Source organism: Streptomyces sp. NPDC059895, from assembly GCF_042731035.1.
Lineage (GTDB): Bacteria > Actinomycetota > Actinomycetes > Streptomycetales > Streptomycetaceae > Streptomyces.
Genome location: NZ_JBHWKO010000012.1, coordinates 1 through 56710, shown reverse-complemented (window position 1 = coordinate 56710; position 56710 = coordinate 1). Strand labels below are relative to the sequence as shown.

Genomic DNA, 56710 nt, shown 5'->3' with positions numbered 1-56710 from the left:
GACAGCGCGCGCGCCGCGACCCGCGACGGCGACCGGGACGCCATCGCCGCCGCCAACGCCGGCGACCGGGACGCCATCGCCGCCGCCAACGCCGGTTCCACAACGACATCGTCGAACTCGCCGGCAACCCCCTCCTCACCGGCATCATGCGTCCGCTCGAGGCGCGCACGCACTGGCTGTTCCGCCTGACCGCGCAACGCGACGCCGCCCGGCAGTGCACCGAGCACGAGCAGTTGTACGAAGCCATCGTGGCCGGTGACGGCGACCGGGCCGCGTCCCTCGCACACGACCACGTCGCGACCGGCCGTCAGGTGAGCGTCGCGCTGGCGGCGGAGTGGACGTACCCGGAGATCGATCCGGAGGCGGTGGCGGCCCGCCGCCGACGCAGGCGCTGAGCCCTGGGCCGGCCCGTGCGACGGGGTCGGCCGTGCGACCGGGTCGGCCATGAGACCGGGGGGCGGCACCTGTTGCGACGGCGGCCCTCGGCCCGCCACACCGCCGATGTCAGCCGACCGATCGTCGCCCGGCGCGGCTCAGCGAGCGGTCCCCGGGCGTCCGAGGGCGAATCGGCTCGGGCCGGGCTCGCCGCGGACGAGCGCGGCGGCCAGTTCGCCGATGACCGACGCGAACTTGAAGCCGTGCCCGGAGAAGCCGCCCAGCACGGTGACCGGGCCCTGCCGGTCGATGACGAAGTCGTGATCCGGGGTGGTGGTGTACAGGCAGGTCAACGGCTCCGGCGCGGTGTGGTCCACGCCGGGCAGCCAGCGTTCGGCGTACGACGCCAGCGCCCGCACCGTCGCGGCGTCCGGGGTGCGGTCACGGCGGTCGGGGTCGACGACCGGGCCGACCCCGTGGAAGCCCGCCTTGACGCCGTCGGTGCTGCCGAGCCCGTACACGCCGTCCACGGTCAGGCCGTCCGCGGGCAGCGCGGCGCCCGGGTGGTGGATGAAGCCGGGCCAGGCCAGCGGGTCCGCCGAGGGGAAGTGGGCCGGCTGCTCCTGGGTGACCCGCAGCGTCGGCACGCCGCTCACCAGCGGGGACGCGCCGCCGCCGGTCAGCAGGCGGGGCGTCCAGCCGCCGACGGCGAGCACCACCGCGTCCGCGCGGACCTCTTCCTCCGTCTCGGTCACCACCCGTACGCCGTCGCCGCGCACCGACAGCCCGGTCACCCGGACGCCGTGCCGGATCTCGGCACCGTGTGCCCGTGCGGCCTGCTGGAAGGCGGTGACCGCCTCGTCGGCGTGCAGCCGCCCGGCCTCCGGGTGGAACATCGCGGTGGTGTCGGCGCGCAGCCCCGGCCACCGCTCCGCCACCTCCTGCGGCGACAGCCGCTCGACGGGCCGTCCGGCGGCGGTCAGGGCCTCGTACAGCGCGTCGGTGGCCGCGGCCGGGCCGTGGTCGACGGCGCCGGTCAGGGTGAGCACCTGCCGTCCGGTCTCCTCCTCCAGACGCCGCCACAGCGGCAGCGACCGGACGGCGAGATCGACGTAGAACGGGTCCGCGTACGCCAGCCGGAAGATCCGCGAGGTGCCGTGGGAGCTGCCCCGGTCGTGGCCGGGCCGGAACCGCTCCAGCAGGGTGACCTGCTCGCCCCGGGCGGCCAGCCGCCAAGCCGCCGACGACCCCATGACTCCGCCGCCGACGACGACGATCCGACGAGAAGGCACGCTGCGTGATCCTTTGTGAGTGATCCAGACCGAACAGGCGACCGGAATCGATTGGCTGTGACCAGCAACTTTCTATCAGGAGTTCTTCCGCGTCCACCGGCCGGGCCGCAGACGGGGAGAGCGGCCGGGGGGCGCGGCCGGGGGGGACCCCAAGGACCCGGACCAAGCCGGCTCGGGAACGCCGGCCCTGTGCAGATTCCCCTGTCCTTGACGGCGCGCTGCCCCTTGTCGACGTTTCCGGCTGTCAGTTGAAGATGTCCAGGAGGTCCAGCCAGGAGCCTGCGTCGTCGGCGGGGCGGGGCCGCATCGGGAGCGGATCCGGGTAGGTCTCCGCTGCGGCCCTCGCGCGGACGATGTCGGGCCCGCCGCACGCCGCGACCGCGAAGGCACCGAAAACCTTGGCGAACGCGGCCGGGTCGCGGAACTCCACGCCGAACGCTCGGCCGTCCCGCAGCGGCACCCATACCACCCGGTCGAACCGTGTCCATTCCAGCACCGGCTGGCCGTCCGCGGTTGACCGCCCCTCCAGCCACAGCCGTGCCACGTGCAGCAGGTTCACCTTCTCCATCGGCAGCCGTTTGCGCCTCACCCGCAGTTCACGCGCCGTCAGCTCGACGCGCTGGTCCTTCTTCGGGTACCAGACGACGCCGATCCCGAACGGCACCCACAGCAGGATCCCGATCATCAGCCAGACCAGAGCGTCGCCCCACGATCGGAGCAGCCCGCCGTCCAGCAGGTACAGGGCCCCGAAGACCAGAACCCACTTCGTCGTCATCCGCCAGAATCCGCTGCCCTGCCGGTACAGGATTCGTCGCTTCCCCGTCATCGCCATGCCCGCACGCTATCCGCCGCCCCGCAGCTCACCGTAGGCGCCGCCCGCCACCGCGGGGGCGGGCGGCGACGATCCTGGCCCAGGTGCCGTCCCGCTGCCGGCGGCGGAACAGGTCAGAGACCCGGTCCCAGGGCCCGTGGCGTTCCGGCGCATCGCGCCGGGGAGCACCGGTCCGGGTCCGCCACCGTATGCCGTCTGTCAGCTGCCGCCGCGTCCACACCGCGGACGGCCCGGCTTGACGCCCTGCGGCAACAACAACTCCAGCCGCGCCCACTGGCCATGCGTCAGATCACCACGCCCCACAGTGCCTGATCATCCACGATCAGGATCCACTTCCGCGACAGACCCTGGACCATACACATGCCCGCGGGGTGCTTGGAGAAGGGGAACACGAGGGCTCCGACCTCACGGCTGCGCCTGCTTCGGCAGGGTGAGTATTTCGGCTCCGTCGTGAGTGATGGCGATCGTGTGCTCGCTGTGTGCTGTCCGGCAGCCTGTCGCGCTGCGGAGCGTCCACCCGTCGGCATCAGTGACGAGTTGAGCGGTGTCCTCCATGACCCACGGCTCCAGTGCCAGCAGCAGCCCAGGGCGCAGTCTGTATCCACGGCCCGGTCGTCCGGTGTTCGAAACGTGCGGGTCCTGGTGCATCGTCGATCCGATGCCGTGACCTCCGAACTCGGTGTTGATCGGGTACCCCGCCTCGCCGAGGACTGTGCCGATGGCATGGGAGATGTCGCCGATGCGAGCCCCGGGCCCGGCAGCGGCGATCCCTGCGGCTAGCGCGCGTTCGGTCGCACTGATCATCGCGACGCTCTCCGGGGGCCTCGCGTCGCCCACGATGAAGCTGATGGCGGCGTCCGCAGCGACTCCGCCTCTGGAGACGGCGAGGTCGAGGGTCAGCAGATCGCCGTCAGCTAGCAGGTAGTCGTATGGCCGTCCGTGGAGCACGGCGTCGTTGACGGCCGTGCAGATGTAGTGGCCGAACGGGCCGCGTCCGAAGGACGGCTCGTAGTCGACGTAACAGGACGTGGCTCCGGCCTCGACGATCATGGCTTTGGCCCACCGGTCGATGTCCAGAAGGTTCGTGCCGGTCGTGCTGCGGCTCTTCAGTGTCTGCAGGATGTCAGCGACCAGGGCGCCTGTGTCTCTTGCTCGGGCCAGCAGGGTGGGGTTCAGGATCTCGATCATGTAGCGCCCTTCGCGCAGCCAATAACTATACCGGCCATACTGTACCGGTATTAGAATCGGGGTCATGGTCAGACTGCCGCTCACTCCCGCAGAAGTCGAACGCGGACAGCGCCTCGGCGCCCTCCTACGACGGGCCAGGGGAGAGCGCTCGATGCTCGATACCGCGCTCGCCGCACGTGTCTCACCGGAAACCCTCCGGAAGATCGAGACGGGCCGCGTGGCCACCCCCGCCTTCCCGACCATCGCGGCGATCGCCGACGTCCTCGGCCTCTCCCTCGACGCGGTGTGGACCGAGATCAGCCAGCCCGGACGTGGCCTCGGAGCGACCGACTCTGGTCACCACGCGCAAGAGCAGCTGGCCTCGTAAGTCCCCGTCCCGCAGGCTGTCGCGGCCGGTCCTCAACGAGTGGCCGTGACCGACACTTTCGCAACAGAGCCTGGCTTGACTCTGTCGGGGATCTCGGTGGCTGTGGGTTTCAGCCGGCGGCTCGCCAGGAGCGCGGGCGTGGGAGGCCGTGCCCGTCGAGATGGTCCTGGAAGGTTGTCGGCGGCCACGGGGGTGCCTGTCCATGCGAGGACTGTCGGCTGAGCAGCGACGGCGCGCGGCCGGGCGACGCAGCCGGTGATCTGACGGTCCCAGTCCGGGAACAGTTCACGCGCGGCCGGGTGGAGGAAGAGGTTGCGGGCGAGGTTGCGGTGTTCGGCCGGCCAGTCCTCCAGGCCGCGTACAGGGCGAGGCCGCCGCGGTTTCCAGACCAGCATGTCCATGCTGCGGCTGATGACGCAGGCGGGGTTCGGCCGCAGCGATTCCAGCAGCAGTTTCATTGCCGCGCTCCAGGCGCACGTAGCAGTCGATGCTGATCCCGGCGAGATCGGCCAGCTCCTCGCGGCGCAGTCCCGGGGTGCGGCACCGCCCGGTGCCGACGGTGAGCCCGGCCTGCCGACGGTGAGCCCGCCTGCCGACGGTGAGCCCGCCTGCCGACGGTGAGCCCGGCCTGCTGCGGGCTGGTTCGGGTGCGGCGGGCGCGCGGGAAGCGGCCAGGTTCCGTGCCCTCGCTGGTGCCGTGAGGTGCTCGGATGCCATGGCTTCAGTGTCACACCGCGCTGGCCTGGGCGGCAGCGTGATGGGGGGCACTGTCATTCCCCCGAACAGCTCGGCCTGCCTGCGCGGGGCTCAAAGCGCGAGGGTGGATGCACGACGAGCTGTGTCCACTGGCCGTCCGCGCGTCGCGGTGAGCGAGTACGGGACGGGCGGATGAGGGTGGGCACGGCCGGAGAAGACGAAGGAGCGGAGAGAGCGGATGCGGTACATCAAGCTGCGTGACCTGGAGGTTTCCCGGATCGGCCTGGGCGCGATGGGCATGTCCCACGGCTACACCGGCTCCGGCACCGATGAGGCGGAATCGATCAGGACCCTGCACCGGGCGCTGGAGCTGGGCGTCACGCTCATCGACACCGCCGAGATCTACGGCCCCTACACCAACGAGGAACTGCTGGGCCGGGCGCTGAAGGGACGCAGGGATCAGGTGGTGCTGGCCACCAAGTTCGGCCTGGTCTCCCACGGCGGCGACGGCGCGTGGAACCTGGATTCCAGCCCGGCCAACATCCGCACGGCCGTCGAGGGCTCCTTGAAGCGGCTGGGCACCGACCACGTCGACCTGTACTACCAGCACCGCGTGGACCCGAACACACCGATCGAGGAGACCGCCGGCGCCGTCAAGGAGCTGATCACCGAGGGCAAGGTCCGCGCCTTCGGGCTCTCCGAGGCCGGTCCGGACACGATCCGCCGCGCCCACGCCGTCCAGCCGGTCACCGCGGTGCAGTCGGAGTACTCGCTGTGGACCCGCGGCATCGAGGAGCGCGTCCTGCCCGTCCTGAGGGAACTCAACATCGGCCTGGTGCCGTTCTCCCCGCTGGGCCGCGGCTTTCTGACGGGCACCGTCCGCTCCACCGACCAGTTCGACGAGGGCGACTTCAGGCGCGACAACCCCCGCTTCACCGGCGAGAACTTCCAGCGCAACCTGACGCTCGCCGACGAGGTCAAGGCCCTGGCCACCGAGGTCGGCGCCACATCCGCGCAGGTCGCGCTGGCCTGGCTGCTCGCCCAGGGCGACAGCATCGCCCCGATCCCCGGCACCAAGCGCGTCAGCCGGGTCGAGGAGAACACCGCCGCCGACGCGGTCACGCTGACCAGCGAGCAGCTCCACAAGCTCAGCAGCCTGCCGCCCGCCGCCGGGGACACGCACACCGAGGCCCAGGCGCAGATGCTCGAACGCTGATCACCCGCACCGCCCGGCACGACCCCCGTTTGGAGTAGCCCCCCCATGCGTGCAGCAGTGATGTACGGAGCCGGCGACGTTCGCGTCGAGGACCGGCCCGACCCGAAGATCGTCCAACCGACCGACGCGGTGGTGCGCACGCTGGCCGCATGCGTGTGCGGCAGCGACCTGTGGCCCTACGCGTCCATGCCCGCCACCGACACCGGTCGCCCCATGGGCCACGAGTTCCTCGGCGTCGTCGAGGAGACCGGCGCGGACGTGACCGGCCTGAAGACCGGTGATCTGGTCGTCGCCCCGTTCACCTACAGCGACAACACCTGCGACTACTGCGCCGAGGGCCTGCACATCTCGTGCCGCAACGGTGGCCGGTACGGCTTCGACGGCGTGGACGGCGGGCAGGGCGAGGCCGTCCGCGTCCCGTACGCGGACGGCACCCTGGTCAAGCTGCCGGTGGCCACCGACTCCGCGCTGCTGCCGTCGCTGCTGGCGCTGTCGGACGTGATGACCACGGGCCACCACGGCGCCGTCACCGCCGGCGTCGGCCGCGGGGATGCGGTGCTCGTGGTCGGGGACGGCGCGGTCGGCCTGTGTGCGGTGATCGCCGCGAAGCGGTTCGGCGCCGAGCGGATCGTGCTCGCCGGCCGCCACGCGGCGCGCACCGATCTCGGCCGCGCGTTCGGTGCCACCGACGTGGTCGCCGAGCGCGGCGAGGAGGGCATCGCCCGTATCCGCGAGCTGACCGGCGGCGTGGACAAGGTGATCGAGGCCGTCGGCACCCGCCAGGCCCTGGACACCGCGCTCGGCGCGGTCCGGGACGGAGGCACGATCAGCCGCCTGGGCGTGCCGCAGTACGAGCAGGGGCCGATCGGCCCGGCCGAGTTCATGCGCAACATCACCCTGACCGGCGGTGCCAGCCCCGCCCGCGCCTACATCGAGCAGCTACTGCCCGACGTCATGGACGGCACCATCGCTCCCGGCCGCGTCTTCGACCGCGCCTTCACCCTCGACCGGACACCGGACGCCTACCGGGCCATGGCCGACCGCCGGGTCCTCAAGGCCCTCATCCGCCCCTGACCTCCCCCTCCCACCCGCACGGCGAAGGACATTCCGCTCAGCAGACCGTCACCCTCAACAACGGCGTCGAGATGCCGCTCCTCGGCTTCGGCGTCTACCCGATCCCCGCCGAGGACACCGAGCGCGCCGTCTCCGAGGCACTGCCCGCCGGCTACTGCCTGCTGGACACCGCCGCGCCGCCTACGGCAACGAAGAAGCCGTCGGCCGCGCCGTCAAGTCCAGCGGCATCGCCCGTACACCCAGCGAGCGCAACGCGCTGGCTGGGTGTACGGGCGAGCGCAACGCGCTGGCGCCGGACAGCCTGCGCGCTGCCGCCACCACCGTTCGCGGGGCCCTGAAGAAGGCCGCCCGCGAGCAGACGACCACCAGCCGGAGCACGCTGCAACGCCGGCTCGGCTCGGCACTGCCGCGCATGACCGACGCCGGACGTATCACGGTCCTCACCCTGGTCGACCAGCAGACACCGAAAGATCAGCCCCTGCTGTCGAGTCTGGTCGCCGCGGGAGATCCCGGCATGACGGCGTCATACCGCGAGGTCGCCACCGCACCGGGACTGGACGCTCCTGCGGACGATGAGCCGCACCGGCGACCGCGTCGACCAGCTCCTGGCGGACCTCGGGCACCCGCCCGTCCCGACGAGAGAGCCGAAGTCTCCAGTGCGTGATCACTCCCAGGTGGGGGGCTACCGGACTGGTCCTCGCTCATCGACGAGCAGCGCGGGCGGAGACAGGAACACATCGGCTCCCACCGGGCCGTAAGCGATGTCGAACGTGTCGAGCCAGACACGAAAGCCGACCGGGACCGCGTTCCGGCGAGCCGCAGCCTCTCCTCCCCGGGACTCCTTCGTCCAGGACGTCCGTATCCACTGAACGGTGACATCCAAGACGCTTCCTCCCACTACCTCATCGAAAGCCTCACCCTACCGATGGAGATCAACCTGAACTGTCCCCGTGACTTCGGCCAGCCGCTCCGCGACCCTCCACTCTCCATCAGCGGCGAAGCCCTGACCTGCCGGCACTTCCCTCGCACCCTGCGGGCCGGCCACGTCATGCCCGAACCGCTCCGCGCTCTCGGCGACGTCGCCCGGTTCTTCTCCTCCCCGCCGACGCGGGGGGTTGTGCACGAGCCACGGCGGGTCGGAAGCCGATCTGCTTGCCGACGACAGCGGGCGGTGATCGGTCCGCCGCCGCTGCCGCAAGCATCATGAGAGCAGGTGGGGTTCCGCGCGTCGACGCGTCACGCGGGGTCGAACAGCTTGGCGGACGATCCCCGGGGCGGCTGGGTGCCCGGGGTGGCGCGGCCGGTGGGAGTCCTGGCGAGGACGGCCGCGGCCCGTTCCACGGCGGCGACGGCGCGGGCGGCGTCGGCCGGGTCGGTGGCCCGGGGTTCGGCTTCGCGCCGGACGAGCAGCAGCTCGGCGCGGGCGGCACCGGCGCGCAGCGCGGCGGCCGGGCCGGGGTGCCAGACGGCGGCCAACGCGTCGTGCGCCAGCCGGCCGAGGGCCCGGTCTACGGGCACCCAGTCGTCGAGCGCCGGGTCGTCGTGGCGGGCGCGGGTGAGCATCGCGCCGTGCCGTTCCCGTTCGTGGGCGACGTCGCGGCGGGCGTGCCGTGCCTCGGCGGAGGTGAGGTCATCGCGGTCGACGTGGGCGAGCAGCCGGGCGACGGCGTCCACCGTGCGGTGGTACTGACGGACCTGGGCGAGCCGGGGGCCGCGTCGCCCGGTGCTCCACAGGACGACCAGGGCCACACCGCAGCCGACCAGGGTCTCCGTGACACGGTCGGCGAACAGGGCGCCGACGGCGAGGCCGGGCGAGGTGGCGGTGTTCGCCATCATCGCCATCGCGGTCACCGAGACGACGGCGAGGGTGTACTGCCGTACGAGCAGCAGATTCATCCCGAACACGCCGATCAGCTGGACGGCCAGTTGCTCGGGCCGGGTGGGGCCCAGGCTCCAGATCGCGGCCACCACCAGGACGCCGAGAAGGGTGCCGAGCACCCGGTGCAGGGCTCGTGCGACGGTGAAGCCCCGGTCGGCCCCCGAGTGCAGGACGACGGCGGCGGAGAGGACGGCCCAGTAGGGGTGACCGATCCCGGCGAGCTGGGCGATCAGCACGGCGGCCCCGACGGACAGGGCGTTGCGGCCGGCGACGAGGCGGGCCGGGGAGTGCCGGTCCAGGGCGTGCCGCAGCAGCCGGCCGAGCGGCGGCCGACCGGTGTGGCTGCCGTACGTCTCCCGGTGATCGGCGGCGGCACCGGGGAACCGGTCGGCGACCAGCCGCCGGGCGAGCCGGTACTCGGTGCGCAGCAGGTCGTCCTCCAGCGCGCGGTGCGTGGCGCACCGGGGGCCGCCGTGCGCTGAGAGCAGCACACCCCAAGCGCGGCCGACGGCGCGCGTGGCGTCCTCGCGGGCGGCGTGCACGGCCTCGTCCTCGGCCGGGTCGAGGGCGGAACAGGCGGTAACGGGTGCGGGGGCCGGGGCGGGGGCGGGCAACGCGGTGTAGCAGTCGACGGCACGGCGGGCGGCGGCCAGCGCGCTCCACTCGGGGTGCCGTGGACGTCGTATCAGGTCGGTGAGGCAGAGCAGCGCGGTCAGCAGGCAGGAGCAGAAGGTGACGAGCACGATCTCCGCCGCCTTGCCGGTGTGGCCGCCCAGGTAGGTGCCCAGGGCGCAGGCGAAGAACGTGTTCAGCGGTCCGGGCCCTCGGGTGAGGACGAACGCGTGGTAGAGGGTGACGGCCACCAGTGTCACGGCGGCCAGGACCGGGGCCATCAGCCAGGGCACCGGGGAGATCAGGACGCCCAGGGCCATCGACCCGGGCAGGACGCAGGCCACCACCGCGAAGGTGCGCAGGCGTGGGCGCAGGGGCTGTCCGGTGTCCCACAACGCGGTCATCGAACCGAACAGGGCCATCGGGCCCACGTCCGGGCCGACGACCGCGGTGATCACCAGGATGGGGACGGCCATCACCACGGTGGTGCGCAGGGCCGACCGCCACTGGCCCGGAGCCGGGGTGAAGCGGAAGAAGGCGGCGAGGTGGGCGCGGATCCCGCTGGTTGCCTGGGCCGAGCCGGGCGGCATGGGGTGGGTTCTCCTTCAGGTACGTGTGGGGGTGCCGGTGGCGCTTCGGCCGGTCGGTCATGCTCTCGTCGCTGAGCCGGCCGGCGGGGGCAGGAGCCCGGCCGCCCTGCGCAGGGACTCCGCGTGCCGGGTGCGTTCGGGTTCGCCGCCCCGGTCCGCCGGCATGGACGCCATCAGTGCCAGCCGGTCGCGCCAGCTGTTGCCGGTGAGGGGTACGGCCACGGCGTTCATGCCCCGCACCGACTCCCCGGCGCTGTCGGCGTGGCCGAGTTCGCGGATGCGGGCCAGTTCGGCGAGCAGGGCGGTGCGGGAGATCAGGGTGTGCTCGGTGACGCCCGTCAGCTGCTCGTGCGGATAGAGGGCGCGGACCTGTTCGGCGGTCAGCTGGGCGAGCAGTACCTTGCCCGCGGAGGTGGCGTGGGCGGGGTGCGCGCGGCCCACCTCCAGGACCGCGCGCACCGGGTGCGGTGACTCGCGGCCGTCGGTGATGATGACCTGGTCCCCGATCAGCGCGGCGGTGCTGATGGTCTCCCCGGTGGCGGTGGCCGCCGCGTCCAGCACCTCCTGCAGACGGCCCCTCAGCTCGGGCCCGTAACCGGCCGGACGGCCGAGCGTGACCAGCTCGGGTCCCGCCGAGTACCCGCGCCCCGAGGCGTCGCGGGTGGCGAAGCCTCGGGCCTCCAGGGTGCTCAGTACGCGGTGCGCGGTGGAGCGGGCCACGCCCAGCTCCCTGGCGGCGTCGGTGACCGAGAGGGTGTCGTGCGTCAGGAACAGACGCATCAGGCGCAGTCCGGTGTCCAGCGACTCGATGATGTAACTCTTGGCGTCGGCCACGGTGTCCTCTCGGTGACGTCATGCACGACATGCACGTCATGCACGTCATGCACGTCATGCACGTCATGCACGTCATGCACGTCATGCACGTCATGCACGTCATGCACGTCATGCACGTCATGCATGGCATGCACGCGCCGTGCGGAATACGCGCGGCGTGCGGGGTGCACGCGGCGTGCGGGATGGCACCCATGATCCCGGGCCGGTCCCGGGTCGGTCCCGGGCCGGTCCGGGGCCGGTCAGATCGCCGTGTAACCGCCGTCCACCACCAGTTCGGTGCCGGTGACGAACCGGGACTCGTCGGAGGCCAGGTAGAGCACCCCGTAGGCGATGTCCTCGGGTGTGCCGCGGTGGCCGACCGGGGTGCTGTCGAGCATGCGCCGGGCGTAGGCGGCGGCTTCGGGCGTCGGGTCGGCGGAGAGGGACTTGCTCAGTTCGGTCTCGATCGACCCGGGATGCACGGAGTTCACGCGGATGCCGGCCTTGGCGTACGTGGCGGCGTCCGCCTTGGTCATCAGACGGACCGCGCCCTTGGCCGCGTGGTAGAGCGGGATGCGGGCGCCGCCGACCAGCCCGTAGATGGACGACATGTTGACGATGCTGCCGGAGCCCTGCTTCAGCATGTGCCGCACGGCGTGCTTGGTGCACAGCCAGACGCCCTTGACGTCGACGGCGAAGAGGAGGTCGAACTCCTTCTCCTCCACCTCGTGGGACGGTTTGATCGGGCCGGGCACGCCGGCGTTGTTGACCAGGATGTCGATCCGGCCGTAGGTGGCGGCGATGTCGTCGAACGCGGCGCGGACCGACGCCTCGTCGGTGACGTCGAGCCGGCGGTGACCGGCGGGACCGCCTTCGGTCGGCGCCGCCGCACCGTCGGCGGGGGTGAGGTCGGCCACCACCACGGTGGCGCCTTCGGCCGTGAGGACCTTGCCGATCTCGGCGCCGATACCGCGGGCTCCCCCGGTGATGACGGCGACCTTGCCCTGGACCCGTCCGCGTGCGCTTCCGTCTGTCATGACCCGTACTCCTCCATCGCACCCATGGCGCTCCGGAAATTGTGTCCTTCTCTGCGGGACAGAATATTCCCCGGAAATACCAGTCGGCGCTTTCTCGCGACTGAATTCCACCGTACACCCAACATTATGCAAGGCAATCGCAGGCCGTTCTACGCTAATTGTCCCTCCTGGCAGGACAAGAATGTATTGACTCGCTTCGGATCACGAGATTCGATGCCTCTGCCCGACAGACGCCCCCCAGCCTCAGGAGCCCCGTTGTCCACTGCCGACACCTCCTCCCGCGTCCTCGTCGTCACCGGAGCCGCCTCGGGCCTGGGGCGGGAGATCGCCGTACAGGCCCTCGCCCGGCACTGGACCGTCGCCCTGCTGGACCGGGACGAGCGGGCCGTCACCGCCGCGGCCGGGGAGATCGGCGCCTTTCCGGTCGCCGCGGACGTCACGGCCCCGGCCCGACTCGCCTCCGCCTTCGCCGCCGTCGCCGAGCGGCTGGGCCGGCTCGACGGCCTGGTCAACAGCGCGGGACTGACCCGGCCCGGCCCGTCCGCCACCCTGCCCGAGCGGGACTGGCGGACCGTGGTGGACGTCGACCTCAACGGCACCTTCTACGCCTGCCAGGCAGCGTTCCCGCACTTCGCGCCCGACGCATCGGTCGTCAACCTGGCGTCCATCGCCTCCGTCCGCGGCCTGCCGGAGCGTTCGGCGTACTCCGCCGCCAAGGCAGGCGTGGTGGGACTGACCCGGTCACTGGCCACCGAATGGGCGCCCCGGGGAGTGCGGGTCAACGCCGTCGGTCCATCCTGGGTCGACACCCCGATGATCCGGCAGATGGTCGCGGACGGAGCCCTCGACCTCGCGGAGATGACCGCCCGGGTGCCGCTGGGCCGCCTGGGCACCCCGCGCGACGTCGCCGAGGCCGTGCTGTTCCTGCTGGACCGGGAGAGGGCCGGTTACATCACCGGGCAGACGCTGTACGTGGACGGCGGTTTCACCTGGGCCGGCTGACCCGGGCCCGTTCCGGGCCGCGGGCGACGGCGCGGAAAGTTTTCCATTGGACGGAATGGCCGTATCGCGGCCTGTGTGACGGCGGACACGCTCTTGCGACCGTCACATGCACACCACACAGGAACTCTCTCCGCGAGCCGCGTTCGGAGGAATCCATGTCCGCTCCCACTCCCGAATCCATGTCCCCGTCCATCGTCCGCCCGGCGGGCGACCGGCCGGGCGGAGGGAACCCAGCCGCCCCGGCCGTTCGGCCGCAGCCCAGGAAGGCCGCTCTTGCCGCGTTCCTGGGCAGCATGCTCGAGTACTACGACTTCTTCATCTACGGGTCGGCCGCCGCTCTGGTCTTCCCCTCCCTGTTCTTCCCTTCGGGGAATTCGGCGGTCGGCACCATCTCCGCCCTCGCCACCTTCGGCGTGGGATACGCCGCCCGTCCGCTCGGCGGCATCGTCCTCGGCCACTTCGGCGACAAGGTCGGCCGCAAGAAGATCATGGTGCTGACGCTGCTCATGATGGGCGTCTCCAGTCTGGCCGTCGGTGTCCTGCCCACCTACGAACAGGTGGGCGTCGTCGCCCCGCTGCTGCTGGTGGTCGCCCGCCTCGGCCAGGGACTCTCCGCGGGCGGTGAGGCGGCGGGCGCCAGCACGCTCACCCTGGAGCACTCGCCCGAGGGGCGCCGGGGCTTCTTCACCAGTTTCGCCATGTCCGGCACGATGGCCGGCATCCTGCTGGCCAACTTCGTGTTCATCCCCGTGGCGGCGCTGCCGGAGGAGCAGTTGATGTCATGGGGCTGGCGGGTGCCGTTCTGGCTGAGCATCGTCATGATCGTCTTGGCGTACCTCGTCCGCCGTCGTCTGGACGAGACGCCGGTCTTCGAGGCCGAGGCGGCCGGTGACGAACTGACCCGGCTGCCGCTGGCGCACCTTCTCCGCACCCAGTGGGCCGATGTCCTCAAGGTCATGTTCGCCTCGCTCTTCGCGGTGTTCCAGACCGTCTTCATGGTGTTCGGCCTGGCCTACGCCACCTCCGACGCGGTCGGTCTGGAACGCTCGACCATGCTGTGGGTGTCGGTCGCCGCGAACGCGGTGGCGGTGGCGGCGGTGCCCGCCTCGGCGGCGCTGTCGGACCGGATCGGCCGCCGGCCGGTGTGGATCGCCTCCGCACTGAGCTGCGCGGTCCTCATCTGCGCGTACTTCTGGGCGGTGTCCACCGGCAGCCTGCCGCTGATCGTCGTGGTGGCCGTCCTGCTCAACGGGGTCGCCTACTCGGGCATGAACGGCCTGTGGCCGGCGTACTTCTCCGAGCTGTTCGCCGCCCGGGTGCGCTACTCCGGTTTCGCCACCGGCAGCCAGTTCGGCTTCCTGCTCGCCGGATTCGCCCCGGCGATCGGCTTCGCGATCATGGGGGACGGGGTGACCGGCTGGATACCCGTCGCGCTCTTCGCCGCCGCCTGCGGCGTGATCTCGGCCGTGGCCGTCCTGACCGCGCGCGAGACCCACAAGGTGCCGCTGGCGGAGCTGGGCAAGCCGCTTCCGCGCGGCTGAGCCGCCCGCACCGCACCTCATTCCGGAAAGGAACCGACCCGACATGCCGGTCTACGCCGTCGTCTACACCTACACCGACGACACCGCCGGACGCGACGAGCACCGTCCCGCCCACAAGGAGTACCTGGGAGACCTCGGCGACCGGGGCATCAACCTCTGCTCCGGACCTTTCGGCCCGCAGGAGGCGCCCGGCGCCCTCCTCCTCATCCGCGCCGACAGCAAGGAGGAGGCCGTCCGGTGCACCGACGACGATCCCTTCCGGCGGCACGGTCTGGTCAGCGATGTCTCCGCACGCGAGTGGACTCCCGTGCTGGGGCGGCTCGCCGCGCAGTTCTAGCCAGGGCCCGTCTGACGGATCTCCGTGGACGCCGCGGAGATCCCTCAGGACGGCACTGAAACCAAGGGCCTGCGGCGCGGCTCCGCGCAAGCCGAGCGGACGCCGGGGGCCGCACGTCCGGGCCCCGTTCCGCGCGGCGGCCAGGCTCCCGGCGGTCCTCGGTCCACCGTGGACCGGTGGACCGAACCGGTGCGCCCGAGGGGACGGTATGCCAGTCTGGAACGGAGGGTGACCGCACATGGCCAGGTCCAACGCCGGTGAGTCGGTGCTCAGCCGCGCGATGCGCGTCCTGCGGCTGTTCACGGCCGGCTCGCCCACGCTCACCGTGTCGGAGATCGCCCGCCGTGCGGACCTCCCCGTCGCCACGGCCCATCGCATCGTCGGCGAACTCGTGGAGCTGGGTGCCCTGGACCGCGCCGAGGGCAAGCACGTGCGCATGGGCTACCAGCTCTGGGAACTGGCGTCCCGCTCCTCCCGCGTCCTCGACCTGCGGGAAGTGGCGATGCCCTTCATGGAGGACCTCCAGACGGTGGTGCGCCAGCACACCCAGATCGGTGTGCTGGAAGGCACCGACGTGCTCTACCTGGAACGGCTGTCCGCCCGGGGCGCCGTGCAGAACATCACCAGGATCGCCGGGCGGCTGCCGATCCACGCCACCTCGGCCGGCCTGGTACTCCTCGCGCACAGTCCGCTCGAACTCCAGGAGGAGGTCCTGGCCCGGCCGCTGCGCGGATACACGGCCCGCACGGTCACCGACCCCGCGCGGCTGCGTTCCCTGCTGGCCCAGGTGCGCCGTGAGGGCTTCGTCGTCGCGGCCCAGATGATCAGCCAGGCCGGCACCGGCGTGGCGGCACCGGTGCAGGGACCGGCGGGCGAGGTGGTGGCGGCGCTCTCCATCGTGATCCCGGCGGCCGACCCCCACCCGCGCACCCTGGTACCGGCGCTCCTGGCCGCCGCCCGCGGCATCTCCCGTGCCATGGGCGCCCCCACCACCGACGACGACGTGCTGCGCAGCCACGGGCCACGAACCCCGGGCGCCGGCCGGCATCGGCCTTCCCCCTGACCGGCATCGGCTGTCCGTCGGCCGGCATCGGCGCACCGGCTTTCCCATTGAGCGGAAGGTGCGTTGTGGGCGGCCTCGGCCGCGCTGCACGCTGGTCCCACAGCTCGACGGGCTGATCCGCCAGTACGACCGAACGCTTCGACCGGCAGACCTACTTGATGCTCCGTCAGCTCAGCCGGTGTCGACACACCGGCCCCGTGACGCCGGCGTCCCCGCGTACCGCTCCCGCAAGGACGGATGACCACCACATGACCGCATCACCCACCCCTGCCCGGACCCGGGTCGGCATCCTCGGTGCCGGGCCGGCCGGCCTCATGCTCGCGCACCTGCTGTCCCGGGCCGGGATCGACGCGACGGTCGCGCCGACCGGCAGCCAAGGCACTGAACCTGGCCGTCACCGACGTGGCGACGTGGCACCGCTGTCGCAGGCACTGGAGCGCTGCTTCCTCGATGGGGAGACCGACCTGCTGGAGGGATACGGCAGGACGGCCTCGGAGCGGATCCGGCGGGCCCAGCACTTCTCCTGGTGGATGACGTCGATGCTCCACCGCGACACGTCGGCCACCGACTTCGACGCCCGTCGGCAGCTGGCGAGCTGGCGAGCTGGACACGGTCGCCGGTTCCGTGGCCCGGCGGGCCCTGCTCGCCGAGGCGTACACCGGCTGGCCCCGGCGCTCACCCGCCCGGGGGCGGCCGCCGCGGAGGCGCTCCGGCTCACCGCGAGCCGCAACCCGTGACCACCCGACCACCTGACCACCTGACCACCTGACCACCTGACCACCTGACCACCCGACCCCCTACACAGCAGTCCCGACTGATCTACGAGCCGCGAAAGTTGGACATCATGAGCGACACGACCCACGAGTGCGACGTCCTGGTCATCGGTTCCGGCGCCGCCGGGATCTCGGCCGCCCTCAAGGCCAGGCAGCAGGGCCTGGATGTGCTGGTCGTCGACAAGGAGCCGTATCTGGGCGGCACCACCGCCGTCTCCGGCGGCTGGCTGTGGGTGCCGGGCAACAAGCAGGGCGTAGCCGAGGGCGACACCCGTGAGGCGGCCGAGACCTACATCAAGGCCCTCGCCGGTGACTCCTACGACCCGGCCGCCGTGAAGACGTTCCTCGACCTGGTGCCGGAGGCGCTGAACTTCTTCGAGAACGACGCCGACGTCGAGTTCCACTATCCGGAGATGGCACCGGACTACCAGATGGACACCCCCGGCGCCCGGAAGTCCGGCCGGGCGCTGACGGTGAAGAAGGCCAGCGGCCGGATGCTGAAGCGGGACCGGCTGCGGGTGCAGCCGTACCTCTACACGTACACGGTGTTCGGCTACATGCCGGAGATCGGCCCGGACATCGCCACGTTCATCAAAGCCAACCGCTCGCTCAAGGCGTTCCTGTACGTGCAGAAGCGGCTGGTCAAGACATGGGCCGAGCGGATCCTGTTCCGGCGGGCGTTCACCCGCACCAACGGCAACGCGCTGATGACGCGGATGCTGGCGAGCGCCGGCGCCATGGGCATCCCGATGTGGACGGGGACCAAGGTCGTCGAGATCCTCAAGAACGATGACGGCGTGGTGGACGGCGCGGTGCTCACCGGGTCCCGCGCGGGCACGGTCCGCGCGCGGTACGGCGTGGTCGTCGCGGCCGGCGGGTTCTCCGGCAACACCAGGCTGCGTTCGCAGGTCTTCGGACACGACCCGCGCGGCGACGACCACTTCACGCCCACCATCGGCCACCAGGGCGACAGCTACTTCCTGGCCGAGCCGCACGGCGGTGTGCTCGACACCCGGCCGCACCAGCCCGCCTCCTGGGGTCCGGTCACCGTCTGGAAGAACCTGCGCGGTCAGGACCGGATCTTCCCGCACCTGCGCGCCTTCGGCCTGCCGGGCCTGATCGCCGTCAACCGCAGGGGCGAGCGGTTCGCCAACGAGTCGTACTCGTACCACGACTTCGGCGTCGAGATGATCAAGGAGAACGCGGCCGAGCGGGACACGTTCGGCTGGATCGTCGCCGACCGCAAGGCCATGCGCACGTACGGCATCGGCTACGCGAAGCCCTGGCCGCTGCCCACCTGGTACTACAAGAAGGTGGGTTATCTGGTCGAGGGCGCGTCCGTGGAGGACCTGGCCGCGAAGACCGGCGTTCCGGCGGACGCCCTGAAACGGACCCTGGAGGAGTTCAACGCCGACGCGGCCCTGGGGCGGGACCTGCGGTTCGCGCGTGGCTCGAACTGGTTCCACCATTTCAAGGGCGACATGGAGCACCGGCCCAACCCGAACCTCGCCCCCATCGACACGGCGCCCTACTACGCCGTGAAGATCCAGATGGGCGACCTGGGCACGTACGCGGGGCTTGCGGTGAACAACCGCAGCGAGGTCGTCGGCGCCACGGGTGAGGCGGTCCCGGGTCTGTACGCCGTCGGCACGGCCGCCGTCAGCGTCTTCGGCGGCGGCTACCCGGGCTACGGAGCCAACATCGGCCCGGCCATGGTCTTCGGCTACCAGGTCGGCCGGGACATCGCGGCCCACGCGGCACAGCGGTCGGGCGGGCTGCACCGGGCCGGGGGCCGGGTCGGCGAACGCTGAGGCCAGGCGCCCCATTGCGGGGCCACCAAGAAGGTAATGGGGGGGAGCGGCCATGGGGCCCAGGGGGGGGCGGCCTGGCCTTCTCCCCTCCCCGACCGGGGATCAGTTCGTCACGGGCCACTCCAGCGGATCGGCGTAGTAGCCCTGGCTCAGTTCGACCGCGGCGGCCTGCTGGCCGGCGGGTACGAGGAAGACACTGCAGACGTCCTCCGACTGACCCGCGCTCAGCTCCTTCTCGGTGTCAGGTGCCGGGCAGTTCGGCCACTGGGCCTCGCCCAGGAGGACGAGGAGGGCTCTGGTCCGCTCGTCCTTGTCCGTCTTCACGATCAGGTCGTCGTCCATGTCGCCCACCGCCATGGCCTTGCCACTCCTGTGGGTGATCGTGGTCCACACGTAGACCGGGACTTGAGCGCCGTCGCTCGCGTCCAGCTGAAGGCCGGAGGCGTCCACGTCGGCCTCCGTCCCCGTCTGCACCTTCGTGGGCGTGACCGTGTACGTCGCCCCCTTCGACGCCCGCATGGTGGATTCCTGGGGCGGACTGGCCTCGCCCAGGCGGTAGGTCGTCCTGCTGTCCGAACCCGTCTCGCCCTCGGCCCGGTCCCCGGAACCGCCCTGGGTCTTCTTCGACCCCGAGTCGTCGCAGCCGGTCAGCACCACAGCCAGCACCAGGGCGCCCAACGTCGCCGGCACGGCACGAGTCCACGTGCGCATGTTCCTCACTTCTCTCCCCGTTGATCTTTCCGGCGCCCGATCCTTCCAGAGACGGCGGCCTGCGCCGACCACGGGCCGGCCCCGACGCCAGTTCCCCGCGACCTCCCACCGACCTTCGAAACATGGCGCCGAGGTGGTCGAGGGGTGGAGATCCCCGCGGTACGCCGTCGTCGTGAGGTACGCGCGGGACGGCGGCCCGACCGCCGACGCCGGCCTCGTGGCCGCCCGCGTACGGCACGTCCTCCCGCCTGGGCAGCCCCCCACGACGTGCGCCCCGTCCCCGGCAGCTGCCATGCCGGGGACGGGGCGCACATCGATCGTGGGGGCTGTCTCATGCCGGGCTGCACCGATGCGGCGGCCGGCGGGTCAGGAGGCGACGAAGTCGGCGATCTCGCCCAGCACGCTCGTGTCCGCCAGGAACCCGATGTGGGTCTGGCAGAGCACGGTGTTGTTCGTCGCGCCGTCCAGCCGGGTGCTGGTGTACGGGAGGATGACGCCGTCGCACGCCGAGTACCAGGTGGCGTACCTGGTGCTGCCCGGAGTCTCGTCGCCCGAGGTGATCTGGGAGATGAACGAGGAGCCCGGGTACATCTGCTGACACGTCGTGTAGATCAGGCAGGCGCCGGCGAACGTGGTCCCGTGGTTCGCGCCGGCGATCGAGGCGAGGTGGCTGACGCTGGTGTTTCCGCCCAGCACCTTCAGGTAGTACTGGCTGACGAGGCCGCCCATCGAGTGGTTGACGATCGCGACCTTGCTCGCACCGGTCCGCGACTTCACGTTGTTGACGAAGGAGGCGAGGCCCTGGGCGTTGGTGACGTTGTTGCCGTAGGAGTCGTACTCGTAGGCGAAGAGGTTGGAGCTGGACCAGCCGTTGAGCTGGAAGACGCTCATGGCGGTGACCCAGTTGGACGCGTTGCCGGTGTACCCGTGGACGAAGACGACCGGCGTGCTGGTCGACAGCGGCTGGACGGCCGCGTCGGCCGACTGTGCGGCGGAGGCGGTCGAGGCGGCCTTGCTCGCGGTGTCGGCCGCGCCGGCCGTCGACGCCGAGGAGAACAGGGTGAACGCGACCGTGGCGGCCGCGAGAACGCCGAGAAACCGGCGCGGGGAACGACGACGCATGGAGCCCTCCTGGCGGGGGGTGTGGGGATGCGGGTGCCTGACCCGACCAGAGTCGTGGGGCGAACCGCAGGCGCCATCGGCCGAATCACCAGTGCGCGCGGGCACGCCGGACGCCCCGGACTGCGGGCCCGGCTCCGGCGGACTCCACCCGACGACAGGCGCAACCGCCCAGGCGTGTGACGACCGGCGTCGGGCGGCCGGCCCGCACCGGCGACGGAACGGTCGTGGCCGTGGCCGAGCGGACCCGGGGCCCCTACGCGAAGTGATCGCCGGTGCCGTCCGGCAGCCCCAGAGCGACGGTGCGTGATCCCGGGACGAGACCGACGACCGAGTGTTCCCAGGCCTCGCCGGGCCAGTGGTAGGTGACGCGGCCCTCGGCAGGGCGGTAGTGGGCCGTGTACACGGTGCCCAGCCACGTGCCGTACCCGAGCTGGTACAGCGGCGGCCGCAGCATCGCCGCGACATCGACTCCCGCTTCCCGTACGGCGGCCAGCCGTGCCTGTGTCCGCGTGGTGCGCTCCTGCTCGTCCGGCACCGGCAGGTGCTGATGGTTGGCGGCACAGGAGTCCGGCGCTTCGGTCAGCGGGATGTCGGGTCCCACGTGGACGGTCACGGTCCGGTGCGGGTCGACGAGGGTGACGTTCTGCGGAATCGCCACGGGTATGGTGCGCAGCCTGTCCACCGCCTCGTCGACGGTCCGGCAGGTCTCCAGCAGGTAGCGCAGCACGATCGGGACGGCGAACCCGGGACCGTGGACGAACCGTCCGCCGAAGGTGAGCGACACCGCGAGACCGGCGTCGTTCATACCGTCCAGCAGGCCCCACCACCCTTCCTGCATACCGATCACGGGGCGGAGGAAGCGGGAGGAGACGATGGTGCCCGCGCACTGTTCGGGAGCGAAGTCGTAGTTCCTGAGCAGAGTGCCCTGGCGGCCGATCTGGGTGCAGCCGGAGAAGAACGGCCGCACCGCCGCCAGGGTGAGCAGTGTCCCGGCCCGGGGGAAGTCCAGTTGGCCGGCGAGCCGGTCGAGCGCCGGGACCAGCTCGGGCATGTGCGTCTCGAACAGGTCCCGGGCCCGGGCCGCGCCCCGGGCGGTCCGGCCCTCCTCGGTCAGCCAGTCCTGCGCGTTCACCGGTGTCGGCCGGGCGTGCCCGGCCCATCGCCCGTCACCGCCGTCTCCGATCTCGACGGCGTGGAACGTCTTGAGGTATCGGCTCATGACGGAGGACTCAACTCTTTCCGGGGCCGACATTTCAAGGAACGCGGGCGTCTTTGACAGAGATCGGTGCGCGCTGAGGGACACCCTCATACCAGGCACTCATATTAGGTAGACTGACCTACCTAAAACGCTACCTAGTATGAGAGGCGGCGTGATGAGTGACACCGGTACCGCGGCAGCGCGCCCGGGCAGGCGGCGGGGGACCGCGCGCGAGCGGCTGCTCGCTGCCGCGGCGCGACGCTTCTACGCCGACGGCGTGGCGGCGACGGGGATCGACACGATCACCGCCGAGGCGGGCGTGGCGAAGATGAGCCTGTACAACAACTTCGCCTCCAAGGCCGACCTGGTGAGGGCCTATCTCGACGCGCGGCACGAGGAGTGGCTGGGGCTGTACCGGCGGCGGCTGGAGGGAGCCCGGGACGGCCGCGACGGCGTGCTCGCAGTCTTCGACGCCTACGCCGATCACGCGGCGTTCGCCTATGAGCACGGTTTCCGGGGGTGCGGTCTGCTGAACGCGGCTGCCGAGCTGCCGGCCGGGGACGAGGGGCGGGCTGTGGTGCGCCGGCACAAGGAGGAAGTCGAGTCCCTGCTCGCCGGGCACCTACAGGAACGGCTGCCCGGGCGGCCCGAGGAGGCGCGCGCGGCGGCGGAGCATCTGGCGTTCCTGCTGGAGGGGGCGACGGCACGCGCCGGCCTGGAAGGCGCGGGGACGCGCCTGGCGCACGCGCGGGCGATGGCGGCGGACCTGGTGGACCGGCTGTGACGCGGCCCGCCGGACATACGGCCGGCTCGACGGGCGTGGGGTCGCTGTGCGTGCTCGTGGCGTCGGTGCTGTGGGGCACCACGGGCACGGCCGCGACCTTCGCCCCAGGAGTGGGCCCCCTGGCGATCGGGGCCGTGGCCATGGGCCTGGGCGGACTCCTCCAGGCCCTCACCGCCGCTCCGCGTATCGCCCGGGAAGCGCCGGGGCTGCGCACACGGCGCGGTGTGGTCCTGCTCGGCGCGCTGGCGGTGGGGGTCTACCCTCTGGCGTTCTACACCTCCATGCGCCTGGCCGGGGTCGCCGTCGGCACCGTGGTGTCGATCGGTTCGGCCCCGCTCGCCTCGGCCCTGATCGAGCGCGTCGCGGACGGGCGCCGCCTCACGCGCCGCTGGACGGCCGGCGCCGCTCTGGGCCTGTCGGGGACAGTGCTGCTGTGCCTGGCCGAAGCGGCCCAGGGCCACTCCGGCCACGGGGCACCGTCCGCCGGGTCGACCGTGCTCGGCGTGGGGCTGGGCCTGGCAGCGGGTGTCACCTACGCCCTGTACTCCTGGGCGGCACACCGCTTGATCAGCGGCGGCGTCACCTCCGGCGCGGCCATGGGCACCGTCTTCGGCCTGGGCGGGCTGCTCCTGCTGCCCGTGCTGGTGGCCACCGGCGCCCCGCTGCTGGACTCCTGGTCCAACGCGGCCGTCGGCGCCTACATGGCCCTGGTCCCCATGTTCGCCGGCTACGTCCTGTTCGGCTGGGGCCTGGCACACATCCCGGCGAGCACCGCGACCACCCTCACCCTGCTGGAACCCGCCGTCGCGGCCGTCCTGGCCGTGCTCGTCGTCGGTGAACGTCTGCCCCCGCCGGGGTGGGCCGGCATCGTCCTGGTCGTCGGCTGCCTCGCCGTGCTCGCCACACCGACCCGCACCGCCCCGAAGCCCCGACCGGCGCCCACCGGACCGGAGCCGCGACCGGCGCCCACCGGACCGGAGCCGCGACCGGCGCCCACCGGGCCGGACGCCGCCACCGGACCGGACGCCGCCATCGGACCGGACGCCGCCGGCCGGACAGACGACGCGGCCGTCCTGGTGAGGCCCGACCCGGCCTCGTGAACCCCGGTGCCCGGGGGAGCGCGCCACGCCGTAGGGGGTGCCGGGCCGTCGGGGGTGCCGGGCCGTAGGGCGGGTGGGGGAGGGGTGGACCCCATGCGGCGGAGGCATGCCCCGTACCAGGATCGGCCGTGGCACGGAGCGGCGGACCGGGGCGACGGAGGAGGGACGATGGCGGCGGAGGCCGGACAGGCACGCGCGGGGGCTTCGCTGTCGGCGGTCGAGCGCTGGTGGGAGCCAGGGCTGGTCCGCGGTGACGAGCGCGCAGGACAGCCGGACTGGGCCGTGTTGGCCGAAGAGGCGACGGCCCTGGCGCCCGAGGAGGCCCCGGCACCCGAGGGGGAGTGTCCGGGGCTGAGCGGCTTCGAGTGGGCGCTGCGGGCGTTCACCGTCCGCGCGGGGGAGCGGCTGGAGCGGGGCCTGTCGCGGCGGGCGCGCGAACTCGTGGACATCACCGCCGTACGCGGCAACCTGGAGCGGCAGCTCAGCGGCAGGCCGGCGCGGGCGGCGGCGCGGACGCTGGTGCTGGAGCTGCACGAGGCACGGACCGCCGAGCGGCTCGACGGGGACGACACGCTGACCCGGTTCCGGGACTTCCTGGGGCGTACCGCGTCCCGGCGCGGCCTGGTGGGTCTACCACCAGGGCACCAGGTGGCCCGCCAGCGCGCACGCGGTCCGTCACCGTGCACGGAACCGGCCCCGGCGATGGTGCGGGTGCCGTGCGGGACCTGGGACGAACTGGTCACGGCGGCGGCGAAGCTGGAGGCGAAGGGCATCCAGCCGTTCTCCGCCTCCGGCCAGCAGGGCTGGCCGCTACCGGCTGATCAGCGGCTACCTCTACCGCAGCCTGGGTCCCTACGCCCTGCAGGACGTCGCCGACGGCAAGGCGAAGCTGACCGACCCGGAGTACGTCAAGGCCGCCGAGGAGATCGCCGAGCTCGGCGAGAAGGGCTACTTCGGCAAGGGCGTCGGCTCGATCGACTACGACACCTCCATGAACCAGTTCCTCACCGGCGATGCCGCCATGCTCTACATGGGCAGCTGGGCGCTGGCCGACATCTCCGACGACAAGCAGAACAAGGTCGGCGCCGAGAACGTCGGGTTCATGCCCTTCCCCGCCGTCACCGGCGGCAAGGGCGCGATCGACCAGTACCCCTCCAACGTCGGCCTCGGCATCGCCCTCGGTGCCCGCTCCTTCGACGACAAGACCGGCGACTGGGTGTCCTGCATCGCGAAGAACTACGGCACGACCGCGCTGAAGGACCACGGCTCCATCTCCGGCTTCAAGGTGAACACCGAGGTCGAGGACGCCAACGAGGTCACCACCCAGGTCCGCGACACCATCAGCATCTCGCAGCAGAACGTGCTCTGGTTCGAGGCCCTGTTCAGCACCAAGGCCACCACCGTGAGCCAGACCAACGCGGCGAGTCTGGTCGCCGGAAGCATGAGCCCGAAGCAGTTCATGCAGACCGTCCAGGACGCGCTGGCCGCCCAGTGACCGGCCCGGGGCGGCCCACCGGCCCCTCGCGACTTCCGTACCTCGCGTACTCCGTGCCCCGCGTGAGCCGCCCCGGTCCCCTTCCGGCGGGTCACCTTCCGGCGGGTCACCGCACAGGTCTCTTCAACGGAAACGAAGTGGACACCACCCATGCACCGCGTACTCGGTGACCGCAGGGCGATCGCGCTCCTGCTCTGTCCCGCCCTCCTCGTCTACTCACTGATCATGCTGCTCCCGATGGTGTGGTCCCTCGGGTACTCCTTCACCAAGGGCAACACCATCGACGGCTTCACCGGCAACGGCGTCGCCAACTTCTCCCGCCTCCTCGACGACCCGGCGGTCCACGACGCCCTGTGGTTCACCCTCGAGTACGCCGTCGTCGTCACGGCCGGCCAGGTCGTCGCCGGCTACCTCCTGGCCCTGCTCTACATCTTCTTCCTCAAGCGGGCCTCCGCGCTCGTCCGCACGCTGGTGTTCTTCCCCGTCGTCCTGCCCACGGTCGCGGTCGGCCTGCTCTTCCAGAAGTTCTTCCAGGTCGCCCCGCAGACCGGCCCGGTCAACTCCCTCCTGAACGCGGTCGGCATCGACTCGGTCGACTTCTTCGGCAGCGCGGGCAGCGCCTTCTGGGTCCTGGTCGTCATGGACATCTGGCGCTCGATGGGCTTCTACGCCGTCCTGCTCTTCGCCGGTCTCGTCGACATCCCCGACGAGATCCTGGAATCGGCCCGCCTAGACGGGGCGACGGGCCTCAGGCTGGTGCGCCACATCGTGCTGCCGCTGTCCCTGCCCGTGCTGATGTCGTCGCTGATCTTCAGCATCAACGGCACGCTGAAGGTCTTCGACTCCATCGTCGCCCTGACCAACGGCGGTCCGGGCAACGGCACCACCCCGCTGACCCTGTACATGTTCCAGACGTCGTTCACCTACAGCGGCTACGGCTACGGCAGCACCATCGCCCTGCTGCTGACCGTGGTGTGCCTGCTGGTGAGCCTGGTCGTCTACCGCGTCTCGCGGCGCGACCTCACGGAGGGCTGAGAACCCATGGCCACCATCGACACCCCTGTGAAGACCTCCGCGAGCCGCCGCGACCGGCAGCCCTCCGGGAAGGCCCGGGTCCGACGGCACCGCACGGCGGGCCGGCTGTGGGTGAGGGCCGTCGTCGGCCTGCTGCTCGTCGTCGAGGTCTACCCGCTGGTCTGGATGTTCCTGACCTCGCTCAAGTCCAACGACGACTACCTGAACAACTCCACCTGGAGCCTGCCCACCACCTGGGAGTGGGGCAACTACGCCGACGCGTGGACGACCGGCCACATCGGCCTGTACGTGCAGAACAGCCTGCTCGCGGTGGTCCCGGCCCTCGCGCTGATGCTGCTGCTCGGCACTGCCGCAGGCTTCGCCCTGCAGATCATGGTGTGGAAGGGCCGCAGCCTCACCCTGCTGGTCTTCCTCGCGGGCATGATGGTCCCGCCGCAGATGATCCTGCTGCCGCTGTTCACGGTGTACTTCCGGACCGGTCTGTCCGGCACCCTGTGGCCGCTGATCCTCACCTACACCGGCACCGGCCTGCCGCTGACCGTCTTCATGATGGCCACCTACTACCGAGGCGTCCCGCGCGAGCTGTTCGAGGCGGCCACCATCGACGGCGCCGGCATCCTGCGCGCCTTCTGGACGATCAGCGTTCCCCTGGTCCGCAACGCCCTGCTGACGGTCGGCCTCGTGCAGTTCTTCTTCATCTGGAACGACCTGCTCATCGCGCTGACCTTCACCAACGACCAGGACCTGCGGACCATCCAGGTCGGTCTGCTCAACTTCACCGGCGACTTCGGCGCCACCCAGTACGGCCCGCTGTTCGCCGCGATCTGCATCAACGTCTTCGGCACCCTCCTGATCTACCTCTTCCTCAACCAGAAGGTCATGAAGGGACTCACCTCGGGAGCGGTCAAGGGCTGACCCCGGCCCGCCACCCCGCTCGTCCGCTCCCGCACGTGAAAGAAAGGTCCCCCCTTGCTCCCCCCTCAGCCCTCCCCGGTGTCCTTCGAACACCTCCCGGACGGACTCGGCATCGGAGTCGCCACCCCCCGCCTCACCTGGACGCTGCCCTCGGGCGCCGGCCGCCAGGAGGCGTACGAACTGGAACTCCGGCGCGGTGGCACCACACACCGCACCGGACGCGTGGACAGCGCCGATCACCTCCTGGCGCCCTGGCCCGGCGAGCCGCTGACCTCCCGGGAACGCGCGGCCGTCCGCGTCCGCGTCTGGACCCCGGGCGCCGACGAGCCGTCGGCGTGGAGCGAACCGAGCGCCGTCGAGGCCGGCCTCCTGGCTCCCGCCGACTGGCTGGCGGTACCCGTGGGCGCCGGCTGGGACGAGGACCCGGAGGCGCAACGCCGTCCGGCCCGCGTCCGCAGGGACTTCCGCCTCGACCGGACCGTCGCGCACGCCCGCCTGTACGTCACGGCCCACGGCCTGTACGAGGTGGAGATCAACGGGCGCCGCGTCGGGGACGAGATCCTGGCCCCGGGCTGGACGGTCTACCCGCACCGGCTGCGGTACCGCACCCACGACGTCACCGGCCACCTCACCGAGGGGGCCAACACCGTCGGCGCCTGGCTCGCCGACGGCTGGTACCGGGGCAAGTACGGCTTCGACGGCGGCACCCGCAACATCTACGGCACCGACCAGTCCCTGCTCGCCCAACTCGAAGTGACGTACGACGACGGCAGCACGCTCGTCATCGCCACGGACGCCACCTGGAGCGCCGCACCCGGCCCCCTCCTGACCAGCGGCCTCTACGAAGGCGAGACGTTCGACGCCCGGCTGCACGACCCGGACTGGTGCACGGCGCACCGCACCGACCCGGTCGAGTGGACGCCCGTACGGACCGGCAGCCGAGACCCCGGCACCCTCGTCGCCCCGCTGGGCCCCCCGGTGCGCTGCACCGAGGAGATCACCCCGGTCGCCGTCACACCCGCGGGCGAGGGCCGGTACCTGCTCGACTTCGGCCAGAACCTCGTAGGCCGCCTCCGCGTCACCGTCGACGGCCCGGCCGGCACCACCATCACCCTCCGGCACGCCGAAGTCCTCCAGGACGGCGAACTCGCCACCCGCCCGCTGCGCGAGGCGTACTCCACCGACACCCTCGTCCTCTCCGGCCGGGGCCCGCTCACCTGGGAACCCCGCTTCACCCTCCACGGCTTCCGCCACGCCGAAGTCACCGGCTGGCCGGGCGAGTTGACCGCCGACAGGGTGACCGCCCGCGTGTACCACACGGACATGCGCCGCACCGGCTGGTTCGAATGCAGCGATCCGCTGGTCAACCGCCTGCACGAGAACGTCGTCTGGAGCATGCGCGGCAACTTCGTCGACCTGCCCACCGACTGCCCCCAGCGCGACGAACGCCTCGGCTGGACCGGCGACATCCAGGTCTTCGCCCCCACCGCGAGCTACCTCTACGACTGCGTCGGCATGCTCGACTCCTGGCTCACCGACGTCGGCCTGGAGCAGTTCCCCGACGGCACCGTCCCCTGGTACGTCCCCGTCATCCCGGGCGAGCCCATGTGGACGCCGATCCACCCCGGAGCGGCCTGGGGCGACGTCGCCACCCTCACCCCCTGGACGCTCTTCCGGCGCTTCGGCGACCGCGAACTGCTCCGCCGCCACTACCCCATGGCCAAGGCGTGGGTCGACCTCGTGGAACGCCTCGCCGGCCCGACCCGCCTGTGGGACACCGGCTTCCAGCTGGGGGACTGGCTCGACCCCGCGGCGCCGCCCGACGACCCGGCCGCCGGCCGCACCGACCGCCACCTCGTCGCCACCGCCTACTTCGCCCACTCCGCCCGCCACCTCGCCCTGGCCGCCGCCGAGCTGGCGTACGGCGCGGACGCCGCCCGGTACGCGGCGCTCGCCGACGAGGTGGCCGACGCCTTCCGACGCCGGTACGTCCTGCCCTCCGGCCGCATGACCGGCGACAGCGCCACCGCCTACGCCCTCGCCCTCGCCTTCGGCCTGCTCACCCCGCAGCAGCGAGGTCCCGCCGGCGACCGTCTCGCCGCCCTCGTCCTCGCCGACGACGCCCGCGTCTCCACCGGTTTCGTCGGCACTCCGCTGATCTGCGACGCCCTCACCGACACCGGTCACCTCGACGTCGCCTACCGCCTGCTCACCCAGACCGAGTGCCCCTCCTGGCTGTACACGGTGACGATGGGCGCCACCACCATCTGGGAGCGCTGGGACAGCATGCGCCCCGACGGCACCCTCAACCCCGGCGGCATGACCTCCTTCAACCACTACGCCCTCGGCGCCGTCGCCGACTGGCTGCACCGCGTCGTCGGCGGCATCACGGCCACCGCCCCCGGCTACCGCCACATCGCGTTCCGGCCACGCCCCGGCGGCGGCATCTCCTGGGCCCGCACCCGCCACGAGACGCCCTACGGAACCGCGTCGCTGTCATGGGAGCTCACCGCCACCGGCGTGACGGCCCGCATCACCGTGCCGGAAGGCTGTACGGCCACCGCCGAACTGCCCGGCTGCGCCGCGGTCGACCTGGAACCGGGCGAGCACGTCCTGCACACCGCGGACCTCACGGCGGAGGCGGCCTGACCGCGCCTGCTCCCGGCCGCTGTCCGAAGCCCGGCGCGTGAGGCGCCCGTGGGGGCGCACCGCTCGTCTCCGCACCGCGCACCCCATCGAGCCGGGGCCGACCGAGGAACCTGACACCTCGGTCGGCCCCCTTTCCTCCCTCGGCGGCGCGTCGAGCAGCCGACACCGTCGTCCGGCAGGGAGCGGGTCCTGACGGTCTGCCGTCGAAGGCCCTGTGGCGGGGCCCTGTGGCGGGTGCGCCCTATTCGGCTGCTTCCGCGGTGCAGTACGCCTCGTACTCGCCGGCGTCGAGCAGACCGTCGAGCTGCGCTGGGTCGGCCATCCTGATCTCGATCAGCCATCCGTCGCCGTACGGGTCCTCGTTGACGAATTCCGGTGAGGCGTCGAGCGACTCGTTCACGGCGGTCACCGTGCCGGTCACCGGCATGTAGACCTCGGACACCGCTTTCACCGACTCCAGACTGCCGAACGGCTCCGTCGCCTCCCGCCGGTCGCCCACTTTCGGCAGCTCCGCGAACACGATGTCGCCGAGCTGCTTCTGCGCGTGGTCGGTGATGCCGACGCGGACGGTGTCGCCCGCCCTGCTGCACCATTCGTGGTCCTTGGTGTAGCGCCGGTCTGTGGGGATGTTCGCCATCGGGGCTCCTCGGTGGTGGGTCGGCGAGACCAGCTTGCCTCCCGCGGGAGCACCAGGAACGCAAAGCCACTCGAACGTCACCCCATGCCGCCCGGACGGTCACCTGTCGGCACCGGCGCACCGACCGGACCCGACGGCCGAGCGGGCGGTGGCGCGGGTGCCGTAGGCTCTGGCCGGTGAGCATCCCGCCGGCGACCGACTGGGCCGCTCTCCACCACGCCCACGGCCGGGCATCGGACATTCCCGGGCACCTGGCCGCGCTGGCCGACGCCGATCCGGTGGCGCGCCGTGCCGCCGTCTCGGCCCTCACCGGCAGCGTCTACCACCAGGGCACCAGGTGGCCCGCCAGCGCGCACGCGGTGGCTCCGCTGGTCGCCCTCGTCGACACTCCCACGACGCCCGACCGGGCCGTCGTGCTCCAGGTGCTGCATGCCGTCGCCATCGGCGACCGCGGCGACGAGGAACTGCCCTTCGACCCGGAGCGGGCCTTCGCCGAGGCCGACCGGATCGGTCCGTCGGACGAGCAGGCGGTGCTCCACGTCCTCTTCGAGCAGGAAGAGCCGGACATCGAAGCGGTCGCCGACGTGGCCGACGCCGTGGCGGTGCGCTGGGCCGCTGCCGCCTATCGTGCGGCCGAACACCATGTCGGAGCGTTCCTGCGCTGGTTGCGGGACCCCGATCCGGCCGTGGCCGCCCACGCGGCCGCGCTGCTCGTCCGGTTTCCCCGGGTGCCCGGTCTGGCGAGCTCGCTCGCCGACGTGCCGTGCGGCGCGCACGAGGCACGGGCCTCGGCGCATCTCGCCCTGGCCTACCTGCCCGGACCGCTCGGCTCCCCCGAACTCACCGCGCTGACCGACGCGTTGACGTCCGCCGACGAGGCGGTGCGCGTCACGGCCGCGGTCGCACTCGCCCGTCGGCGCGGGACGGCCCTCCCCGACGAGGCGCTGACCGTGCTCGCCCACGTCCACGAGCGGGACATCGCGGCCTCCGTACCGGGCTGGGACCGCTCCCTGCGCGGCCAGGTGGCGCTCGCGGTGTACCGTCTGGGCCTCGCCCACACCCCAGCGGCCCCCTCCGGACGCGCCGCCGGTTGACGCGGTCGCCTCCCCGGTGCCGGGTCAGTCCGTGCGTCCCGTCGCGGCGACGGTGACCCCGAGGCCGATCATCGTGAGCCCGCCGATTCCGCCGACCAGGGACAGACGCCCGGGAGAGCGGGCGAACCAGTCCCGTCCGGTGGCCGCGACCAGCCCCCACAGGCTGTCGCAGGCCACCGCGATGACGTTGAAGACCAGCCCGAGCAGCAGCATCTGCACCACGACGTGTCCCTGGGCGCGGTCGACGAACTGCGGCAGCACGGCGGCGAAGAACACGATGGTCTTGGGATTGGCCACCCCGACGGCGAACCCCTCCCACACCGTGCGCAGGCCGCTGCGCGCGGCCTCGCCGGCGGTGAACGCCACCTGGAGCGAGCCACGTCCCCGCCACGCCTTGACCCCCAGGTACACCAGGTAGGCGGCACCGGCCAGTTTCAGCACCGTGAAGACGAGCACGGAGCGCTCCACGAGCGAACCGATCCCCGCAGCCACGGCGAGGACGAGCACGTAGGCGCCCAACGTGTTCCCCACGACCGTCGTCAGCGCGGCGCGCCGCCCCTGCGCCAACGCCCGCCCGATCACGAACAGCACGCTCGGCCCGGGGACCACGATCAGCAGGAACGACATGGCCGCGAATGCAAGCAAGCGCTCAGCAGACACCATGGCGCCCATGAAAGCACGGGCGGCGTTCGCCCCTCACCCCGTTTCCCGTGGTGGACGGGACCACCGGGTGACGGCCCCGCCGGCCCGCGCTCCGCACATCTGGACGGCGATGTCGAGAACCCGCGGCCTGCTCCGTCCCCGGGGTGAAGGCGACCACAATGGGTCGCACCAGCACCGAGGAGAGACACGATGGCCAAGTACCTGCTGCTCAAGCACTACCGCGGCGCCCCGGCCCCGGCCAACGACGTGCCCATGGACCAGTGGACGCCCCAGGAGATCTCGGCCCATGTGGGGTACATGCGGGACTTCGAGGCCCGGCTGGAGGCAACCGGCGAGTTCGTCGACAGCCAGGCCCTCGCCCCCGACGGGTTGTGGGTCCGCTACGACGGCGAGGGCCGCCCGCCGGTCACCGACGGCCCGTTCGCCGAGACCAAGGACCTCGTCGCCGGCTGGATGGTGATCGACGTCGACAGCCACGAGCGCGCCGTCGAGCTGGCCGGGGAGCTGTCGGCCGCCCCCGGGGCGGGCGGGAGGCCGATCCACGAGTGGCTCGAGGTGCGCCCGTTCCTGACCGCGCCGCCCACCGTCACGGAGTGACCCCGTCGATGGACGGGGTCCTGCTCCGGAACCTCACACCGAGCGTGCTCGCCGCCCTCGTCCGCCGCGGAGCCGACATCGGGGCGAACGCCCGGACCGCCGCGGGCCGTGCCCCGACGCCTCCCGGCCCGCGTGGCTCCTACCGCGGTGCGAGGGCCGCGAACACTGCCCGCGCGGCCGTTCCGTCAGGCCAGGTCCACCCGGCGACGAGGTGTCCGCAGGTCCGCGGCGCGGCCTCGACCGGTCGCAGGACGCGGTTGATCCGGACGTCGGAGCCGTCGCCGGGGCCGGTTCCGTGCACGGTGACGGTCGGGTCGGGGGTGTCGCTCTCGCTCTGATGCTGCGGCGTCGCCTCACCGCGCAGGAGGGCTCGCAACTGCGCCGAGACCACCGGGTCGTGGACGCCGTCGTAGATCCACCGGGTGCCGAGCACCCCGTGCTCGGAGGTGCCGATCAGCGCCTCGCCGGGGACGCCCTCCAGCGCCGCGCCGCGGTAGCCCATCGGCACCAGGTACGCCACCGGCTCCCGCGCGGTGGCGTCGGCCACGACCATGAACTCGATCCCGACCTCGCCCTCCGGGTCGTCCAGACGGAACCCGCCGGCCTTGAGCAGCTCCGGCGTTCCCGCGTCGCCCACGTACCAACTCTGCTTCGGCAGCCAGCCGGCGAGCAGCTCCAGCTTGGTGGGTGTCATGGTGGTGCGGTGTACAAAGGCCATGCGAACTCCCTCACGCGCAGGTCCGGGCCCGTCCTCCGACGGGATGTGATCGAACCTATAGGAACCCGCTGTGCCGCCTGAGCCGAGGAGGCGGCAGGGTCAGATCAGGCGGAAGAGGTCGGCGGCGGCGTGGACGTCGGTGAGGTCCTCGACGGAGCGGAGGTTGTCGCACAGGGCCTCCAGGACCGAGCCGTCCTCGGCGGCGCGTGGGGCGCCCATGGCCACGCCGAAGACCCGGAAGCCCAGCCGGTGCTTGGTCTCGTTCCAGCGGCGCATCCACTCCTCGGTGACGCCGCAGTCGTCGTCGGTGATCATGACGATGTCGCCGCGTGCGCGGGCACGGTACGGCCGTGTGCCCGGACGTCGGCTCACCGATGGCCGCCCCCGCTCCTCCGAACGCCGCGAGGCGCTCACCGGCACGAGTGGTGTGGGCGCGGGCCACGGCACCCGCCGGCAGGGGACGGCGTGGCGGTCCCCAGCGGCGCACGGAAGGTGCGCGAGCCCGGAAGGGACGGGCCTTCCGCTCGTCTCCGAGGGGCCGTCAGGTGGTCCGCGCCGTCGCTCGCGTTGCGCCGTCGGGGGGAAAACGCACCGGGGTGCGGCGTGCCTCACCCCGGAAAAGACTGAGGGCGTGCTGACGCGTTCCGGCCCCTGCCCGCCCGTGCGATCGAGGTTTCCCGATGTCTCCATGCCGCCCTGCCCCTCCGTCCCACGGGACAGGACACCACGTCGTCCGCTCCGACCCGAACGGACACGACAGGTCCCGCGCGCGCCGCGAGCGGATACGGCTCGCCCTCGCATGCTCGGCAGCGGCCGCGCTGCTCATGGGCTGCGCCGCCACCGGCCCGCACACGACCGGTGACCGGGCCGGACACCCTTCCCCCGTGAACCAGACGTCCCCGACGCCGGCCGACGGCCGTCCGGCCCGTCCCGCGCCGGACGGCCGCGGCACGCGCACGTCGGCCCCGACGTCCGCGGACAGCGCGCTCGCCCGTGCGATGGAACCGATCCGGACCCGCAGCGGCATACAGATGTCGGTCGCCGTCCTGGAGCCCGCGACCGGCCGGCGGGCGGTGTACGGCTCACGGCCGCACACCACCGCGAGCCTGTCGAAGGTGAACATCCTGGCGGCCCTGCTGCTGCGCGCCCAGCACGAGGACCGGTCACTCACCGGGTGGGAGACATCCACCGCTGCTTCGATGATCCGCAGCAGCGACAACGACTCCGCGGACGCCCTGTGGCGGTGGATAGGCGCCGGCCCGGGACTCACCGACGCCAACAAGACGCTGGGGCTGACCTCCACCCAGGCGGGGCCGGGTTTCCACTGGGGCCTCACGCGCACCACCGCGACCGACCAACTGCGACTGCTGAACGCCGTGTTCGCCGACCGGTCACCGCTCAGTGGAGCCTCACGCCACCTGATCCAGACCCTCATGAGCCAGATCGACGACGACCAGGCCTGGGGGGTCTCCGCGGAAGGCACCGGCCGGCAGCTCAAGAACGGATGGCTCCAGCGCTCCCACTCGCACCGCTGGGCCATCAACAGCATGGGGCGGGTCACGGCGCACGGAAGCACGTTCCACCTCGTCGTCCTCTCCTACGGCAGCCCCAGCATGGAGCACGGCATCGCCGCCGTGGAGCGAGCCGCGCGGTCGGCCGTCCATGCCCTGTGCGGCACTCCTCCTCCCGTGTCCCCGATCATCCGCTGACCCCTCTTCCGCCGTGGCGGGGCAGCCTCCCCCGGTGGGCCCGAGGACGGGCGGACCCGGCGGGGCGGGACCTCCGACGGCCGTCTCCGCGCGCCCGGCGCGCCCGGCGCGGCTCGCGTCCCGCCCGTCACCGCACCGTGCGCCGCCTTTTCGACCGGACCACCTCCAACGGCCCGAAGGCACACGGCCGTTGTCCCGCATTCACCTTTCAGACGTGAGCCCGTTGCCCTAAGATCACCTGCGGCGGGCCCCCCGCCAGGTGCCCGCACACCACCGATCGGCCGTTCCGCCGACCACAAGGGAGAGGTGTGCGCGCTCAGCGAGGGGAAACACACGACACCGGCCGGGGCAAGGCCGCCGCCACACTGCGACCGCCCACGCCCCCGGTCGCCGCCCCGGCAGCCGGGCGGACCGGCCTGCCGGCCACGGCACCGACCGATCCGCAGGCGATGCTGAGGCTCCAGCAGACGGCGGGAAACACGGCGGCCGAGCGGATGGTGAACGGCCGGAGCCGGCACCCCGGCCAGACCTCCGCTCCTCGCCCCACCGCCCGGGCGCCACGTCTCGACACCGTCGACGAGGCCGCCGAGTACGACCTCGTCCTGCCGCCCTACCTGACCCGACTCCAGGCCGGCGGACTGTCCTTCGTGCACGGCCTCACCGGCCACGGCTTCGTGCGGGACGAGGTGGTCCGGGTCGCCGGCCCCTCCGGCGAGGCCGACCGCATCGCCGGTGAACTCGCCACCCGGCCCGAGACGTTCTTCGGGCGGGGCCGCTCGTTCGTCGTGAAGACCCGCAGCGGCCTCTACGACGTCGCGGTCTTCATCGCCCCCGACACCACCGACGCGCCCGGCACGTTCCTGGCCCCCGGAGCCCCGCGGCAGGTCGTCGACGCGCGCGCCGCACGGATGAGCGCGGCCGACCGGGAGGCGGAGACGGAGGGCGCCGACATCAAGGTGGACAGCCTGCGCAACTCCGCCGGCAGCGGGAACAGCGGCACCCGCCACACGGGCAACACGGGCCTGCGCGGCTCGGGTTCGGTCCTCGCACCGGTACAGCCCGGGCTCTGGGCGGGCGCGGCCCTCGCCGGAGACGTCGGCCTCACCTCGTCCACCGAGACGCACAGCGCCACCACCGTGTCCGAGCCCAGGACCCTGCGCAGCGACGGCGGATCCGTCGAGGCGCTGCGCCATGTGCGCTTCCACGTGCGCATCACACGCGGCGACCGCACCCGGAGCCCCGCCCCCGCCCCGGTGAGCGGGCCCGGCACCCTCACGATGCGGGTGCCGCGCGAGCACCTCGTCCCCCGCGGCACCACCACCCCCGGCCACGCGGCCCCCCTGCCACCCGCCACGGCACACGGGACGGCGCTCGCCGACTCGCTGGCACCGCTCGCGGTCACCGACGCCGGCGAGCCCCACGGCGGCGGAGGCGGGCTCTACGACAGCGTCGCCTCCGTGCTCCACCCCCGGCTGACGGAACTGGGAGCCCCCGGCCGCCCGTACCTGTACGAGGCAACGTCCGCGACGACGGTCACGGAGGACCTGCCCCGTCTGCTGGCCGGCTGGGTGACGGGGGAGGACCTCACCTCCCTCGACGGCACCGTCCGGGGAACGTACCGGATGCGCGCGGACATCCTGTCCATGGCACCGGCCTGGAGCATCGGCAAGACCCAGCTGCGCACCCACCAGCAGGTCGCGCACAGCGTCTCCGACACCACCCGCGAGGGCGGCAGCGCCCGGCTGGGCGCCGGTCCGGCCCTGGCCGTGGGAGCCCCCGGGACGGGACCGGCCCTGCGGCTGTCGCAGGTGACCCTGCCCGGGGTCGCGCGCAGCCGCACCGTCAAGGCCGAGCGGGCCGCGACCACCCGTCAAGGAGCCGAGGTGCGCGGTGAGAAGGTGCTGTACCGCAGCACCGTCCGGCTGACGGTCGAGGGCACCGGCGACGGCCCCGCGACCCCGCGACGGGTCGCGCGCAGCGCCGCACACGACATCGACGTCCTGCTCAGCCTGCGCGCGGAGGAGGCGCGGTCACTCGGACTGCCCCTGCCCGAGGGCGTCACCGGCGGTGACCTGTACACCACCGTCGACGAGAAGGGCGGGAAACTGCCCGAGCGGCAACTGCCGTTCGCGGGCATGGGATCGAGCGTCGCCCTCGGCCGCTTCGACTCCGCACCGCTGATCGCCGCCGTGGAGCGGCTGTTCGCCACCGACCCCAGACTGGACGGCTACCTCCCCGCGGAGTTCCTCGCCCCCGCCGCGGCGGCTCGGCCGCCCGGCCCCGCACCCCACCGCCAGGACTCCTCACGACCGTCCGCGGAGGAGGCCGAGCAGCAGCGCACCAACTACCGCACCCTGGTGGCCGTACTGTCCCAGACCAACATCCGCGCCAACAAGGACCAGCTGCTGTCCACCGGCATCCCCGTCCGGCTGCGCCGCAAGACCCTGGGACACGCCCACGACGTCCAGGTCCTCGTGACCGGCAGGCTCGGCCCGATCGCCTACCTGGGCGAGACCAAGGACTGGCTGGTGCGCAGCAGCTCCGGCGTGAGCAGCAGCTCGCAGACGGGACAGTCCAGCTCGCGCGAGATCGGCACCCGGTTCGCGCTCCAGTTGCAGATCGTCCCGGGCAAGGTCTCCGGCGGGCTGACCGCGGAGAGCGTGCTGCACTCCGGCCGGTCGACGCAGGCCGGACCGGCCGTCCGCGGCGACTCGCTCAACAGCGGTTCACCCGACCGCAGTTCGTTCGGCGCCACCCTCGACCTCGGGGTCAGGGTCACCCGGGTCACCCGGGAGCGCAAGGCGATGCGCACCCTCACCCCCGGCAGACCGGGACGCCATGAGCCGGAGGTCGAGGAGATCGCCTCCTCCGCCGGCGCGGCCGCCGGCGACCCGCTGCACCTGGCGGGCCAGGACGTACGGCTCACCACCCCCACCGGCTTCACCGTGGGCGGAGCCGAGGGCGGACGGCTGCGGGCCAGGGCCGCCGAACTGCGCCGTATGCCCCGGCCCGTCGACGTGGCCGGCATCGGCGCGCTCACCGGAGGAGCCCTCCAGGTGAGAGGCCCGCAGGTCCGCGACTGGTCCTTCGTCGAGACGGTCGGCGACGGCCGCGCCGTGCGCGCCCTGGCCTACCGGCTGCTGTCCCAGGCCGCCGTCCGCAACACACCCGGCCGGGCGGACGACGCCTTCGCCACCGAGGGCCTCGCCCCGCGGCAGGCCATCGACAACCAGCTCAGCCCGCAGTCCGTCACCGCGGCGCTGCGGCAGGCCGTCGGGACCGGCTGGGTCGTCGACAACCTGCGCTACCCCCGCAGGGTCAAGTCCCTCACCGGCGCGGTCGGCACGCGTTTCGCGCTCACCCGGCCCCGTGTCGTCACCACCGCACAGGGACCCGGCACCGAGAACATGTCCCTGGGCGGACACCAGGCCACCGGCCAGAAGTCACGCACCGTCACCCACTCCTACGGCTACGGCGGCTCCGGACGGGAACAGGGAGACCACTGGCAGATGGGCGAAGGCCTGTCGGGGAGCAGGGCCACCCACCGCGGCACCGCGCAGGGCGTCTCCCTCACCGGCACGGTCGAGCGCAACGCCGTGGTCCCCAGGGGCCGCACCTTCTACCTGGTCCAGTGCGACCTGCTGGTGCGCATGGTGGCCGAGGTGTCCTCCGGACCGGCGAGCCAGGGTGTGTCCGCCGCCGAACAGACGATGCCCGGCGCGGTCGGCCTGTGGCTGAGCGAGGACCAGCTCGCCGCGGCGGGACTGCGGCCCCCGCACGCACACGACGGCGAACGGCCGCAGGACACAGGCCGGCCGCAGCAGACCCGCCCGCCGCAGGACACGGCGGCCACGCCCGCCCCGGGCCACGCGCCGGCCGGAACCACGAGCACGGACACCCAGGACCCCGCCCCGGCGGGCACGGACCGGGCGACCCCCCGCGACACGGCGCGGGACAGTGCGCCGACGCCCCCGTTGCCGCCGGCCCTCGCCCGTGACCTGCCACTCGGATTCGGCCTGATCGAGGACATGCCCGACCTCGTCCCCCTCCTGCGCGACCTGCGGGGGAACATCCGCGACGCCGGACTCGCCGCGGCACTGCTGCCCGAACGCCAACTGGACGACCCCTACGGCAACGTGCAGAGACTCCTGCGGATCCTCGACCGGGACGGCGCCGTCGGCCTGCTGTCGGGAGCCATGGACGGCGGTGTCGCGGTCGAACTCTTCCGCAACCGTGTACAGCGCTACCGGGCCGTGCTGAGCATCCGGCGCACCGGCGACGCCCGGCCGGTCGGACGCACCGACGGGGACCGCGACATGGAATTCGCCACCGTCGCCGTCATGGACCGCACGGAGAACTCGGCACGGGGCCGCACGATCGGCGCGAGCGCCACGGTGGCGGGAACGGGCGAACCGAGCAGCGGCGCCGTCGACAGCAGCGCGGGCACCCTGGGCGGCGGCGCCGTCACCTCGGCGGCGCGCAGGACGGGGGAGACCTCGCGCACCCAGGTCGGTATCCGCACCATCATCGACGCGAGCGCGCCCTCCGTCAGGATGAGGGTGCCGATCACGGTTGAACTGGCGCTGTTCTCCTCCGACGGGCGGGTCGCGCGAGCCGAGATCGGCGACAGCAGTCTCGTCTACCGCGCGCTGGAGAAGGACATGGAGGCCCTGTCCCGGCTGCGGCCGGTGACGGCCCCCGGCGCGGGCACCGGTCTGCGGCGGACGACGCCCACCTCGCCCGCCGACCTGCGGACCTGGCGCAGCCGCGGCGCGACCCTGCCCCTGGAGGTCCAGGTGAACGGCTTCCAGGGGGCCGGACAACTGCGCACGGCCATCGGCGGCGCGGTCCGCGACGCAGGCGGCAGCGAACGGTTCGATCCGGCGGCCCTCAGCCACGCGGCCTACGCCCAGTCGGAGTCCGTCTCCACCGAGTGGCTCATGGCCGCCCTCCCCCTGCTGGTGTCCGCGGGCTGCAGCCTCCCCGTCAACCACCACTCCGGTCTCGAGGGCCAGGACCTCGCCTGCTCACTGCACGCCCGGCTGCGGAACGGCCGTGTACTGGGACGCAGCGACACCACGATCTTCGAGACCGTGGCCCAGAGCGGCCCCGAGGAGGGCCGCGCGGCCGCCACCGACCTCCACACCGGCACGGACCACGGACGCGGCACCCGCGGCCACGGCGGCGCGGGACCCCTGCTGACCGACCCCGGCCGGATGACCGACGCCGTGCTGACCGGCGCCCAGGCGTCCGACCTCTCCACACTCGCCGGACACGCGTCGGGAACCGTGCCGCTGAGCAAACCCAAGACGGAGTCGGTGCTCGTCCAGTTCACCGCCGAGTTCCGTGTCGTCGCGGACATCCACAACCGCCTCACGCAAGGCATCCGGCCCCGCGGCCGCAACACCGCCACGCGCGACGTCGTCCTCAGCCACCCGCTCGTGGTACGCGTTCCGCTGCCGGCCGCCCGCCGCATGCTGACCGGAACCACCGCCGCTCATGTGTCGGACCCCCTGCACGTCCTCACCCCGGCGGACGACGACTGACCGGACCGTCGCCCCCCACCGCGTGCCGGGCCGGCCCCGGGCCGTGACGCGTCCGCCGGCCCGGACCGACGCGGTCAGCGGTCGAGGAGCCGGTGGTCGAGCGCGGCACCGACGTCGGGGCAGTTCGTGCGGATGGTGTCGAGGAAGGCGTCCAGTACCGGGGAACGGTCCCGGGCGGTGAAGGAGAGGACCAGGTCGGGCAGGGGCGTGCGCGGGGTCACCTCGCAGAACCACGTGCCCGGACGCGGGGCCGACAGCATGCGGGAGGGCCCCAGACCGACGCCCACACCACAGGCGGCGAGGCCGATGATCGTGTGGATGTCCCTCGCGACGGTCGCGCCCGACAGGGCGGGGGAGTCCTTGCCCAGCAGGGTGCGCAGCCCGGCGAGGACCGTGGGCTCCTCCTCGCCGGGCGCCACGATCAGCGGCTGCTGCCGCAGTTGGTCCACGCTCACCGACGGCCGGCCCGCATAGGGGTGCCTGGTGCTCACCACCGCGACCAGGTGGTCGTGTCCGATCGGGACCGACACCAGGTTCTCGGCCCCGGCGCCCCGTGGCCGGCCGAGGGTGATCGCCACGTCCAGTTCACCGGTGACCAGGGCGGCGGTGCTCCGGCTGGTGGCCATCTCGTGCAGTTCCAGCCGTACGTCGGGCCGTTCGCGGCCGAACCGGCCGAGGACGTCCGGCAGGGGTTCGAGCAGCGCCGAGGCGATGAAGCCCAGGCGCAGCCGGCCCGTCTCACCGCGCGCGGCCCGGGCCGCGTCGACCGAGGCCGCCGTGATCTCGTCGAGCGCCCTGCGCGCCCGCGCGAGGAAGGCCGCGCCCGCCGCCGTCGGGAACACCCCCTGGCGGGTGCGGTCGAACAGCCGGGCCCCCACCTCGCGTTCGAGGTCGGCGATCTGCTTGGACAGCGGAGGCTGCGCGATGCCCAGGGCGCCGGCCGCCCGGCCGAAGTGCTCGTGCTCGGCGAGGGCCAGTGCGTAACGCAGGTGCCGCGCCTCCATACCGGCCTCCCCGGCCATATCCCGTGAGTATCGTGGGCCAGCTTGCCAGATCTTCCACTGGATGGCGGGGGCCGCGGTCACGTGGAATGCAGGCATGACAGACCAGACAGACCTGACAGACCTTTCCGCCACCCGCACCGTCTTCGTCCTCGTGCACGGCGCCTGGCACGGCTCCGGGCAGTGGGCGGCGACGCAACGCGCACTCGCCGGACTCGGTGCCGCGAGCGTGGCCGTCGACCTGCCGGGGCACGGCTTCGACGCACCGCTGCCCAGCGGATACCTCCTGCCCGGCCAGCCGGGCCTGCTGACCGAGAAGTCCCCGCTCGCCGGCGTGACGATGGACGACAGCGCCGAGAGCGTGCTGGACACGCTGCGCCAGGTCCGCCACCACCACCGTGTCGTGCTCGTCGCGCACAGCGCGGGAGGCGGCCCCGCGTCACTGGCCGCCGAGCGCGCGCCCCAGCTCGTCGACGCCCTCGTCTACCTGTCGGCCTTCGTCCCCGCCGGACGGCCGCGGTTCTTCGACTACCTCGGCTCGCCCGAGAACGCCGCGGCACGGGGGCAGAGCCTCCCCCTCGGCGACCCCGGGGAACTGGGCGCCGTACGGATCAACCCGCTCTCACCGGATCCCGCCTACGTCGAGGAACTGCGGCAGACCCACTACCACGACACCCCGCCGGACCGCTTCGACCGCTGGCGCTCGGCGCTCGGCACCGATCTGCCGCTGGCGATCCCGACGACCCCGGTCTCCGTGACCGCCCCGCGGTGGGGGCGGATACCGCGGACCTTCCTGCGCTGCGCGGACGACCGGGCGCTGCCGCCGGCCGTGCAGGACCTGATGATCGCGGAAGCCGACCGGGCCGTGCCCGGCAACCCGTTCACCGTGCGCACCCTCCCGGGCAGCCACAGCCCGTTCGCCGCCCGGCCCCGCGAGCTCGCCGCGGCTCTGCTGCCGTGAGCGGCCAACGCCTCGTGCTGCCGGTGGTGCTCAGCGCCACCTTCGCGCAACTGCTCAACGTCACCGTCGCGCAGGTCGCCGCGCCGGCGATCCGGGACGGCCTGGGGGCCGGCGCGGGCACCGTGCAGCTGGTCCTGGCCGGGTACACCCTCACGTACGCGTGCCTGCTCATCCCCGCCGCGCGGCTGGGCGACCGATACGGCTACCGCCGGCTGTTCCTGGCGGGCACGGTGGTCTTCACCGTGGGCTCGGTGGCCGGCGCGTGTGCCCCCGACACCGCGTCACTGATCGCGGCCCGACTGGTGCAGGGCGCGGGCAGCGGCCTGGTCGCCCCACAGGTCCTGTCGCTGATCCAGGCCACCACCCCCGCGGCACGCCGGCCGCGCGCCCTCGGCCTGTACGGCGCCACCATGGCCGTCGCGTCGCTGGCCGGGCCGCTGACCGGCGGACTCGTCCTCGACGCCGACCTCTTCGGCCTCGGCTGGCGGCCGGTCCTCCTCCTCACCGTGCCGGTGGCCCTCGCCTCGCTGGCCGGAGCGGCCGCGCTGCCCCGCACACGCGGCGCGGACGGACAGCGCGTCGACAAGCTGGGCGCGGTGCTGGTCACCGTGGGATCCGGCGCGCTGGTCCTGCCCCTGGCGCTGGGGCGGGAGGCCGGCTGGCCCTGGTGGACGTGGACCGGCTTCGCCGTGGCCGCGGCCGCCCTCGGACACTTCGTCCGGAGCCTCCCCCACCGGCCGGACCCCCTGATCCATCCCCAGGTGTTCCGTGACCGGCCGGCGCGACGCGGCACCCTGCTGGTGTTCGTGTTCAACACGGGAGTCCCCTCCTTCACCTACCTGCTCTTCCTCCACCTTCAGACCGCCGTCGGGTACTCGGCGGCGGCCGCCGCACTGACCTCGGCGCCGTTCGCCGCCGCCGCCGTCCTGGGCAGCCGAGCCGCGCCCGCCCTCACCCGCCGTCATGGACCGACCGTCCTCACCGCCGCGTCGTCGGTACTGGCCGGGATGTCCCTGGCACTGGTCCCGCTCGTCGGCTCGACGGCCGGACGCCGGGCCGCACTGCCCGTGCTGGCCGTGGGCGGAGCCGCGTTCGGCGCGTTCACCGCCTCGGTGTTCACCCTGGTGCTGGCCGAGGTGCACGGCCCCGCCGCCGGCTCGGTCTCCGGGCTGCTGCCCACCGCACAGCAGCTCGGCGGATCCATCGGGGTGGCCGCGGCCGGACTCGCCTACTACGCGCCCGCCGACGACGCGGACACCGCCTTCGGGCACGCCATGGCCTACCACGCGACCGTCTTCACCATCACCGCGCTGACCAGCCTCCGCCTCCGCGACCGCCCCGGACCCGGACCCGGACCCGGGCCCGGATCCGTGAGCAGACGCAGGGGGGGGCCGTCAGGGAACGAGCCCGCTGCCGTGACCGGGTCGGTGCCCCGCACCGGGCCGGCGCTCGGCCCCGCCCCGTGCGGCGTCGCCGGACGACAGGGCCTCTAGCGGCAGTACGTGTCGGTGCCGGGCCGCTGCCCCGTCGCCAGGAAGCGGGAGACCGTGGCATCGCCACAGGCGTTGCCGTGGGCGAGGTAGGCACCGTGGCCGGTGGAGTTCACGGTGACCATGACCGCGCGCCGGCCGAGTGCCTCGCGCAGCTCGAGCGCGCCGCTGAGCGGAGTGGCGACGTCCCGTTCGTTCTGCACGAGCAGGATGTTCGACGGCCCCCGGCCGGTGATGCGCACCGGCGCCCGCCGGGGCGGGTACGGCCAGGCGGCGCACGGCATCGCGTTGCGCGGCATGCCCGCGGTGAGCGGGTACTTCACCCGGCTCTCGGTGACGTCCTTCTGGTACTCGGCGGCCGTGCGGGGCCAGGCGACGTCGTTGCAGAGCGTCGCGGCGGCGACCGCGGTGACGTTCTGCAGCACCTCCTCGGGCGGGGCGGCCGGCGCGGGCGGCACGGTGCCGTTGCGCGCGGCGTTCATCAGCTGAGCCAGGACCGGGTACCTGCTCGGCGAGTACAGGCTGTCCAGCATCGTCTGCCGCAGCACATCGCCGTTCAGCTCCTCGGGGTTGGCGACCGGCCAGGGGACCGGCTCGCGGTCGAGACGGGCGGCGAGCCGCAGGAACAGCGGCCGGACCTCGGCGGCCGTCTGCGCCACCCGGTACGGGCCGGGCTGCGACGCCCAGGCCGCGAAGTCGGGGAAGACGTCCCTTACGCCCCGCTCGTACCCGGCGAGCCAGGCGCGGGCGACCCTGGTCGGGTCGGGATCGTCGTTGCTGTCGAGTACCACGCGGTCGGTGCGGTCGGGGAACAGCTCGCCGTAGACCGCGCCGACGTACGTCCCGTACGACACGCCCCAGGCGGAGATCCTGCGCTCACCGAGCGCGGCGCGGAACCGGTCGATGTCACGGGCCTCGTCGACCGTGCTGAGGTGCCGTATCAGCTCCCCGCCGTCGCGTGCGCAGGCGTCCGCCATGCGCCGGGCGGTGACGAGGTTGCGGCCCACCGACCCGTCCGGGGCGGGCCAGGGGCGGGTGACGGAGGGGGCGAGGTCGGCGTGGTCCAGCCCGCAGCTGACGGAGGTGGACGGCGCCAGGCCGCGCGGGGCGAAACCGATCAGGTCGTAGGCGTCCCGCACCTCCTGCGGCAGCTTCCGCCCCTTCCCCGACGGGGCGTCGAGGCTGGAGCCGCCCGGCCCGCCGGGAATGAGCAGCAGGGCGCCCCTGCGGGCCGCGGGGTTCTCACTTCGGATGCGGGAGACGGCGATGTCGATGAGGGGACCGTCCGGGTCGGCGTGGTCCATCGGCACCTGGACGGTGGCGCACTGCTGGCGGGGGTCGACGCGCAAAAAGCGTCCGTCCCGACGGTGCGGTCCGCGGGCGGGTCAACCTGCGTCCACGGGCAAGTGACGTTTCTGTGGTGAAGTGGCTGCGCCGTCGGAGTGAGTAAAGCTTTCCCGGGGCGCATCCCAAAGGCTGGGCCCGAAATCATCTGCGTTGAGCAAAGGCTGCCGTGTCGCGGCAGTCTCACACCGGCCTGTGTGCCGTCCAGCGTGCAAAGGACCTCAACGATGACGTACGGAAGCAGACTGCGGGCGCAGATCAACGCGCCGGGCACCACGCCACTGATCGGCGTCTACGACATGTACTCGGCGTCGATCGCCGCCGAGCACTACGACGGGATGTTCGTCTCCGGCTTCGGCTTCGCCGCCTCCTACTACGGACTGCCGGACATCGGGTTCATCGCCTGGCCCGACATGCTGGCTTTCGTCCAGCGGCTGCGCGGCGCGTTCCCCCACCACCATCTGCTCGTGGACATCGACGACGGTTACGTCGATCCCGAAGTGGCCTGCCACATGGTGCAGAGCCTGGAGCGCGCCGGAGCGTCCGGGGTGATCCTGGAGGACCAGAAGCGTCCCCGCCGGTGCGGCCACGCCGACGGCAAACTGGTACTGCCGCTGGAGGAGTACCTGGAGAAGCTCAAACTGGTTCTGTCCACCCGCAAGGACCTCCTCGTCGTCGCCCGTACGGACGCGACCGAGGAGCACGACATCCTGCGCCGGGCCCAGGCCCTGGCCGCCACGGACGCCGACGTCGTCCTGGTCGACGGAGTCCGCAGCGTGGAGTGGATCGAGCGCGTGCGCGAGGTCGTCGGGGGCAAACCGCTCCTGTTCAACCAGATCGCCGGCGGCAAGTCCCCGCGCCTCTCGCTCAGTGAACTGGCCGACCTCGGTGTCGACGTCGCCATCTACAGCACGCCATGCCTCTTCGCCGCGCACCGGGCGGTGGACACGGCCCTGGCCGAACTCCACCTCGCCGACGGCCGTCTGCCGGCCGTGGAAGCGAACGCGATCGGTGTGAAGGAGTCGACCGAGCTGCTGACCAGGAACCTCACCCGTCATCACCCGGTTCCCACCGCACGGGAAGGCGCCGGCGTGTGAACGTCAAACGGACGAGTGCGGCCGCCTGTCTCGCCCTCACCCTCCTGGGCTGCGCCCAGCCCGCCGGCGCGGCCGAGAGCCTGATCACCGTGCTCGACAACTCCCACGCCGACTCCGTGGTGGAAGTCGACCGGACCGCGAACCTCCAGAGCGGCAGCGGAACCGCCGGCAGCGACCACGACGGCAGCGCCGTGGACGTGGTCGAGGCCCTGGTGCAAGGAGGGACTCCGGATACGGAAGACGGCGACTGACGCCGTCACCGGCGGGACGCGGACGGAGCCGCCGAAGCCATCGGCGCGACGCTGACGTACCCGGTCTGCCGGCGGACGCTTTCCCGCAGGGCCGGCTTTCATTCCGGACCGAATTACCACGCACAAACCCCCCATGGGGATGTCGCGGAGCGCGCTCACCTTTGAACAGACCCGGTCGAAGTCAGTTGTATGGACAGTGGGTCGGCGTCGATCCGCACAAATGGGTGGGGTGCACCGATGGCCGGTGCACCCCACCCATTCCTGAACGCCCTGCGGACGCTCTACCAGCGATACCAACGGCCCCGCTTTCCGCCTGCGCCTGTGGAGCGGGCGAAGAATCCGACGAGCCACAGCACCAGGACGATCACGGCGATCCACCACAGTGCCTTGAGGGCGAATCCGGCACCGAAAAGAAGCAGGATGAGCAGCAGAACCAGTAGCAGGGGAACCATAGTTATCAACCTCCGTCCCGCCGTCTGCCCCGCGCTGCTACCCGCACACGCGGAAGACGCGGGTGTTTTTTCCGAACGGGTCGGGGAACTCGTGCGCGCGGTCGGCGCATTCGTATCGCCCGGGCCGATAGTGGAAACCCTTCACGCGATGAGTCCCTGACCGACATCCCCCTCATCGTCCACCGTGCGTCTCGGCCGGCCGGTGAGCGGCCGGGGCGGGACGGGCCGGGGCGCTGCCGAAGGTTGGTGGGGGTCGCGGCACGGTGTGATCGTGTAGATGCGTCGGGGGATCGACGAGGGACACGGTGGTGACGTCGGCCCGCAGCGCGCACGTCAGCGCACCGGGGATCAGGGCGATGGCGCAGCCGGCCGCGACCAGGGCCAGTTTGCCGAGCAGGTCGGCCGCGGTGAGGTCGATGCGGGGGCTGACCCCCGAACGGGCGGCATGGTGGCGAAGCAGCGCCGCCGAGCCGTCGTTGTCCACCCAGGTCTGGCCGGCCAGTGTCCGTATGTGCACCGGGCCGCGCCCGGCCTGTGGATGGCCGACGGGCACGACGACGACCATGTCGTCCAGTCCCAGGAACCGCCGGTCGACCCGCGGGTCGTCGGGGAGCCCCGGTGGCGCATCGGTGACGACGGCGAGGTCGAGATCGCCGGTGATCACACGGTGGTGCAGTGACGCGCTCAGCCCGGGCAGCAGGCTCCACCGGAGGGATCGGGTTCGCTCCAGCAGCCCCCGGATGGCCTCGGGGACGACGCCCGCGGCCAGAGAGGGGGTCGCACCGACGGCCAGCAGCCGGTCGAACCCTCCGTCACGAACGTCTCGTGCGCGCGCACGGCGCGGTCGGCCTCGGCGAGCGTGGCCAGGGCGTGGCGCCGGAACACCTCGTCGGCGGGTGTCGGGCGCACCCCGCGCGCATGGCGCTCCATCAGGGGCACGCCGACCTGCCGTTCCAGCCCGGCGATCTGCCGGGACACGGCCGACTGCGTGTGATTGAGCTCGGCCGCCGCCGCCGACAGCGACCCGAGCGCCAGGACGGCTGTACCGACATCGCCGCCGCCCTCCGCCGCTCAGCCCGCGACTGCCGTCGGCCCCTGTCAGCCCTTGGCCTCACCGAGCTGGAGGTTCCCGGCACGGCCGGGCGGCCGATACCGCAAGAGGATGTTGCCCGATCGGAACACGGTCACCGCCCCGGCCCCACCGTCTTGGGCACGGCGTTCATGAAGGCCGCGACCTCCGGCAACCGCTGCGCGGCACCGGCCGAGGTCCAGACCTCGGCGAAGTGCTCGAAGGTGCGCCGGCCCAGTAGCAGGGCACCCACTTCGCGGGTCTGGCGCAGGTTCCAGTCGAAGAACTCCTCGTCGTACAGGCCCCAGTCCAGTTCCCCGCCGGGTCCCTCGTGATAGCCGTCGAGGGAACAGAACAGGAACGCGGACACCTGCTGCTGTCCGCCATGAGGTGTCGAGCCGCCACTCATCTCGTCTCCTTCCAGTCGTCGCTGCATCAGACAGACTGGCACCGAAGGCAAAACTCAGCGGACGTGCCCCGGCTCTGCTCCCGACCACCCCGGACAGAACGCGTTCACGCGAAGACCCTGACTGCCCATCCATGACGGGACGTCACAGATCACCGGATCTGAAACAGCTTCTGACGCTTGCGGCTGCCGCCCCGGCTGCGACTGCTGCTGATCCCCTTGTCCTGCTGAGGTGTGCGGCTGGGGCAACCAGAGCCGTGAAGAACGTGGCCCCTGGTGCGCCAGGGGTCAGCGCTCAGGCTTGGGGGGCCGTCGCATCAGCGCGGCCGTGGCCTGGTCGAGGGTGACCTTGTCGTGCAGCAGGGCGGAGATCACGTCGGTGATCGGCATCTCGACGTCATGGGCGTGGGCCAGGGCGAGGATCGCTTCGGCGGACTTGACGCCCTCGGTGGTCTGCCGGGTGGCGGCCGTTGCCTCCTCGACGGTCAGCCCCCGGCCGAGGTGGGTGCCGAAAGTGCGATTTCGCGACAGCGGAGAGGAGCAGGTGGCCACCAGGTCGCCCAGGCCGGCAAGCCCTGCGAGGGTGGCCGGGTGGGCGCCCATGGCCACCGCCAGCCGTGTGGTCTCCGCCAGGCCGCGGGTGATGAGCATGGCCGAGGCGTTGTCTCCCAAGCCCATGCCGGAGGCGATGCCGACCGCGAGGGCGATGACGTTCTTCACCGCGCCGCCCAGCTCGCAGCCGGTCACGTCGGTGCTGGTGTAGGGGCGGAAGCAGGAGGTGTGGCACGCCTGCTGGAAGCGGCGGGCGGCGTCCTCGTCGGGGCAGGCGACGGTGGCCGCAGCGGGCTGGCCGTCCATGATCTCGCGCGCCAGGTTCGGGCCCGACAGCACCGCGACCCGGTCCGCGCTCACGCCGGTCACCTCGGTGATGATCTGACTGGCCCGCAGACGACTGCTCTGCTCGATGCCCTTCATCAGGGACACGATCACCGTGTCGGGCCCGATCCGCGGCGCCCACGCGGCGAGGTTGGTCCGCAGGGTCTGTGCGGGGATGGACAGCACCAGGAAGTCCGCGCCGGCGAGTGCGGCGGCCGGGTCGGTCGTCGCCGTCAGGGCGGCGGGCAGCTCAACATCCGGGAAGTAGCCGGGGTTGCGGTGCTGCGTGTTGATCGCGTCGGCGATCTCGCTGCGGCGGGCATGCACGATGACATCGGTGCCGGCGTCGGCCATGATCTTGGCGACAGCAGTGCCCCAGGACCCGGCCGAGAACACTGCCGCACGGACACAACGACGCTGAGTCACTGCGGAATCCTCACGTCGGGACAGCGGCCGGGCCCGGTCATCGTATCGGCCGCACCGAGCCCGGCAGAGTGGGCAGCACCTGGTACGTCTCGCACAACATGCTCGCAACAACTCGCCCAAGCTGTGTCAGCCCATCGCCCCGGCTGTCTCCACGAGAAGGTCACCCTCGACGAGGCCGTGGCGGCGCTGATGCAGCGGCCCTGCAAGCCCGAGCGCTGATCCCGCCGAGTCCACGACCGCGTCGGCAGGGCTGACCGGCCTGGTCAGGTGTGTCAGGTGCCCAGCAGCCGGTGCAGGGCGCGGCGGGCGCGGGACGGGGCGAGCGGGTCGTGCTGAAGCTGTAGGAAATGGTTGAGGGACAGCATGATTCCGACGAGTTCGTAGATCAGTTGGCCGGGGTCCGTGTCCGCCGGCAGGTCCCCGGCCTCGATCGCGCGTCGGACGTGGAGACGCAGATCGCGCTGCCACAGTGCGTTCATGCCCGCGACCGCGTCGCGCACGGGTCCGTTCCGCCCGTCGAACTCCGCCGCCGCCGCGGTGAAGAAGCAGCCGCCGGGCAGCACGTCCCGCTCCAGATACGACACCCACGCCTCGCACACCGCGCGCAGATGCGGCAGTCCCGGCGGCACCTCCCGCACCCGCTGCGGCACTTCTCGGGCGAACAACTCCGACGCGGTGTCGACGACGGCGAGTTGGAGGCTCTCCTTGGTGCCGAAGTGGCCGAGGACGCCGGCCTTGCTCATACCCAGCTCGGTTGCGAGTCGGCCGATCGTCAAGCCCTGGAGCCCTTCCACCGAGGCGACAGCCAGGCTGCGGTCCAGAATGCGCTGCCGGGTGCGGCGCGTCTCCAGGACCGAGTTCCTTGGGCTCATGGGGGTTGATGATAGCCACCCCCTCCTGTTGAGCGTCCGACCGATCGGTCGCTTCCGCGGTGACGGGATCCGGATCGGTGCGTCGACACCGGAGGTGACGAACACCTCGGCGGCGGCGGTGAGCACCGTCTGCCGGTTGCGCCGGGCGTCGGCCCGCTTGCTGCGGGCCGATGGCTCCCCGGCCGGTCCGTCCGTAGGCATCACGTCCTCCTTCGGCACCGCTTGACAAAGCGGAGCATCGTTCCGGATAGTAAGTGGAGCAGTGTTCCGTTTTGGCTTGGGCGAAGCGGGACGCTCTCTACCGCCCCGTCCGTCGCCGGTCCCACGAGACCCGCGGCCGGCGGGGGCCACAGAAGGGGAACCAACGCATCGTGAACGCCTCCACTGACACCGCCACCGCCGACACCCTGGGCGCGCCCGTTCCGGTCCTGTCCTTCGGTCCGGTGGTGCTGTCCGTACCCGGACGTCCCGTGGACATGCATGTACGGGTCTCAGCACCCGCGACCGGAACCGGACTTCCCGTCATCCTGCTCTCTCACGGTCAGGGCCCCTCGAACAACCTCTCCTCCCTGAACGGCTACGCGCCGCTCGTCAACTCCTGGGCGGCACAGGGGTTCGTCGTCGTCCAGCCCACCCACCTCACCTCCCGGACTCTGAGCCACCTGGTCGCCGACGCCCCCGGAGCACCCTTCTTCTGGCGCTCGCGTGCCGAGGACATGACACACATCCTCGACCGGCTCGACGTGATCGAAAAGGTCGTGCCGTCGCTCGCCGGGCGGATCGACCACACCGAGGTCGCCGTTGCCGGACACTCCTTCGGCGGCTTCACCTCCAGCCTCCTGCTCGGCGCCCGGGTCACCGACCCCGACAACGGGGAGGAAGTGAGCCTTGCCGAGTCCCGGATAAGGGCGGGTGTGCTGCTGGCCGCGCCCGGCAGGGGCGACGTCCTCAACGGGCCCCTGGCAGACGCGCTGCCCGTCTTCCGGACCATCGACTTCTCCACGATGACCAGGCCCGCGCTGGTCGTCGCCGGCGACGAGGACGACTCCCGGCACTTCACGGACAGGGGACCGGACTGGCACGCCGACCCCTACACCCTCAGCCCCGGCCCCAAGTCCCTGCTCACCCTGTTCGGCGCGGGGCACGCACTCGGCGGGATCCCCGGATACGACGCCGCCGAGACCACGGACGAGAGCCCCGGGCGAGTCGCCGCCGTCGGGCGGCTCACCGCGGCCTACCTCCGCTCCGAGCTCCACCCCGGCGACAACACCTGGCAGACCGCACGCGAGGCGCTGGCGACCGGCCCCGACCCGGTCGGACGGGTCGAATCCAAGTAAGCGGTCCGGATAACCCTTTCCAACCGGCCGTCCAGGCACGGCAGGAACAGGCGCCCGTCGTCCAGGAGCCCCCATGCCGGCGATGGAGCACGGGGGACCGGGGGGTGACGCCGACCGGCAAGCAGTCATGCCGATCGACAGCCGGCCACCAGCCGCCCCTTCCGGGCTCAGCCCGCAAGCCGCCCGTTGATCGGCGGCCGTGAGTGACATGTGGAGACCGGCTGTCGTGGAGGTCCGCCTTCCCCGGGCCACGTACGCTGCACCGGGAGGTGGCTCCGGGTCAGGTGCCGGAGCCACCGGTGGACCGGCCGCGCCGGTGGAGGATCAGTCCTCGTTCGGGTCGAGGACGCGGCCCTTGAGCTTGATGGGGCCGGCGGCCCCCACTCGGAGCTCGCCATCGGTGTAGCGGCCCGGTGCCGCGCCGTCGACGGCGGTGACCTGGGCCGCGTAACCGATGCACTCCTGGTTGGTGGACAGGGACGGGTTGTGGGTGAAGGTGAGCGTGCGGCCCCCGTTGCCGAGGGTGCCCTGGGTGGTCTGGAGGTTGCCCTTCGCCTGGAGCGTGTTGACGTCGTGGTAGGCCCAGGAGAGCCAGCTGGTGAAGACGAAGCCGGTGGGTGCCTTGAGGGTGAAGGTGATGTTGCCGGGGTTCACCGGGTCCGGGACGGTGCTGAGGATGCCGAAGCTGAGGTGGGCCGGCACTCCTCCGGGCGCGTCCTCGACGATGCCCTGCTGGAGGATGTACAGCTTGTTCTCGGCTCCCGGCTCAACGGATGCCTCGGTCTGCGTGGCCATGATGTCCCTTCTGGGGGTGGGGGGTGTCCGCGTGGGCGGATCCGCCGGTGGCGGGCTTGAGGGGGGTGCTCGCTCATGGGCCGTCGGGGCCGTCGGGGTCGTCGACGGAGGCCTTGAGCGGGCCGGGAGGCGCCGTGGCGGTCGGCGCGTGGTCGGCCAGGAGCGGACCGAGGACCACCAGGGCGCCGAGGACGATGTCCTCGTAGAGGTAGAACCCCGCTTCCAGGGGCGGCAGTTCCTCATCGTCAGCGGTGCCCTCGGCGCCGGAGTCCGCGGCGGTGGCGTCTGCGGCGGTGGCGTCCGCGGCGTCGTGGGTCTCGTCCTGGGAAGCGGGCTCGCTGAGCAGGTCCGTGAGGTCCTGCGTGGCGCCCCGGAAGGCGGCCCGGGCGGTGGTGGCCAGCAGGCGCAGGGGCAGGTCGAGGGCGGCGGCGGTGCGCTGGCCGGGGATCAGTGTCGTCGCGGTGGGTGCCGCCTCCGCGGTGGCGGCGAGCCACTGCACCGGCAGGGAGCAGGCGGAGATGATCCGCTCGGTGGCCATCAGGGGCGGTGGGTCGCCGTCGACCATGAGGTCCTCCCACTCCATGAGGTCGAAGAGGAACTGGCCTCCCTTGTGGAGGGGCCAGGGCCGGACCGTGTCGAGCAGGACGCGGGCGCGTTCGGGATCGCGCCGGCGCAGTGCCACGCCGTACCGGGCCAGCGTGCACAGGCCCCGGCGCAGCCGGCTGTTGCTCTGGCCGAGGAAGGCGAGGGCCCGGTGGTCGGTCGGGGTCAGCGGGCCGGTGTCGGCGGGGCCGGACGGCGGCGGGGGAGCGGTGGTGGTCACAGGGGCCTCGAGGTGACGTAGTGGGCGATCTGCCGCAGGACGGCTTTGCCTTCGTTCTCGGGGATGACACGCAGGTCTTCCTCGAAGCGCGTGATGCCTTCGGCGGCGAGCCGGTCGGCGAGGTCGGTGGCGTATTCGATGGAGCCGTGCCGCCGCATGGCGGAGAGGAGTTCCTCGGCGTGCTGCTGGGTCTTGTCGGTGCGGCGCCGGCGCAGGATGTCGAGGAGGCGGGGCCGCTCGTGGGCGTACGCGGTGCGCATGAGGTGGATCAGCATCACCGTGCGCTTGCCTTCGAGCAGGTCTCCGAGGGGCTCCTTGCCGTAGAGGGCTTCCTCGCCGACGAGGTTGAGGATGTCGTCCTGGATCTGGAAGGCGATGCCGATCAGGCGGAACGCCTCGTCGAAGCGGCCCAGTACGGCCGGGTCGGTGATGCCGGCGCAGACGGCTCCGATGCGGCACGGGCTGATGCAGGTGTACCAGCCGGTCTTCTTGGTGCTCATGGTGAAGTAGGCGTCGTCGGCCTCGGGGACGACGTCGTGGCGGATCCATCCCAGTTCCATGGCCTGGCCCTCGACGGACTCGCGGCACATGTGGATCGCTTCGTGGATGAGGCCCAGGGTGCGGGCCAGACCCAGCGTTTCCAGGTTGGACAGGACGGCGTCGACGGCGAGCAGGTTCAGGCCGTCGCCGACGTTGACGGCCAGACCCAGGCCGTGTTCCTCGTGCATGGTCGGCAGGCCGCGCCGGTGGGTGGACTCGTCGGCGATGTCGTCGTGGACGAGGAAGCCGTTGTGGAACAGTTCCAGTGCGGCGGCGGCGCGTACGGCGTCGTCGGGGCGTCCGCCGAAGGCGGCGCAGGCCGCGATGGTCAGGGTGGGCCTGAGGCCCTTGCCCTGCCGGGCGGGGTAGGAGCGCATGAGGTCGTACAGCTCGGCGCGCGGCTCGCGGTCCGGCAGCAGCCGGTCGATCTCCTCGTTGGTGCGGGCCCGGCACCGGCGCATGGTCTCCATCAGGTCCGCGTCCCGGACGGTGTCCGGCAGTGACCAACTCGTGCCGGCCCGTCCGTCCCACAGCAGACGCGGGGCCCTGACAGTGGTGTCGCCGATCAGCGCGGGCGATGCGGGCGCTTCCTGGGGGGAGCGCCGGGCGAGGAAGTCCAGCGCCGTCCAGTCGACCGGGTCGGCGGCCGGTTCCCGGGCGGCGGGTGCGGCGTCGCCCCACAACTGGGGGGCCTGTTCGCGGTAGGCGCCCCAGAGTTCCTGCATGCTGCGCAGCCCCGCCGCACGCTGGGACAGCAGCGTGAAGGCCCGCCACACGGCGAGGGTCTCCTCCTGGGCACCGCGGATGTCGAGGCTGTCGGGCAGGACCTGGTCGACGGGTGGGTGCTGGAGGTCGAACAGCAGGTTCATCGCCCGGTTGTCGAAGGCGACCTCGACGTCCGGATCCGGGCAGCGGTCCTGGCGTACGACGATACGGCTGTGCCGTGCCGTGAGCGTGGCGTGGCTGCCGTCGTTGAAGTGCAGGCCGAGCTGGATGCCGCGCAACTGGTCGGCGGCGGCGGCGAGGATGGCCGGCGCCCGGTCGGACAGGGCGGCGACGGTCTCGTCCAGCAGTCGGGCGCCGGTGAACGCGGGCAGGGTCTCAGTCACGGGCGCCACCTGCGAACTCCACGATGCCCTCGGTACGGAAACCGATACGGCGCCCGCCGACCCGCCCTTCCACCGTGCACGGGCCGAGGGTCTCGTGCACGCTGAACGGGTGCAGGCTCGTCTCGGAGGGGTTGGCGATCCGGCCGGCCGTGCGCGAGCGGAAGTCGAGGACGAGACGGTCCTCGCCGAGCCGGGCGGTGATCAGCAGCCGGCCGGGTACCGGGGCCATCGGCGGGGTGCCCAGCACGTCCGCCAGCGGCGGCACCATCACCACCCGGTCGCGGTCCAGGGCACCGCTGACCGCGACCCGCAGATTGCGGCGCGGGAAGTGACGGACCATCCGACCCTCGTGCCACAGCATCACCGACCCGTTGGCCGCGTCCGCCGGACGTGCGGGCTGGAGCAGGGTGAAGACCACCGCCGAGGGCGGGGCGGCACCGGCGGGGCCGGACGGGTCGTTGACGAATCCGAACACCCAGCCCCCCAGCGTGGGCCAGGACCACCGGCCGCGCACCCGTTCGTGGTAGCCCAGCAGGTCCGTCGCGGTGACCGTGCCGTCGCCGTGCCGCAGGGTTCCCTCGCCCAGCACGCCGGGCTCCGACTGCCAGCGCAGGTGCTCGTCCTCGCCGAAGGGGGCGCACTGCGAGGTGCACGGCCTGCTGGTCCGGGTCAGCCGCACATCGGCCGCCGGTGCCCCCGATCGGGCCGCCACCGCGAACGCGCCCGGCTCGCCGTGCGGATGCGGTAACCGGAACGCCGACCAGGGCCGTGCGGGCTGTTCGGCGTTGAACTGCGTCGAGCTCCAGCCGTGTCCCTCCTCGTGGACGAGGAGGATCGCCATGTGCTGTCCCTCCGCCGCCGTGCCGGTACCGCTGCGCCGCCCGGTGACCGGAGCACCCGGATCCGCGAAGACCGCGCCGGAGGAGGACCCCAGAACGGACAGGTTGGCGATCAGAGCCTGCCGGCCGCACCGCGACAAGAACGCGTAGTGCAGCCATCTGCGGTCGAGCGGATGGGTGAGCGGGGCATGCGGGAAGGGGCCCGGGGGCCCGAGCCTCGAGAGGGTCGGCGTGGACACATTTCGAAAGCTAACTCACCGTCCCCTCACTTGTCACAGCAAGTGACGTTCGGGCGGGTGACCTGGGAGCACAGAAACGTTTACTTTCATACTCGTGGTTTGAGAGCGCAAAGAGCCGTCCGGGATGGGTGGTCCGCCCCAGACGGCTTACGAACGGCTCAAGGGCCGGAGCGCTCGGCGAGGGTGTCCCTTGCGTGCCTTTGGCGGCGGCTAGTCCCAATGCCGCTCGGTTAGGGGTTCCGCTGTCGGCGCGATGCTCGGCGTTTCGATTGGTGATGCGGGTGCAGCCCTTGTAGTGGTTCTCGGGTCCGC

Annotated in this window: 49 protein-coding genes and 5 pseudogenes (1 of these 54 cut by a window edge); 26 read left to right on the top strand and 28 right to left on the bottom strand. The window is 72.2% G+C overall.

The window, feature by feature from the left end; all coding sequences use genetic code 11:
- A protein-coding gene (locus ACFV9M_RS16585) for an FCD domain-containing protein (RefSeq protein ID WP_385063416.1) crosses the window boundary here: on the top strand, positions 1–395 show its 3' portion. Its footprint begins 61 nt before the window's first position; the window shows 395 of its 456 coding nt (coding positions 62–456); its start codon lies off the left edge, out of view; it ends in the stop codon at positions 393–395.
- A gap of 138 nt (positions 396–533) precedes the next feature.
- On the opposite strand, the gene ACFV9M_RS16580 is transcribed toward ACFV9M_RS16585, so the two are convergent.
- The 4 genes from ACFV9M_RS16580 to map form a co-directional block, all read right to left on the bottom strand.
- Positions 534–1667 carry an FAD-dependent oxidoreductase gene (locus tag ACFV9M_RS16580; protein WP_385063232.1) on the bottom strand — a complete coding sequence of 378 codons (1134 nt, stop codon included), beginning with the start codon at positions 1665–1667 and terminating at the stop codon, positions 534–536.
- Positions 1668–1911: 244 nt separating this feature from the next.
- The gene (locus ACFV9M_RS16575; RefSeq protein ID WP_385063230.1) at positions 1912–2499 is read right to left on the bottom strand and encodes a hypothetical protein; all 588 of its coding nucleotides are present in this window, start codon (positions 2497–2499) and stop codon (positions 1912–1914) included.
- 28 nt (positions 2500–2527) lie between these two features.
- Positions 2528–2719 (bottom strand): transposase, encoded by a 192-nt coding sequence (locus tag ACFV9M_RS16570; RefSeq protein ID WP_385063228.1) that lies wholly within the window; start codon positions 2717–2719, stop codon positions 2528–2530.
- A 185-nt stretch (positions 2720–2904) separates the two neighbouring features.
- Entirely contained in the window at positions 2905–3687 is a 783-nt protein-coding gene (gene map / locus ACFV9M_RS16565) for a type I methionyl aminopeptidase (protein ID WP_385063226.1), read from the bottom strand.
- A gap of 64 nt (positions 3688–3751) precedes the next feature.
- Here map and ACFV9M_RS16560 point away from each other — a divergent pair, with 64 nt between their 5' ends.
- Positions 3752–4054, top strand: coding sequence for a helix-turn-helix domain-containing protein (locus tag ACFV9M_RS16560; protein WP_385063225.1), 303 nt, complete (start codon positions 3752–3754; stop codon positions 4052–4054).
- A 224-nt stretch (positions 4055–4278) separates the two neighbouring features.
- On the opposite strand, the pseudogene ACFV9M_RS16555 reads toward ACFV9M_RS16560, so the two are convergent.
- Positions 4279–4766 (bottom strand): annotated as a pseudogene (locus ACFV9M_RS16555) (hypothetical protein); the annotation flags it as partial.
- 222 nt (positions 4767–4988) lie between these two features.
- Between ACFV9M_RS16555 and ACFV9M_RS16550 the strand changes: the two are divergent.
- From ACFV9M_RS16550 to ACFV9M_RS16540, 3 genes and pseudogenes are all read left to right on the top strand, one after another.
- Positions 4989–5966, top strand: a complete 978-nt coding sequence (locus tag ACFV9M_RS16550) for an aldo/keto reductase (RefSeq protein ID WP_385063223.1) — start codon at positions 4989–4991, stop codon at positions 5964–5966.
- Between the two features lie 45 nt (positions 5967–6011).
- On the top strand, positions 6012–7040 hold the full coding sequence (locus ACFV9M_RS16545) for a zinc-binding dehydrogenase (RefSeq protein WP_385063222.1): 1029 nt from the start codon (positions 6012–6014) through the stop codon (positions 7038–7040).
- A gap of 71 nt (positions 7041–7111) precedes the next feature.
- A pseudogene (locus ACFV9M_RS16540) lies at positions 7112–7275 on the top strand (aldo/keto reductase); the annotation flags it as partial.
- 447 nt (positions 7276–7722) lie between these two features.
- Here ACFV9M_RS16540 and ACFV9M_RS16535 read toward each other — a convergent pair.
- The 4 genes from ACFV9M_RS16535 to ACFV9M_RS16520 form a co-directional block, all read right to left on the bottom strand.
- The gene (locus ACFV9M_RS16535) at positions 7723–7923 is read right to left on the bottom strand and encodes a hypothetical protein (RefSeq protein WP_385063220.1); all 201 of its coding nucleotides are present in this window, start codon (positions 7921–7923) and stop codon (positions 7723–7725) included.
- A gap of 353 nt (positions 7924–8276) precedes the next feature.
- Positions 8277–10121: an FUSC family protein gene (locus tag ACFV9M_RS16530; RefSeq protein WP_385063218.1), complete on the bottom strand. Its 1845-nt coding sequence runs from the start codon at positions 10119–10121 to the stop codon at positions 8277–8279.
- 57 nt (positions 10122–10178) lie between these two features.
- Positions 10179–10955: an IclR family transcriptional regulator gene (locus ACFV9M_RS16525; protein ID WP_385063216.1), complete on the bottom strand. Its 777-nt coding sequence runs from the start codon at positions 10953–10955 to the stop codon at positions 10179–10181.
- Positions 10956–11194: 239 nt separating this feature from the next.
- Positions 11195–11971 (bottom strand): SDR family NAD(P)-dependent oxidoreductase, encoded by a 777-nt coding sequence (locus tag ACFV9M_RS16520; protein WP_385063214.1) that lies wholly within the window; start codon positions 11969–11971, stop codon positions 11195–11197.
- A 255-nt stretch (positions 11972–12226) separates the two neighbouring features.
- On the opposite strand from ACFV9M_RS16520, the gene ACFV9M_RS16515 reads away from it, so the two are divergent.
- The 6 genes from ACFV9M_RS16515 to ACFV9M_RS16490 all read left to right on the top strand — a co-directional run bounded on the left by ACFV9M_RS16515 (position 12227) and on the right by ACFV9M_RS16490 (position 18498).
- Positions 12227–12973, top strand: coding sequence for an SDR family NAD(P)-dependent oxidoreductase (locus ACFV9M_RS16515; RefSeq protein WP_385063212.1), 747 nt, complete (start codon positions 12227–12229; stop codon positions 12971–12973).
- A 179-nt stretch (positions 12974–13152) separates the two neighbouring features.
- Positions 13153–14514 carry an MFS transporter gene (locus tag ACFV9M_RS16510; protein ID WP_385063414.1) on the top strand — a complete coding sequence of 454 codons (1362 nt, stop codon included), beginning with the start codon at positions 13153–13155 and terminating at the stop codon, positions 14512–14514.
- A 43-nt stretch (positions 14515–14557) separates the two neighbouring features.
- A complete protein-coding gene (locus ACFV9M_RS16505) occupies positions 14558–14851 on the top strand; it encodes a YciI family protein (RefSeq protein WP_385063210.1) in 294 nt (97 codons plus the stop codon).
- A gap of 238 nt (positions 14852–15089) precedes the next feature.
- Positions 15090–15914, top strand: coding sequence for an IclR family transcriptional regulator (locus tag ACFV9M_RS16500; RefSeq protein WP_385063208.1), 825 nt, complete (start codon positions 15090–15092; stop codon positions 15912–15914).
- Between the two features lie 248 nt (positions 15915–16162).
- Positions 16163–16651, top strand: a complete 489-nt coding sequence (locus ACFV9M_RS16495; protein WP_385063206.1) for an FAD-dependent monooxygenase — start codon at positions 16163–16165, stop codon at positions 16649–16651.
- A gap of 107 nt (positions 16652–16758) precedes the next feature.
- Entirely contained in the window at positions 16759–18498 is a 1740-nt protein-coding gene (locus tag ACFV9M_RS16490) for an FAD-dependent oxidoreductase (protein ID WP_385063204.1), read from the top strand.
- A 102-nt stretch (positions 18499–18600) separates the two neighbouring features.
- Here the strand turns inward: ACFV9M_RS16490 and ACFV9M_RS16485 are convergent, their stop codons facing one another.
- From ACFV9M_RS16485 to ACFV9M_RS16475, 3 genes are all read right to left on the bottom strand, one after another.
- The gene (locus tag ACFV9M_RS16485; protein ID WP_385063202.1) at positions 18601–19209 is read right to left on the bottom strand and encodes a hypothetical protein; all 609 of its coding nucleotides are present in this window, start codon (positions 19207–19209) and stop codon (positions 18601–18603) included.
- A gap of 366 nt (positions 19210–19575) precedes the next feature.
- Positions 19576–20331 (bottom strand): esterase/lipase family protein, encoded by a 756-nt coding sequence (locus ACFV9M_RS16480; protein ID WP_385063200.1) that lies wholly within the window; start codon positions 20329–20331, stop codon positions 19576–19578.
- 253 nt (positions 20332–20584) lie between these two features.
- Positions 20585–21550 carry a C45 family autoproteolytic acyltransferase/hydolase gene (locus ACFV9M_RS16475; protein WP_385063199.1) on the bottom strand — a complete coding sequence of 322 codons (966 nt, stop codon included), beginning with the start codon at positions 21548–21550 and terminating at the stop codon, positions 20585–20587.
- 154 nt (positions 21551–21704) lie between these two features.
- Here ACFV9M_RS16475 and ACFV9M_RS16470 point away from each other — a divergent pair, with 154 nt between their 5' ends.
- The 6 genes from ACFV9M_RS16470 (at position 21705) to ACFV9M_RS16445 (ending at position 29507) form a co-directional block, all read left to right on the top strand.
- Positions 21705–22313, top strand: coding sequence for a TetR/AcrR family transcriptional regulator (locus ACFV9M_RS16470; RefSeq protein ID WP_385063197.1), 609 nt, complete (start codon positions 21705–21707; stop codon positions 22311–22313).
- Positions 22310–23413 (top strand): EamA family transporter, encoded by a 1104-nt coding sequence (locus ACFV9M_RS16465; protein ID WP_385063195.1) that lies wholly within the window; start codon positions 22310–22312, stop codon positions 23411–23413. Before ACFV9M_RS16470 ends, ACFV9M_RS16465 begins: the two co-directional genes overlap by 4 nt.
- An 817-nt stretch (positions 23414–24230) precedes the next feature.
- Complete coding sequence (locus ACFV9M_RS16460) at positions 24231–24908, top strand: extracellular solute-binding protein (RefSeq protein ID WP_385063412.1); 678 nt, start codon at positions 24231–24233, stop codon at positions 24906–24908.
- A gap of 150 nt (positions 24909–25058) precedes the next feature.
- Positions 25059–25943, top strand: a complete 885-nt coding sequence (locus tag ACFV9M_RS16455; RefSeq protein ID WP_385063193.1) for a carbohydrate ABC transporter permease — start codon at positions 25059–25061, stop codon at positions 25941–25943.
- A gap of 6 nt (positions 25944–25949) precedes the next feature.
- Complete coding sequence (locus ACFV9M_RS16450; protein WP_385063191.1) at positions 25950–26858, top strand: carbohydrate ABC transporter permease; 909 nt, start codon at positions 25950–25952, stop codon at positions 26856–26858.
- A gap of 78 nt (positions 26859–26936) precedes the next feature.
- Entirely contained in the window at positions 26937–29507 is a 2571-nt protein-coding gene (locus tag ACFV9M_RS16445) for a family 78 glycoside hydrolase catalytic domain (protein WP_385102470.1), read from the top strand.
- Between the two features lie 241 nt (positions 29508–29748).
- Here ACFV9M_RS16445 and gcvH read toward each other — a convergent pair whose 3' ends face one another.
- Positions 29749–30144, bottom strand: a complete 396-nt coding sequence (gcvH, locus tag ACFV9M_RS16440) for a glycine cleavage system protein GcvH (RefSeq protein WP_385063187.1) — start codon at positions 30142–30144, stop codon at positions 29749–29751.
- A gap of 176 nt (positions 30145–30320) precedes the next feature.
- Between gcvH and ACFV9M_RS16435 the strand changes: the two genes are divergently transcribed.
- Entirely contained in the window at positions 30321–31238 is a 918-nt protein-coding gene (locus ACFV9M_RS16435; RefSeq protein WP_385063185.1) for a hypothetical protein, read from the top strand.
- 24 nt (positions 31239–31262) lie between these two features.
- Here ACFV9M_RS16435 and ACFV9M_RS16430 read toward each other — a convergent pair whose 3' ends face one another.
- Positions 31263–31901, bottom strand: coding sequence for a LysE family translocator (locus tag ACFV9M_RS16430; protein ID WP_385063183.1), 639 nt, complete (start codon positions 31899–31901; stop codon positions 31263–31265).
- Between the two features lie 189 nt (positions 31902–32090).
- Between ACFV9M_RS16430 and ACFV9M_RS16425 the strand changes: the two genes are divergently transcribed.
- Positions 32091–32498, top strand: coding sequence for a YciI family protein (locus tag ACFV9M_RS16425; protein ID WP_385063182.1), 408 nt, complete (start codon positions 32091–32093; stop codon positions 32496–32498).
- A gap of 139 nt (positions 32499–32637) precedes the next feature.
- Here ACFV9M_RS16425 and ACFV9M_RS16420 read toward each other — a convergent pair whose 3' ends face one another.
- Together ACFV9M_RS16420 and ACFV9M_RS16415 are read right to left on the bottom strand one after the other, a co-directional pair.
- Entirely contained in the window at positions 32638–33216 is a 579-nt protein-coding gene (locus ACFV9M_RS16420) for a 1,4-alpha-glucan branching protein (RefSeq protein WP_385063180.1), read from the bottom strand.
- Positions 33217–33315: 99 nt separating this feature from the next.
- Positions 33316–33555 (bottom strand): annotated as a pseudogene (locus ACFV9M_RS16415) (hypothetical protein); the annotation flags it as partial.
- 545 nt (positions 33556–34100) lie between these two features.
- On the opposite strand from ACFV9M_RS16415, the gene ACFV9M_RS16410 reads away from it, so the two are divergent.
- Together ACFV9M_RS16410 and ACFV9M_RS16405 are read left to right on the top strand one after the other, a co-directional pair.
- Entirely contained in the window at positions 34101–34925 is an 825-nt protein-coding gene (locus tag ACFV9M_RS16410; protein ID WP_385063178.1) for a serine hydrolase, read from the top strand.
- 308 nt (positions 34926–35233) lie between these two features.
- Complete coding sequence (locus tag ACFV9M_RS16405) at positions 35234–40471, top strand: hypothetical protein (RefSeq protein ID WP_385063176.1); 5238 nt, start codon at positions 35234–35236, stop codon at positions 40469–40471.
- A gap of 74 nt (positions 40472–40545) precedes the next feature.
- On the opposite strand, the gene ACFV9M_RS16400 is transcribed toward ACFV9M_RS16405, so the two are convergent.
- Complete coding sequence (locus tag ACFV9M_RS16400; RefSeq protein ID WP_385063175.1) at positions 40546–41475, bottom strand: LysR family transcriptional regulator; 930 nt, start codon at positions 41473–41475, stop codon at positions 40546–40548.
- A 94-nt stretch (positions 41476–41569) separates the two neighbouring features.
- Here ACFV9M_RS16400 and ACFV9M_RS16395 point away from each other — a divergent pair, with 94 nt between their 5' ends.
- Together ACFV9M_RS16395 and ACFV9M_RS16390 are read left to right on the top strand one after the other, a co-directional pair.
- Entirely contained in the window at positions 41570–42433 is an 864-nt protein-coding gene (locus ACFV9M_RS16395) for an alpha/beta hydrolase (protein ID WP_385063173.1), read from the top strand.
- Complete coding sequence (locus ACFV9M_RS16390; RefSeq protein WP_385063171.1) at positions 42430–43926, top strand: MFS transporter; 1497 nt, start codon at positions 42430–42432, stop codon at positions 43924–43926. The genes ACFV9M_RS16395 and ACFV9M_RS16390 overlap by 4 nt, the downstream gene beginning before the upstream one ends.
- Here the strand turns inward: ACFV9M_RS16390 and ACFV9M_RS16385 are convergent.
- Positions 43923–45227 (bottom strand): alpha/beta hydrolase, encoded by a 1305-nt coding sequence (locus tag ACFV9M_RS16385; protein WP_385063410.1) that lies wholly within the window; start codon positions 45225–45227, stop codon positions 43923–43925. The genes ACFV9M_RS16390 and ACFV9M_RS16385 overlap by 4 nt on opposite strands.
- A gap of 267 nt (positions 45228–45494) precedes the next feature.
- Here ACFV9M_RS16385 and ACFV9M_RS16380 point away from each other — a divergent pair, with 267 nt between their 5' ends.
- Positions 45495–46364, top strand: coding sequence for an oxaloacetate decarboxylase (locus ACFV9M_RS16380; protein WP_385063169.1), 870 nt, complete (start codon positions 45495–45497; stop codon positions 46362–46364).
- Positions 46361–46615, top strand: a complete 255-nt coding sequence (locus tag ACFV9M_RS16375; RefSeq protein WP_385063167.1) for a hypothetical protein — start codon at positions 46361–46363, stop codon at positions 46613–46615. Before ACFV9M_RS16380 ends, ACFV9M_RS16375 begins: the two co-directional genes overlap by 4 nt.
- A gap of 281 nt (positions 46616–46896) precedes the next feature.
- Here ACFV9M_RS16375 and ACFV9M_RS16370 read toward each other — a convergent pair whose 3' ends face one another.
- The 6 genes and pseudogenes from ACFV9M_RS16370 to ACFV9M_RS16345 all read right to left on the bottom strand — a co-directional run.
- The gene (locus tag ACFV9M_RS16370; protein ID WP_385063165.1) at positions 46897–47067 is read right to left on the bottom strand and encodes a DUF5670 family protein; all 171 of its coding nucleotides are present in this window, start codon (positions 47065–47067) and stop codon (positions 46897–46899) included.
- A gap of 141 nt (positions 47068–47208) precedes the next feature.
- A pseudogene (locus tag ACFV9M_RS16365) lies at positions 47209–48102 on the bottom strand (LysR family transcriptional regulator).
- A 149-nt stretch (positions 48103–48251) separates the two neighbouring features.
- The gene (locus ACFV9M_RS16360) at positions 48252–48545 is read right to left on the bottom strand and encodes a dihydrofolate reductase family protein (RefSeq protein WP_385063163.1); all 294 of its coding nucleotides are present in this window, start codon (positions 48543–48545) and stop codon (positions 48252–48254) included.
- Positions 48546–48830: 285 nt separating this feature from the next.
- The gene (locus ACFV9M_RS16355) at positions 48831–49844 is read right to left on the bottom strand and encodes an NAD(P)H-dependent glycerol-3-phosphate dehydrogenase (protein WP_385063161.1); all 1014 of its coding nucleotides are present in this window, start codon (positions 49842–49844) and stop codon (positions 48831–48833) included.
- Between the two features lie 272 nt (positions 49845–50116).
- Positions 50117–50716, bottom strand: a complete 600-nt coding sequence (locus ACFV9M_RS16350) for a TetR/AcrR family transcriptional regulator (protein WP_385063408.1) — start codon at positions 50714–50716, stop codon at positions 50117–50119.
- 69 nt (positions 50717–50785) lie between these two features.
- Positions 50786–50917: pseudogene (locus tag ACFV9M_RS16345) on the bottom strand (TetR family transcriptional regulator); the annotation flags it as partial.
- A 170-nt stretch (positions 50918–51087) separates the two neighbouring features.
- On the opposite strand from ACFV9M_RS16345, the gene ACFV9M_RS16340 reads away from it, so the two are divergent.
- A complete protein-coding gene (locus tag ACFV9M_RS16340; RefSeq protein ID WP_385063159.1) occupies positions 51088–52053 on the top strand; it encodes an alpha/beta hydrolase family protein in 966 nt (321 codons plus the stop codon).
- Between the two features lie 324 nt (positions 52054–52377).
- On the opposite strand, the gene ACFV9M_RS16335 is transcribed toward ACFV9M_RS16340, so the two are convergent.
- The 4 genes from ACFV9M_RS16335 to ACFV9M_RS16320 form a co-directional block, all read right to left on the bottom strand.
- Positions 52378–52848, bottom strand: a complete 471-nt coding sequence (locus ACFV9M_RS16335) for a hypothetical protein (protein ID WP_385063158.1) — start codon at positions 52846–52848, stop codon at positions 52378–52380.
- Between the two features lie 73 nt (positions 52849–52921).
- Positions 52922–53671, bottom strand: a complete 750-nt coding sequence (locus ACFV9M_RS16330) for a hypothetical protein (protein ID WP_385063156.1) — start codon at positions 53669–53671, stop codon at positions 52922–52924.
- Positions 53668–55320: a polyprenyl synthetase family protein gene (locus ACFV9M_RS16325; protein WP_385063154.1), complete on the bottom strand. Its 1653-nt coding sequence runs from the start codon at positions 55318–55320 to the stop codon at positions 53668–53670. Before ACFV9M_RS16325 ends, ACFV9M_RS16330 begins: the two co-directional genes overlap by 4 nt.
- A complete protein-coding gene (locus ACFV9M_RS16320) occupies positions 55313–56398 on the bottom strand; it encodes a hypothetical protein (protein WP_385063152.1) in 1086 nt (361 codons plus the stop codon). The genes ACFV9M_RS16325 and ACFV9M_RS16320 overlap by 8 nt, the downstream gene beginning before the upstream one ends.
- Positions 56399–56710 lie beyond the last annotated feature (312 nt).

Coding starts and splice junctions, on each gene's coding strand:
- ACFV9M_RS16575 (WP_385063230.1), bottom strand. CDS start 2,499: ATGGCGATGACGGGGAAGCGACGAATCCTGTACCGGCAGGGCAGCGGA.
- map (WP_385063226.1), bottom strand. CDS start 3,687: ATGATCGAGATCCTGAACCCCACCCTGCTGGCCCGAGCAAGAGACACA.
- ACFV9M_RS16560 (WP_385063225.1), top strand. CDS start 3,752: ATGGTCAGACTGCCGCTCACTCCCGCAGAAGTCGAACGCGGACAGCGC.
- ACFV9M_RS16550 (WP_385063223.1), top strand. CDS start 4,989: ATGCGGTACATCAAGCTGCGTGACCTGGAGGTTTCCCGGATCGGCCTG.
- ACFV9M_RS16545 (WP_385063222.1), top strand. CDS start 6,012: ATGCGTGCAGCAGTGATGTACGGAGCCGGCGACGTTCGCGTCGAGGAC.
- ACFV9M_RS16530 (WP_385063218.1), bottom strand. CDS start 10,121: ATGCCGCCCGGCTCGGCCCAGGCAACCAGCGGGATCCGCGCCCACCTC.
- ACFV9M_RS16520 (WP_385063214.1), bottom strand. CDS start 11,971: ATGACAGACGGAAGCGCACGCGGACGGGTCCAGGGCAAGGTCGCCGTC.
- ACFV9M_RS16510 (WP_385063414.1), top strand. CDS start 13,153: ATGTCCCCGTCCATCGTCCGCCCGGCGGGCGACCGGCCGGGCGGAGGG.
- ACFV9M_RS16505 (WP_385063210.1), top strand. CDS start 14,558: ATGCCGGTCTACGCCGTCGTCTACACCTACACCGACGACACCGCCGGA.
- ACFV9M_RS16500 (WP_385063208.1), top strand. CDS start 15,090: ATGGCCAGGTCCAACGCCGGTGAGTCGGTGCTCAGCCGCGCGATGCGC.
- ACFV9M_RS16495 (WP_385063206.1), top strand. CDS start 16,163: ATGACCGCATCACCCACCCCTGCCCGGACCCGGGTCGGCATCCTCGGT.
- ACFV9M_RS16490 (WP_385063204.1), top strand. CDS start 16,759: ATGAGCGACACGACCCACGAGTGCGACGTCCTGGTCATCGGTTCCGGC.
- ACFV9M_RS16485 (WP_385063202.1), bottom strand. CDS start 19,209: ATGCGCACGTGGACTCGTGCCGTGCCGGCGACGTTGGGCGCCCTGGTG.
- ACFV9M_RS16480 (WP_385063200.1), bottom strand. CDS start 20,331: ATGCGTCGTCGTTCCCCGCGCCGGTTTCTCGGCGTTCTCGCGGCCGCC.
- ACFV9M_RS16475 (WP_385063199.1), bottom strand. CDS start 21,550: ATGAGCCGATACCTCAAGACGTTCCACGCCGTCGAGATCGGAGACGGC.
- ACFV9M_RS16470 (WP_385063197.1), top strand. CDS start 21,705: ATGAGTGACACCGGTACCGCGGCAGCGCGCCCGGGCAGGCGGCGGGGG.
- ACFV9M_RS16455 (WP_385063193.1), top strand. CDS start 25,059: ATGCACCGCGTACTCGGTGACCGCAGGGCGATCGCGCTCCTGCTCTGT.
- ACFV9M_RS16450 (WP_385063191.1), top strand. CDS start 25,950: ATGGCCACCATCGACACCCCTGTGAAGACCTCCGCGAGCCGCCGCGAC.
- gcvH (WP_385063187.1), bottom strand. CDS start 30,144: ATGGCGAACATCCCCACAGACCGGCGCTACACCAAGGACCACGAATGG.
- ACFV9M_RS16430 (WP_385063183.1), bottom strand. CDS start 31,901: ATGGTGTCTGCTGAGCGCTTGCTTGCATTCGCGGCCATGTCGTTCCTG.
- ACFV9M_RS16425 (WP_385063182.1), top strand. CDS start 32,091: ATGGCCAAGTACCTGCTGCTCAAGCACTACCGCGGCGCCCCGGCCCCG.
- ACFV9M_RS16420 (WP_385063180.1), bottom strand. CDS start 33,216: ATGGCCTTTGTACACCGCACCACCATGACACCCACCAAGCTGGAGCTG.
- ACFV9M_RS16400 (WP_385063175.1), bottom strand. CDS start 41,475: ATGGAGGCGCGGCACCTGCGTTACGCACTGGCCCTCGCCGAGCACGAG.
- ACFV9M_RS16395 (WP_385063173.1), top strand. CDS start 41,570: ATGACAGACCAGACAGACCTGACAGACCTTTCCGCCACCCGCACCGTC.
- ACFV9M_RS16385 (WP_385063410.1), bottom strand. CDS start 45,227: ATGGACCACGCCGACCCGGACGGTCCCCTCATCGACATCGCCGTCTCC.
- ACFV9M_RS16380 (WP_385063169.1), top strand. CDS start 45,495: ATGACGTACGGAAGCAGACTGCGGGCGCAGATCAACGCGCCGGGCACC.
- ACFV9M_RS16370 (WP_385063165.1), bottom strand. CDS start 47,067: ATGGTTCCCCTGCTACTGGTTCTGCTGCTCATCCTGCTTCTTTTCGGT.
- ACFV9M_RS16360 (WP_385063163.1), bottom strand. CDS start 48,545: ATGAGTGGCGGCTCGACACCTCATGGCGGACAGCAGCAGGTGTCCGCG.
- ACFV9M_RS16350 (WP_385063408.1), bottom strand. CDS start 50,716: ATGAGCCCAAGGAACTCGGTCCTGGAGACGCGCCGCACCCGGCAGCGC.
- ACFV9M_RS16335 (WP_385063158.1), bottom strand. CDS start 52,848: ATGGCCACGCAGACCGAGGCATCCGTTGAGCCGGGAGCCGAGAACAAG.